Source organism: Pleionea mediterranea (assembly GCF_003148745.1).
Classification (GTDB): Bacteria; Pseudomonadota; Gammaproteobacteria; order Enterobacterales; family Kangiellaceae; genus Pleionea; species Pleionea mediterranea.
In genome coordinates this window covers 99,387-157,057 of the sequence record NZ_QGGU01000010.1, presented here as the reverse complement: position 1 = coordinate 157,057, position 57,671 = coordinate 99,387, and the positions used below count along the sequence as shown (strand labels likewise).

52 protein-coding genes (1 of these 52 only partly in view) are annotated in these 57,671 nt (G+C 41.4%); 36 read left to right on the top strand and 16 right to left on the bottom strand.

Translation table 11 applies throughout. The features are described from left to right. From murC to lpxC, 6 genes are all read left to right on the top strand, one after another. On the top strand, positions 1 to 542 hold the 3' end of the coding sequence (gene murC, locus C8D97_RS14260; RefSeq protein WP_109764466.1) for a UDP-N-acetylmuramate--L-alanine ligase. 898 nt of this gene lie to the left of the window's left edge; 542 of the gene's 1,440 nt are visible here — the last part of the coding sequence; its start codon lies off the left edge, out of view; it ends in the stop codon at positions 540 to 542. A 1-nt stretch (position 543) separates the two neighbouring features. After that, positions 544 to 1,482, top strand: coding sequence for a D-alanine--D-alanine ligase (locus C8D97_RS14255; protein WP_109764465.1), 939 nt, complete (start codon positions 544 to 546; stop codon positions 1,480 to 1,482). After that, positions 1,479 to 2,351, top strand: coding sequence for a cell division protein FtsQ/DivIB (locus tag C8D97_RS14250; protein ID WP_109764464.1), 873 nt, complete (start codon positions 1,479 to 1,481; stop codon positions 2,349 to 2,351). The genes C8D97_RS14255 and C8D97_RS14250 overlap by 4 nt, the downstream gene beginning before the upstream one ends. A 30-nt stretch (positions 2,352 to 2,381) precedes the next feature. Then, positions 2,382 to 3,614, top strand: coding sequence for a cell division protein FtsA (gene ftsA, locus C8D97_RS14245; RefSeq protein ID WP_109764463.1), 1,233 nt, complete (start codon positions 2,382 to 2,384; stop codon positions 3,612 to 3,614). Between the two features lie 107 nt (positions 3,615 to 3,721). Next, positions 3,722 to 4,861: a cell division protein FtsZ gene (gene ftsZ, locus C8D97_RS14240; protein ID WP_109764507.1), complete on the top strand. Its 1,140-nt coding sequence runs from the start codon at positions 3,722 to 3,724 to the stop codon at positions 4,859 to 4,861. A 398-nt stretch (positions 4,862 to 5,259) separates the two neighbouring features. Then, the gene (lpxC, locus tag C8D97_RS14235) at positions 5,260 to 6,174 is read left to right on the top strand and encodes a UDP-3-O-acyl-N-acetylglucosamine deacetylase (protein WP_109764462.1); all 915 of its coding nucleotides are present in this window, start codon (positions 5,260 to 5,262) and stop codon (positions 6,172 to 6,174) included. Between the two features lie 119 nt (positions 6,175 to 6,293). On the opposite strand, the gene C8D97_RS14230 is transcribed toward lpxC, so the two are convergent. Further along, positions 6,294 to 6,614: a DUF721 domain-containing protein gene (locus tag C8D97_RS14230; RefSeq protein ID WP_109764461.1), complete on the bottom strand. Its 321-nt coding sequence runs from the start codon at positions 6,612 to 6,614 to the stop codon at positions 6,294 to 6,296. 247 nt (positions 6,615 to 6,861) lie between these two features. Between C8D97_RS14230 and C8D97_RS14225 the strand changes: the two genes are divergently transcribed. From C8D97_RS14225 to mutT, 3 genes are all read left to right on the top strand, one after another. Continuing rightward, positions 6,862 to 7,800, top strand: a complete 939-nt coding sequence (locus tag C8D97_RS14225; protein WP_109764460.1) for a M23 family metallopeptidase — start codon at positions 6,862 to 6,864, stop codon at positions 7,798 to 7,800. 233 nt (positions 7,801 to 8,033) lie between these two features. Beyond that, the gene (gene secA, locus C8D97_RS14220) at positions 8,034 to 10,799 is read left to right on the top strand and encodes a preprotein translocase subunit SecA (protein WP_109764459.1); all 2,766 of its coding nucleotides are present in this window, start codon (positions 8,034 to 8,036) and stop codon (positions 10,797 to 10,799) included. A gap of 161 nt (positions 10,800 to 10,960) precedes the next feature. Further along, complete coding sequence (gene mutT / locus C8D97_RS14215) at positions 10,961 to 11,344, top strand: 8-oxo-dGTP diphosphatase MutT (protein WP_109764458.1); 384 nt, start codon at positions 10,961 to 10,963, stop codon at positions 11,342 to 11,344. Between the two features lie 1,223 nt (positions 11,345 to 12,567). On the opposite strand, the gene C8D97_RS14210 is transcribed toward mutT, so the two are convergent. Together C8D97_RS14210 and C8D97_RS14205 are read right to left on the bottom strand one after the other, a co-directional pair. After that, positions 12,568 to 13,998, bottom strand: coding sequence for a hypothetical protein (locus tag C8D97_RS14210; protein ID WP_109764457.1), 1,431 nt, complete (start codon positions 13,996 to 13,998; stop codon positions 12,568 to 12,570). Positions 13,999 to 14,278: 280 nt separating this feature from the next. After that, positions 14,279 to 15,208, bottom strand: a complete 930-nt coding sequence (locus tag C8D97_RS14205; RefSeq protein ID WP_109764456.1) for a DMT family transporter — start codon at positions 15,206 to 15,208, stop codon at positions 14,279 to 14,281. 915 nt (positions 15,209 to 16,123) lie between these two features. Between C8D97_RS14205 and C8D97_RS14200 the strand changes: the two genes are divergently transcribed. The 5 genes from C8D97_RS14200 to C8D97_RS14180 all read left to right on the top strand — a co-directional run bounded on the left by C8D97_RS14200 (position 16,124) and on the right by C8D97_RS14180 (position 21,542). Beyond that, complete coding sequence (locus C8D97_RS14200) at positions 16,124 to 17,275, top strand: cystathionine gamma-lyase (RefSeq protein WP_109764455.1); 1,152 nt, start codon at positions 16,124 to 16,126, stop codon at positions 17,273 to 17,275. A gap of 70 nt (positions 17,276 to 17,345) precedes the next feature. Continuing rightward, a complete protein-coding gene (locus C8D97_RS14195) occupies positions 17,346 to 18,512 on the top strand; it encodes a phospholipase D-like domain-containing protein (protein WP_109764454.1) in 1,167 nt (388 codons plus the stop codon). A 525-nt stretch (positions 18,513 to 19,037) separates the two neighbouring features. Continuing rightward, a complete protein-coding gene (locus C8D97_RS14190; RefSeq protein ID WP_109764453.1) occupies positions 19,038 to 19,235 on the top strand; it encodes a hypothetical protein in 198 nt (65 codons plus the stop codon). Positions 19,236 to 19,503: 268 nt separating this feature from the next. After that, positions 19,504 to 20,457 carry a GlxA family transcriptional regulator gene (locus C8D97_RS14185; RefSeq protein WP_109764452.1) on the top strand — a complete coding sequence of 318 codons (954 nt, stop codon included), beginning with the start codon at positions 19,504 to 19,506 and terminating at the stop codon, positions 20,455 to 20,457. A 23-nt stretch (positions 20,458 to 20,480) separates the two neighbouring features. Next, a complete protein-coding gene (locus C8D97_RS14180; RefSeq protein ID WP_109764451.1) occupies positions 20,481 to 21,542 on the top strand; it encodes a DJ-1/PfpI family protein in 1,062 nt (353 codons plus the stop codon). A 567-nt stretch (positions 21,543 to 22,109) separates the two neighbouring features. Here C8D97_RS14180 and C8D97_RS14175 read toward each other — a convergent pair. Both C8D97_RS14175 and C8D97_RS14170 read right to left on the bottom strand, forming a co-directional pair. Further along, complete coding sequence (locus tag C8D97_RS14175) at positions 22,110 to 22,424, bottom strand: YciI family protein (RefSeq protein ID WP_109764450.1); 315 nt, start codon at positions 22,422 to 22,424, stop codon at positions 22,110 to 22,112. An 863-nt stretch (positions 22,425 to 23,287) separates the two neighbouring features. Next, a complete protein-coding gene (locus C8D97_RS14170; protein ID WP_109764449.1) occupies positions 23,288 to 24,244 on the bottom strand; it encodes a hypothetical protein in 957 nt (318 codons plus the stop codon). A 302-nt stretch (positions 24,245 to 24,546) separates the two neighbouring features. Here C8D97_RS14170 and C8D97_RS14165 point away from each other — a divergent pair, with 302 nt between their 5' ends. Further along, positions 24,547 to 25,470: a hypothetical protein gene (locus tag C8D97_RS14165; RefSeq protein WP_109764448.1), complete on the top strand. Its 924-nt coding sequence runs from the start codon at positions 24,547 to 24,549 to the stop codon at positions 25,468 to 25,470. 98 nt (positions 25,471 to 25,568) lie between these two features. Here the strand turns inward: C8D97_RS14165 and C8D97_RS14160 are convergent, their stop codons facing one another. Then, entirely contained in the window at positions 25,569 to 27,260 is a 1,692-nt protein-coding gene (locus tag C8D97_RS14160; RefSeq protein WP_109764447.1) for a LuxR C-terminal-related transcriptional regulator, read from the bottom strand. A gap of 325 nt (positions 27,261 to 27,585) precedes the next feature. Here C8D97_RS14160 and C8D97_RS14155 point away from each other — a divergent pair, with 325 nt between their 5' ends. The 4 genes from C8D97_RS14155 to C8D97_RS14140 are packed head-to-tail and all read left to right on the top strand — an operon-like array spanning position 27,586 to position 33,362. Beyond that, entirely contained in the window at positions 27,586 to 27,972 is a 387-nt protein-coding gene (locus tag C8D97_RS14155; protein ID WP_109764506.1) for an HIT family protein, read from the top strand. 26 nt (positions 27,973 to 27,998) lie between these two features. Further along, the gene (locus C8D97_RS14150; protein WP_109764446.1) at positions 27,999 to 29,519 is read left to right on the top strand and encodes an ATP-binding protein; all 1,521 of its coding nucleotides are present in this window, start codon (positions 27,999 to 28,001) and stop codon (positions 29,517 to 29,519) included. Beyond that, on the top strand, positions 29,512 to 30,465 hold the full coding sequence (locus C8D97_RS14145; RefSeq protein WP_109764445.1) for a PD-(D/E)XK motif protein: 954 nt from the start codon (positions 29,512 to 29,514) through the stop codon (positions 30,463 to 30,465). Before C8D97_RS14150 ends, C8D97_RS14145 begins: the two co-directional genes overlap by 8 nt. 14 nt (positions 30,466 to 30,479) lie before the next feature. Continuing rightward, entirely contained in the window at positions 30,480 to 33,362 is a 2,883-nt protein-coding gene (locus C8D97_RS14140; protein ID WP_170115262.1) for a Z1 domain-containing protein, read from the top strand. Here the strand turns inward: C8D97_RS14140 and C8D97_RS14135 are convergent. Next, the gene (locus C8D97_RS14135; protein WP_109764443.1) at positions 33,359 to 34,936 is read right to left on the bottom strand and encodes a DNA cytosine methyltransferase; all 1,578 of its coding nucleotides are present in this window, start codon (positions 34,934 to 34,936) and stop codon (positions 33,359 to 33,361) included. The two genes, C8D97_RS14140 and C8D97_RS14135, sit on opposite strands and share 4 nt — an antisense overlap. 67 nt (positions 34,937 to 35,003) lie before the next feature. Here C8D97_RS14135 and C8D97_RS14130 point away from each other — a divergent pair, with 67 nt between their 5' ends. The 4 genes from C8D97_RS14130 (at position 35,004) to C8D97_RS14115 (ending at position 38,751) form a co-directional block, all read left to right on the top strand. Beyond that, positions 35,004 to 35,456, top strand: a complete 453-nt coding sequence (locus tag C8D97_RS14130) for a very short patch repair endonuclease (RefSeq protein ID WP_109764442.1) — start codon at positions 35,004 to 35,006, stop codon at positions 35,454 to 35,456. 128 nt (positions 35,457 to 35,584) lie between these two features. Next, complete coding sequence (locus C8D97_RS18275) at positions 35,585 to 36,223, top strand: DUF6933 domain-containing protein (protein WP_210204956.1); 639 nt, start codon at positions 35,585 to 35,587, stop codon at positions 36,221 to 36,223. A 93-nt stretch (positions 36,224 to 36,316) separates the two neighbouring features. Next, on the top strand, positions 36,317 to 37,255 hold the full coding sequence (locus tag C8D97_RS14120; RefSeq protein ID WP_210204955.1) for a helix-turn-helix domain-containing protein: 939 nt from the start codon (positions 36,317 to 36,319) through the stop codon (positions 37,253 to 37,255). Positions 37,256 to 37,446: 191 nt separating this feature from the next. Further along, positions 37,447 to 38,751 (top strand): hypothetical protein, encoded by a 1,305-nt coding sequence (locus tag C8D97_RS14115; protein WP_146196161.1) that lies wholly within the window; start codon positions 37,447 to 37,449, stop codon positions 38,749 to 38,751. A gap of 523 nt (positions 38,752 to 39,274) precedes the next feature. Here C8D97_RS14115 and C8D97_RS14110 read toward each other — a convergent pair. Continuing rightward, entirely contained in the window at positions 39,275 to 40,270 is a 996-nt protein-coding gene (locus tag C8D97_RS14110) for a YncE family protein (RefSeq protein WP_109764439.1), read from the bottom strand. Between the two features lie 438 nt (positions 40,271 to 40,708). Between C8D97_RS14110 and C8D97_RS14105 the strand changes: the two genes are divergently transcribed. The 3 genes from C8D97_RS14105 (at position 40,709) to C8D97_RS14095 (ending at position 41,907) form a co-directional block, all read left to right on the top strand. Beyond that, positions 40,709 to 40,954 (top strand): transposase, encoded by a 246-nt coding sequence (locus C8D97_RS14105; protein WP_109764438.1) that lies wholly within the window; start codon positions 40,709 to 40,711, stop codon positions 40,952 to 40,954. Between the two features lie 200 nt (positions 40,955 to 41,154). Continuing rightward, positions 41,155 to 41,670 carry a hypothetical protein gene (locus C8D97_RS14100; protein WP_109764437.1) on the top strand — a complete coding sequence of 172 codons (516 nt, stop codon included), beginning with the start codon at positions 41,155 to 41,157 and terminating at the stop codon, positions 41,668 to 41,670. Between the two features lie 24 nt (positions 41,671 to 41,694). Then, the gene (locus tag C8D97_RS14095; protein WP_109764436.1) at positions 41,695 to 41,907 is read left to right on the top strand and encodes a hypothetical protein; all 213 of its coding nucleotides are present in this window, start codon (positions 41,695 to 41,697) and stop codon (positions 41,905 to 41,907) included. Positions 41,908 to 42,234: 327 nt separating this feature from the next. On the opposite strand, the gene C8D97_RS14090 is transcribed toward C8D97_RS14095, so the two are convergent. Next, positions 42,235 to 42,453, bottom strand: coding sequence for a hypothetical protein (locus C8D97_RS14090; protein ID WP_109764435.1), 219 nt, complete (start codon positions 42,451 to 42,453; stop codon positions 42,235 to 42,237). Between the two features lie 142 nt (positions 42,454 to 42,595). Continuing rightward, entirely contained in the window at positions 42,596 to 42,874 is a 279-nt protein-coding gene (locus C8D97_RS14085; protein ID WP_109764434.1) for a polyhydroxyalkanoic acid system family protein, read from the bottom strand. Between the two features lie 316 nt (positions 42,875 to 43,190). On the opposite strand from C8D97_RS14085, the gene C8D97_RS14080 reads away from it, so the two are divergent. The 8 genes from C8D97_RS14080 (at position 43,191) to C8D97_RS14050 (ending at position 49,596) form a co-directional block, all read left to right on the top strand. Continuing rightward, positions 43,191 to 44,144 carry an MBL fold metallo-hydrolase gene (locus C8D97_RS14080; RefSeq protein ID WP_109764433.1) on the top strand — a complete coding sequence of 318 codons (954 nt, stop codon included), beginning with the start codon at positions 43,191 to 43,193 and terminating at the stop codon, positions 44,142 to 44,144. 72 nt (positions 44,145 to 44,216) lie between these two features. Further along, on the top strand, positions 44,217 to 45,191 hold the full coding sequence (locus tag C8D97_RS14075) for a calcium/sodium antiporter (RefSeq protein ID WP_109764432.1): 975 nt from the start codon (positions 44,217 to 44,219) through the stop codon (positions 45,189 to 45,191). Between the two features lie 59 nt (positions 45,192 to 45,250). Then, on the top strand, positions 45,251 to 46,012 hold the full coding sequence (locus C8D97_RS14070; protein WP_170115261.1) for a helix-turn-helix transcriptional regulator: 762 nt from the start codon (positions 45,251 to 45,253) through the stop codon (positions 46,010 to 46,012). A 93-nt stretch (positions 46,013 to 46,105) separates the two neighbouring features. Further along, positions 46,106 to 46,864: a CPBP family intramembrane glutamic endopeptidase gene (locus tag C8D97_RS14065; RefSeq protein WP_170115260.1), complete on the top strand. Its 759-nt coding sequence runs from the start codon at positions 46,106 to 46,108 to the stop codon at positions 46,862 to 46,864. 270 nt (positions 46,865 to 47,134) lie between these two features. Continuing rightward, on the top strand, positions 47,135 to 48,127 hold the full coding sequence (locus tag C8D97_RS14060) for an alpha/beta hydrolase family protein (RefSeq protein ID WP_109764429.1): 993 nt from the start codon (positions 47,135 to 47,137) through the stop codon (positions 48,125 to 48,127). Between the two features lie 175 nt (positions 48,128 to 48,302). Next, positions 48,303 to 49,055, top strand: a complete 753-nt coding sequence (locus C8D97_RS14055) for a virulence RhuM family protein (RefSeq protein ID WP_210204954.1) — start codon at positions 48,303 to 48,305, stop codon at positions 49,053 to 49,055. Then, positions 49,040 to 49,273 (top strand): Fic family protein, encoded by a 234-nt coding sequence (locus tag C8D97_RS18605; RefSeq protein WP_210204953.1) that lies wholly within the window; start codon positions 49,040 to 49,042, stop codon positions 49,271 to 49,273. The genes C8D97_RS14055 and C8D97_RS18605 overlap by 16 nt, the downstream gene beginning before the upstream one ends. Positions 49,274 to 49,305: 32 nt before the next feature. Next, positions 49,306 to 49,596, top strand: coding sequence for a hypothetical protein (locus tag C8D97_RS14050; protein ID WP_109764428.1), 291 nt, complete (start codon positions 49,306 to 49,308; stop codon positions 49,594 to 49,596). A 13-nt stretch (positions 49,597 to 49,609) separates the two neighbouring features. On the opposite strand, the gene C8D97_RS14045 is transcribed toward C8D97_RS14050, so the two are convergent. The 4 genes from C8D97_RS14045 to C8D97_RS14030 all read right to left on the bottom strand — a co-directional run bounded on the left by C8D97_RS14045 (position 49,610) and on the right by C8D97_RS14030 (position 53,503). Next, positions 49,610 to 49,990, bottom strand: coding sequence for a DUF6768 family protein (locus tag C8D97_RS14045; RefSeq protein WP_109764427.1), 381 nt, complete (start codon positions 49,988 to 49,990; stop codon positions 49,610 to 49,612). A gap of 74 nt (positions 49,991 to 50,064) precedes the next feature. Continuing rightward, positions 50,065 to 50,598 (bottom strand): RNA polymerase sigma factor, encoded by a 534-nt coding sequence (locus C8D97_RS14040; RefSeq protein WP_109764426.1) that lies wholly within the window; start codon positions 50,596 to 50,598, stop codon positions 50,065 to 50,067. Between the two features lie 352 nt (positions 50,599 to 50,950). Further along, positions 50,951 to 52,273: a serine hydrolase domain-containing protein gene (locus tag C8D97_RS14035; RefSeq protein WP_109764425.1), complete on the bottom strand. Its 1,323-nt coding sequence runs from the start codon at positions 52,271 to 52,273 to the stop codon at positions 50,951 to 50,953. A gap of 156 nt (positions 52,274 to 52,429) precedes the next feature. Next, positions 52,430 to 53,503 carry an AraC family transcriptional regulator gene (locus C8D97_RS14030; RefSeq protein WP_109764424.1) on the bottom strand — a complete coding sequence of 358 codons (1,074 nt, stop codon included), beginning with the start codon at positions 53,501 to 53,503 and terminating at the stop codon, positions 52,430 to 52,432. 219 nt (positions 53,504 to 53,722) lie between these two features. On the opposite strand from C8D97_RS14030, the gene C8D97_RS14025 reads away from it, so the two are divergent. Together C8D97_RS14025 and C8D97_RS14020 are read left to right on the top strand one after the other, a co-directional pair. Continuing rightward, on the top strand, positions 53,723 to 54,640 hold the full coding sequence (locus C8D97_RS14025) for a pseudouridine synthase (protein WP_109764423.1): 918 nt from the start codon (positions 53,723 to 53,725) through the stop codon (positions 54,638 to 54,640). Between the two features lie 232 nt (positions 54,641 to 54,872). Continuing rightward, a complete protein-coding gene (locus C8D97_RS14020; RefSeq protein ID WP_109764422.1) occupies positions 54,873 to 56,162 on the top strand; it encodes a DUF418 domain-containing protein in 1,290 nt (429 codons plus the stop codon). A gap of 110 nt (positions 56,163 to 56,272) precedes the next feature. On the opposite strand, the gene C8D97_RS14015 is transcribed toward C8D97_RS14020, so the two are convergent. Then, complete coding sequence (locus C8D97_RS14015; protein WP_109764421.1) at positions 56,273 to 56,674, bottom strand: hypothetical protein; 402 nt, start codon at positions 56,672 to 56,674, stop codon at positions 56,273 to 56,275. Positions 56,675 to 56,711: 37 nt separating this feature from the next. Beyond that, positions 56,712 to 57,245: a hypothetical protein gene (locus C8D97_RS14010; protein ID WP_109764420.1), complete on the bottom strand. Its 534-nt coding sequence runs from the start codon at positions 57,243 to 57,245 to the stop codon at positions 56,712 to 56,714. Positions 57,246 to 57,671: the final 426 nt, after the last annotated feature.

Here is a 57,671-nt window from a genome sequence, read left to right as displayed (position 1 = left end):
TTGGTATCGAAGAAGGTGTAAAGGAAGATGCAATCAAGCAGGCGTTATTAAACTTTGAAGGCATCGGCCGTCGTTTTCATTCTTTTGGCACCTTTCCTTGTGAGTCAGGCGAAGTGGAAGTGGTGGACGACTATGGACACCACCCAAAGGAAGTGGATGCAACCATCAAAGCAGTTCGGGAAGGCTGGCCAAAACGGCGATTGGTGATGGTGTATCAACCACATCGATATTCACGTACGCGTGACTTATATGAAGATTTCGTTTCTGTTTTGTCGGGAGTCGATGTCCTGCTTATGTTGGATGTTTATTCTGCCGGTGAAAAAGAAATCACGGGCGCCAACAGTAAATCTTTGTGTGGCAGCATTCGTCAGCGCGGAGAAGTTGATCCCATATACGTTGAAAGTTTGGAAAAGCTTGATGAACTGATTGCCGGAGTTGTTAATGACGGTGATCTGGTATTGACCCAGGGCGCTGGTGATGTTGGAAAAATTGCAAAGCACTGGAAAGAAAATCGCCAGTCTATTTTTTTAAAGAGTGAATAAAATGACCGATGCACTTAATCAACAGTTTGGCAAAGTTGTAGTCCTTTTGGGCGGCGACTCAGCAGAGCGTGAAATATCGTTACGTTCTGGTGAAGCTGTTATTAAAGGGCTTAAGAAAATGGGTATAGATGCGCAAGCCTTTGATCCCAAAGAGCAAGATTTATCGCAACTTAAATCAAAAAACATCACTCGTGTATGGAATGCATTGCATGGCCGGGGTGGTGAAGATGGTCGAATTCAGGCCGCTCTTGAATTTATGGGGATCCAGTACACCGGCAGTGGCGTGCTGGGATCTGCCATAGCCATGGATAAATGGCGCAGCAAAATGATTTGGAAAGCGATGGGATTACCTGTAGCGGATCATGTTCTGGTTTCAGAAGAGTTTACTGTGAATGAACAAAGTATTCGCAGCATTATTGCCAAACTTGGTCCTGTGGTGTTTGTTAAACCGTCACATGAAGGTTCAAGTGTTGGCATGAGTAAAGCGTCAAACGTTGGTGAGTTGTGTCGTGCCATAGAAACCGCCCGACAGTACGACAGTGAAGTACTGGTGGAATCATTCATTAATGGCAAAGAATATACCGTTGCCATTTTGAACAACACGGCGTTGCCGAGTATCAGTATGGTCACTCCTCGTGAATTTTATGATTATGAAGCCAAGTATCAGTCGTCAGAAACAGAATACTTTTGTCCCAGTGGTTTATCGGATGAGCAGGAGTCGATATTGGGTGAATTGGCGCTTAACGCTTTTGCCGCTTTAGGCTGTTCTGGCTGGGGCCGGGTTGATTTTATTTTTGATAATAATAACCAGCAATTTAAATTACTTGAGGCGAATACGGTGCCCGGTATGACCGAATCCAGTTTGGTACCTAAAGCAGCATTGCATAAAGGGCTTTCATTTGAAGCTTTAACATTGGAAATTTTAAAAACAAGTTTATGAGTCAGCGTAAACGCCAAATGGCGACCACTAAAAAATCAGATTCAGGCGCCTCGCTTAAGCGTTGGTTGCGTCTGTCTGTTTTTATTGTCGGTTTAGGCGCAGTAACGGTGAGTGTTTTTATGTTTAGCCAGCCTGTATTTAACTGGTTAAAAAGCAAAGCGGTTAACAATCAGGTGGCAGGTAGTGCTGTTAAAAATTCTGAGTTAACGGACTCTGAGTTAACTGATTCAGAGTCATCTAATACTGTTAAAAGTTGGAAAGTGGCGTTTCAAAATGCGCCTGATTTTGTTACGGCTGAATCGTTAGAGCGCTATATAAAAGCCGAAATAGATGATTCGTTTTTTACGTTGGATGTTGCAGAGGTTTCAGAAGTGATACTCACCTACCCCTGGGTTAAGCAGGTGAAAGCACGAAAAGTATGGCCGCATACATTGATGCTGGATGTCGAAGAACATCAGCCCTGGTTAAATTTAAATAATGAAAAATTGATCAGTAAAGAAGGCATCGTGTTTCAAGCCGATAACGTGACACAATTTGAACAGTTGCCTTTGTTAACCGGTAACTATGGAAAAATTTCGGATTTGTTATCCATGTATCATTTTTTCTCGGAACAAATGCCAGAGAACGAGTTTCGAATTACCGAACTATCTGTGAGTCCTCATAATGGATGGACCATGCAACTTGAAAACGGCATAGCGCTGTTTCTCGGAAAAAAAGAATTATCGGATCGATTAGAGCGATTTTTAACCGTCGTTGAGTCAGTTAATCAACAGCAAAAGCAGCGGTTAGCTTATATCGATATGCGGTATCAATCAGGTGTGGCAGTAGGTTGGAAAAATAAAAAGCAAGAGCAGGTAGCTCAACATTAAATTCAGGGTGAAACAAAATAGAGAACGATTATGACTAGAGCACCAGAAAAAAAATTAATTGTTGGACTGGATATTGGAACATCGAAAGTTGTTGCGATTGTCGGTGAAGTTAATGCGAACGATGAAATCGATATTATCGGTATTGGTTCGCATCCTTCGCGCGGACTGAAAAAAGGTGTGGTGGTTAATATCGAGTCGACGGTTCAGTCCATCCAACGGGCTGTCGAAGAAGCTGAGTTAATGGCGGGTTGTCAAATACACTCGGTGTTTACCGGAATCGCCGGTAGCCATATCGCCAGTTTAAATTCTCATGGCATTGTTGCTATTCGTGATCAGGAAGTGAACCCGCAAGATGTTGATCGCGTTATTGATGCGGCCAAAGCCGTTGCAATACCAGCGGATCAAAAAATTCTTCACGTGTTGCCACAAGAATTTGTGATCGATAATCAGGAGGGTATTCGAGAGCCCATTGGCATGTCAGGGGTGAGACTTGAAGCAAAGGTTCATATGGTTACAGGTGCAGTCAGTGCCGCACAAAATATTGTTAAATGTGTTCGCCGGTGTGGCCTGGATACGGACGACATTATTTTGGAGCAGTTAGCGTCCTGTTACTCGGTACTGACCGATGATGAAAAAGAGTTAGGTGTTTGTCTGGTGGATATTGGTGGCGGCACCACGGATATTGCGATTTTTACCGAAGGTGCTATTCGTCACACTGCTGTTATTCCTATCGCTGGCGATCAGGTAACAAACGATATTGCGGTGGCTCTTCGAACGCCTACACAACACGCAGAAGACATCAAAATTAAATACGCCTGTGCGTTACGTCAATTAACGTCACTGGAAGATACCATCGAAGTACCGGGCGTTGGCGAGCGAGCGCCGCGTCGTTTATCTCGCCAAACATTGGCCGAAGTGGTGGAGCCGCGTTACGAAGAATTATTCAATTTAATACAGGCTGAACTTCGCCGCAGCGGGTTTGAAGAAATTATTCCGGCCGGTGTGGTGTTAACCGGAGGCTCTTCGAAAATGGAAGGCTTAATCGAGTTGGCCGAAGAAGTATTCCATATGCCGGTGCGTCTGGGAATGCCGCAATACGTTAAGGGATTGTCGGATGTGGTTCGAAATCCTATTTACGCCACGGGTGTTGGTTTGCTGTTGTACGGACATCAACAAACCAAAGATTATCATTACACACCACAGAAAACCGGCAGCTTTACGTCGGTGTTTGAACGAATGAAAAATTGGTTCAGCGGATTTTAATGGTCGGCTGAAAAACGAGGTTTAACACTGGGTAATAAAACAACGCAGTGTTAGCAACAAATGCAATGTTGAAATTGTAATAAGAAGGGGAAATAACTATGCCTAACATGTTTGAGTTAATCGATAACTGCCAAGACAATGCCGTTATCAAAGTCATTGGCCTGGGTGGCGGTGGCAGCAATGCGGTAGAGCATATGCTTGCAGCCAATATCGACGGTGTTGAATTTGTCTGTGCAAATACAGATGCACAGGCTTTAAGTAAATCCAATGCACGTACCAGCATTCAGCTGGGCGGTAGCATCACCAAAGGACTTGGCGCGGGCGCCAATCCGGAAGTGGGGCGTCAGGCTGCGCTGGAAGATCGTGAACGTATTCAGGAAGTATTAAAAGACACCGATATGGTGTTTTTAACCGCCGGTATGGGTGGTGGCACGGGAACGGGTGCTGCGCCAGTGGTTGCGGAAATTGCCAAAGAAATGGGCATTTTAACGGTTGCGGTAGTCACCAAACCTTTTTTCTTTGAGTTAAAAAAGCGAATGAAAGTGGCAGAAGAAGGCATTGAAGAATTACGTCGTCATGTTGACTCGTTAATCATTGTGCCAAACGATAAAGTCTTGTCGGTATTAAAAGGCAAAGCATTAACCGAAGCCTTTAAAGCGGCGAATGACGTACTGCATGGTGCTGTTCAGGGTATTGCCGAGTTAATTACTCGTCCTGGTTTGATCAATGTGGATTTTGCCGATGTTCGAACGGTGATGTCAGAAAAAGGCATGGCCATGATGGGAACTGGCATTGCCTCAGGCGATAATCGGGCTCAGGTTGCTGCAGAAACAGCGGTTGCCAGTCCATTACTGGAAGACGTTGATTTGTCGGGTGCTCGAGGCATTCTGGTGAATATCACCTGTGGTGAAGACATGAGCATCGATGAGTTTGCCGAAGTGGGCAGCATCGTTCAGGACTTCGCTTCAGAAGAAGCCACCGTAGTTGTGGGGACCGCCATTGATCCTGAACTTAATGATGAATTACGTGTCACAGTGGTAGCCACAGGATTGTTAGCCAAAGGCCAGCAGCCTGTTAAGTTAGTGTCGAACAGCGATGAAAATATAAAAGCCGATGGCACAACGGATTACCAAAAGCTGGATCGCCCAACGGTTATTCGTCAACAAAATGGTGGCGAAGCCAAAGCGGCGGGCAGTGATATGGATTATCTGGATATTCCTGCATTTTTAAGAAAACAGGCCGACTAACCCTGAATTGTTTTTTACGAATCAATTGTGATTGCCCCGTTCAGCATTCACAGTGATTAAAAAAGCAGATAAGTCAGTCACAGACAGGTGCCTCCCTTCTGCACCTGTCTGTTTTAAGTTTTTTGAGAGGGTCTGGTTAAGCGGTTTGGGTATTTTGCCACTTAACAGAAGTTCGCTTCGAAACAGTTGATTTCAAAGTGAGATAAATTTGAGAAATATGAGCCAGTTAGTCAGTAAAAGCTCGTAAAAGTGTTAAAATTTGATTTAATTCTCAAATTGTGTGAAAAATACACAAAAAATGTTTCACAGATATTTCTTATCTGGTAGGATCTCGCTCCCTCATGGAAGGTACGTAGGAGTGGAGCTCCGTAGAAACAGTATTTTGGAGTGAAAGCTTAATGATTAGACAGCGTACTTTGCGTACAGCCATTCGCGCAACCGGCGTTGGCTTGCATACCGGTGAAAAAGTATATTTAACCTTACGACCTGCACCCGTGGATACCGGCATTGTATTCCGCCGTGTTGATCTTGAGCCTGTCGTAGAAATTGCAGCTGCTCCAGAAAATGTTGGCGATACAACCTTGTCAACCTGCCTGATCAAAGGCGATGTAAGAATTTCAACCGTAGAGCATTTATTGGCGGCAATGGCCGGCCTGGGTGTTGATAACGCCTTTATTGATGTATCTGCGCCAGAAGTACCCATTATGGACGGTAGCTCTGGACCTTTCGTATTCCTATTGCAATCTGCTGGTATCGAAGAGCAGAGCAAAGCAAAAAAATTCATTCGGATCAAAAAGCGAGTGGTGGTTGAAGATGGCGACAAAAAAGCCGTTTTCGAACCCTTTGATGGCTTTAAAGTTGCCTTTACCATCGATTTTGATCACCCCATTTTTAAAGATCGTTCGCAAACCTCGGTTATCGACTTTTCCAGCACCTCGTTTGTTAAGGAAGTGAGCCGTGCCCGTACCTTCGGTTTTATGAATGATATTGAGTATTTACGTTCGAAAAACCTGGCACAGGGCGGAAGCCTTGATAACGCCATTGTTCTGGATGATTATCGAATCTTGAACGAAGACGGTTTACGTTACGAAGACGAATTCGTTAAGCACAAGATTTTGGATGCCATTGGTGATCTTTACTTACTGGGTAACAGTCTGGTGGGATCATTCGCAGGTTACAAATCGGGTCACGCGTTAAATAACAAGTTATTGCGTGCGTTGATTGCAGACGCCGAAGCTTGGGAAACCGTTACCTTTGAAGACGCCACTGCGGCGCCTATCTCTTACATTATGAACCCTATTTTATCGGTATAAAATCGTTAGAATACAATGGGTTAGCCTAAAAGCCAGAGCCTGATGCTTTGGCTTTTTTGTTTTTAATAGAAGCGGTGGTTGTGAATTGGTTGTTGAGTTGTTGAGTATGGGCAAGCTGCTTAAATGCTGTTTTGATCCGATTCAGCCACTTTAATATCGATGGCCCTTAAGCCAGGAAAACCATCCGCCCGTAGACTTGACAGTAAATTTGGCAGTTCGAATTTTAACCGGGTTGCCCAGCTGGAAGATTCAACGGCGATGACCAGTCGATTATCACGATAATTGATAATTCGGCAGTGAGATGTTAACTTTTGGCTCAATTTAGCTTTAACTATATGGTCTAACTGCTTGATTCTTGCTAAATTGTCCAAAATAAACCTTAAAGATCCGTCGGCTTTATCCGATAAACTATTGATGGGTTCTGGGCGTGTTTTTGACATAAACAAGCGGATCCTGCGGTTAAGGCGTTATGCCTGCTGATTTAAGCATAATCGTTAAGATTGATGGTCGTTAATTAAAACGACAACTAAAGTGTTGATTTTATTGCAATAATAAGGGGTTTCTGGCACAGCGTCAGTATTAGCTTTGCTAATAACCCTGTTATTAAGGCAGTGTTGCAAACCGAATTATAACAAAAAGAAATCACTTCGATAGAAAGTGAGCTGAAATTATAAGGGTGTTGGATAGATGAGTTTTACAATATTACAGCGATCCCGTAATGGGATCCGCAGCCTCAAAGTGACCAAGCTTGGCATTATGTCATTGTTGACCTTTGCGGTTACCTTGCCAGTGATTACTGCTGTTGGTGGTTATCAGCTGGCCAAGTATAGAGGCCACATTGCCAGTGTCGATCAGGACACCATTAACGATTGGCGTACTCAATTGGCCGATCAGCGGACTGAACTGGATAAAGCCAAAGAACGTTCACAGAAAAAATTAAATGCCCTGACCGCACGCCTTGGTATTTTACAGGCCCATGTTCGACGCCTGGACGCAGCCGGCTCCCGCATTGCCAATATAGCCGGTATCGATGCCAATGAATTCAATTTTTCTCAACCGCCTGCTATAGGTGGTCCAGAAGAGCCTGAGTCGGTTAGCAGCAACAGCAGTGATGCTGAGTTTTTAACCTTACTGGATGATTTAAGCAGCCAGCTGCTAAGTCGTGAGCAACAGTTATCCGCCATTGAATCTCTGGTACTTGATAAGCACATTGGTGTGGAAAGCTATATTTCCGGTCGACCCATCACCAAAGGCTGGATGTCGTCGTTTTACGGCCGCCGGACGGATCCTTTCTCGGGCCGACCTGCCTGGCATGCTGGTCTGGACTTTGCGGGTAAAGAAGGCGCTCCTGTCGTATCAACCGCAGCAGGGGTTGTGTCGTTTGTTGGCGATCGCCACGGTTATGGATTGTTGATTGAAATTAGCCACGGTGACGGCTTTGTCACCCGTTACGGTCACAACAAAACCGCACTGGTGAAAGTGGGCGAAGTGATCAGTAAAAATCAGCAAATTGCTGAAATGGGCAATTCTGGCCGATCAACCGGTGCCCATGTGCATTATGAAATCCTGAAAAATGGTCGGCAGATCAACCCGCTACGTTATGTGAATCGGCGCAGTAAATCATAATTTAACTGTCAAAACAGTTTATTGTTTACCCAAACGGCGAGCTCAAAACTCGCCGTTTTTTTGTTGTCTTGTAAAAGTCAGTTTCATCCCCATTTATACCACTTCCATTTGAGTGTTTCGCGTTTTACCCCCGCGTGTAATAGGGTACAATGCTGGCCGCGATTGGCGTTTCACCGTAAATTTTTGTTAACACTGCATAACCGTTAACACCACAACAATAAAAGAGTATTTACATGTTCGGACAATTTTTAACCAGAATCTTCGGCAGTCGAAATCAACGTATTCTTAAGCGACTCGAGAAGCAAGTGGATCTTATCAATGCGATGGAACCTGAGCTGGAAGCATTGAGTGACGATGAGTTAAAGGCTAAGTCCGATCAATTCAAGCAACGTTTAAACGATGGTGAAACACTCGACGATATTTTAAATGAAGCTTTTGCCGTGGCTCGTGAAGCCAGTAAGCGTGTAATGGGTATGCGCCACTTTGATGTGCAGCTTATCGGCGGCATGGTGCTTCATGATGGCAAAATTTCTGAAATGCGTACCGGTGAAGGTAAAACCCTGGTGGCAACCCTGCCGGCCTACCTGAACGCATTATCCGGCAAAGGCGTTCATATCATTACCGTGAATGATTACCTGGCGGAACGTGATGCGGACTGGATGCGTCCCTTGTACGAGTTTTTAGGACTTTCCGTGGGCTGCGTATTATCTGGCCAGTCCCATGAAGTGAAACAGCAGGCTTATCAGTGTGATATCACTTATGGAACCAACAACGAGTTTGGTTTCGATTATCTGCGTGACAACATGGCGTTCAGTCTGGAAGAAAAAGTACAGCGCGAACTTAACTTTGCCGTGGTGGATGAAGTTGACTCCATTTTAATTGATGAAGCCCGAACGCCGTTGATTATTTCCGGATCGCTGGAAGACAGTTCCGCGCTTTACAAAAAAATGAATGGCCTTATTCCAAAACTGAAAGAGCAAATCGTTTCCGGTGAAGACGAAAAAGAAGTGGTGGAAAAAGAAGGCGATTACACCATTGACGAGAAAAGCAAACAGGTTCACTTTACCGAGAGTGGCCAAATTAGAGTTGAAGAGTTATTGACCGAAGCCGGTTTACTTGACGAAGGACAAACGCTTTACTCGGCGCAAAGTATTTCCTTATTGCATCATGTTAATGCCGCTTTACGAGCACATACCCTGTTTAAAATTGACGTGGACTATATTGTTCAGGACGGCGAAATTGTTATTGTTGATGAACACACGGGCCGAACCATGCCGGGTCGTCGTTGGTCAGAAGGGTTGCATCAGGCGGTTGAAGCAAAAGAAGGCGTTGCCATTCAAAACGAAAACCAGACGCTTGCTTCCATAACATTCCAGAATTATTTCCGAATCTACGACAAACTTTCCGGTATGACTGGTACTGCCGATACCGAGGCGTTTGAGTTACAACAAATTTATGGTCTGGAAGTTGTGGTTATTCCAACCAATAAACCCATGATCCGGAACGATATGGCGGACCTGGTCTTCTTAACCCGTGATGCCAAATACAAAGCATTAATTGAACAAATCGAAGAGTGTCGTGAAAAAGGTCAGCCAATATTGGTGGGTACCGCGTCCATTGAAACCTCTGAGATTTTATCGTCCGTATTAAAACAAAAGAAAATTGAACATAAAGTCCTTAACGCCAAATTCCATGAGCAGGAAGCGCAAATTATTGCTGATGCTGGTCGCCCAGGTGTTGTGACCATTGCGACCAATATGGCCGGTCGAGGAACCGATATTGTTCTTGGCGGTAACATAAAAGCGGAAACCGAAGCGCTTAAGCAAAAGTACAAAGACAAGCCAGAGAGTGAGTTAAATAAAAAACTTGAAGCACTTGAAAGCGAATGGAAAGAGCGTCATCAACAAGTTCTAGAAGCTGGTGGTCTGGCAATCATAGGTTCCGAACGTCATGAATCACGACGTATCGACAATCAGTTGCGAGGCCGTGCCGGTCGACAGGGTGATCCGGGCTTAAGCCGTTTCTTCTTGTCACTCGATGATGATCTGATGCGAATTTTTGCACCCGAGCGTATGGTCAATATGTTGCGTAAATTAGGTTGGGAAGAAGACGAAGCCATCGAACACAAAATGGTTACTCGCGCTATTGAAAACGCACAGCGCAAAGTAGAAGCCCGTAACTTTGATATTCGTAAACAGTTGCTGGAGTACGATGACGTTGCCAACGATCAGCGTAAAGTCATTTATGAACAACGTCATGAGCTGATGTCGACCGATGATATTTCCGAAACCATTGACGCCGTGCGCTTTGATGTTCTGAACGAAGACATCAGTCAATATATTCCACCGCAAAGCATTGACAGTATGTGGGATATCAATGGGCTCGAAGAGCACATGAAAAATGAATACTTGATTGAGCTGCCAGTTAAAAAATGGCTGGAAGAAGATGAAGAGCTTCACGAAGATAAGCTGCGTGAAAAAATCTTTGAAGTCGTTACTGATAATTACAAAGCCAAAGAAGAAGCCGTTGGTGGACAAGTTCTGCGTCATTTTGAAAAATCCGTGATGCTACAGACGCTCGACTCTCATTGGCGCGAACATCTTGCGGCGATGGATCATTTAAGGCAGGGTATTCATTTACGTGGTTATGCTCAAAAAAATCCTAAGCAAGAATATAAACGCGAAGCCTTTGAACTGTTTACCGGAATGCTTGAGTCATTAAAGCACGAAGTGGTCAATGTGCTATCAAAAGTTCAGGTGCGTTCTGAAGAAGATGCTGCAGCCGTTGAAGAGCAGCGACGTAAAGAAGCAGAAGCGCAAAAAATGAATTTCCAGCATCAGCAAGCCAATGCAATGGCAAACGATAATGCGGGAGCTAAAGAGTCTGGCGCTCAACCGGCCACACCTTTTGTACGTGACGGGGTTAAAGTTGGCCGAAACGATCCTTGTCCTTGCGGTTCCGGTAAAAAATTCAAGCAATGCCACGGCAAACTTAAATAAGTTGATGGTGTAAGCATCATAAGCCCGAAACACTTAGTGCTTCGGGCTTTTTTGTTGCTTCAGCTTCGAGTTTTTATAAAGTTTAATCGCTTTTGAACGTTAAAAATTTTAAACGCCAATATTTTAAACATCAATTTTAAACAAACAGTAAAGATACGCTTATGATACATGTCGCCGCTGCCATCATTGTTAAAGATAATAAAGTATTACTGGCAAAACGCCCTGATGACAAACCTCAAGGCGGAAAGTGGGAGTTTCCCGGTGGTAAACTGGATGACAATGAAACGCCATTGCAGGCACTTATCAGAGAGTGTCGTGAAGAAATTGCCATTGAAATTGACCTGACTAGTTGTCAGCTATTTGACACCGTTGAGTTTGATTACGGCGACAAACAGGTTGTTTTGCATTTCTATTCGGTTTCTGTGTTTACTGGTGAACCTGACGGTCAGGAAGGCCAGCAGGTACGCTGGTTTGAATTAGCGGATATAGAGCGGCTTGAGTTTCCAGAAGCGAATAAGGGGATAGTTGAGAGGTTGTTGGCGTAGTTTTGCGGTTGTTTTTTGAATTAAAATTAAAAACGTTTCGCATCGCTAACGCTTGCATGGCCGATTATTGTTCCATTCATAAACGGCATTTTCGACGTTCTTGTCGGTTGTGAGTTCCTTTTTTCTGGCAGTTAATAGCTCCTGCATTAACTGCATTCACTACGTCCATGTAGCTTCGCTAAAAAAGGAACCAAAAAAGCCTTTCCCGTTATCACGGAGATATTCGTTCAGTGTGTTAATAGCGTAATGGATTAATTCTGAAACGCTTGTGTTGAGTGATCATTGCTGACGCGCATTTCAAGACATACATTCGTCATGGTTAGTTGTTTATGTGATTATATGAGGATAGGGAATTTCCAGCATTTCTTTTGGTTACAATCTCATTTTTTATTGTTGGTTAATAGCTTTTCATTAAGTGCAGTAACCATTTCGCATCGCTAACGCTTTATGCGAGTTCCTTTTTTCAAGAGCTAAAAAAGGAACCAAAAAAGCCCTTTTCCGTTATCACGGGGATATTCGTTCAGTGTGTTAATAGCGTAATGGATTAATTCTGAAAAGCTTGTGTTGAGTGATCATTGCTGACGCGAGCAACATAAGTACGTTAAGAAGGGCTGTAAACTGGTGCTTCACTATTTAGCCTTTGTACCTAAAGGTGTTCATATATTTACAGAGACTACAATCAATGATGAGTGTATGTCTTGAAGTGCGCGTCAGCAATCATCTCTCAATGCAGTGCGTACGGTTGTAAAAGTTATTTCCAAAATATTCTAAACAAATTGCTAGCGAATCTACATGGACGTAGTGAATGCCGTTAATGCAGGAGCTATTAACGGTCAGCGATCCAGAGTTTTTGGTTACTTTTATCTCGTCTGATAAAAGTAACTCGCATACAGCGTTAGCGATGCGAAACGCTTTTGATTCTTTCCTCTAGATATTGCAAATTATTAACTGCCAGAAAAAAGGAACTGAAAAAGCCCTTTTCGTTATCACGGGGATATTCGCTCAGTGTGTTAATAGCGTAATAGATTAATTCTGAGACGCTTGTGTTGAGTGATCATTGCTGACGCGCATTTTAAGAAATACATTCGTCATGGTTAGCTGTTTAAGTAATTATATGAGCACAGTAATTAATTACTAATTACTGTGTCAGTTCTATTGTTAGCTCTATCATTACTTATAAATGATTTCATACCTTATTTTACTAGAGTGTTGAATGTTTATAATTAGTAAATCGTTGCAATGGGTAAGTCAAATGCAAATGAAATAAACGCTGAGTCTTCGGTTAATCCATTATCGATTTTTATGTCTTTTTGGTAGCCGACTAATATGGAAAAGGGTCGGCTGGCGGCAGACCATGAAAAGAAAATACTGGGCGATAATATGTCTTCGGTTTTTGCATCGTAGCTGTCGCCTTTTAGTTCAGCGGTAATGTAATTGCCAATATCGATGGGTGCATAGCCTAGGGTAATAGGACTACCGCGATAGCTGGCAATTTTTAATTCAACACCCACCGGTCCATAGGCACGGCCGGTCCATTCACTATCGCCAATGCTTTGTTCATCCAGCTTCATAATGGATAATCCATAATAAGAGGATAAAAATAGAGTATCGCGACACGGTAATATTTGAGCAACCCGGCAACTGCTTATGTAATTAATTTTTTCTGGTTTATCGCTGGTAAAGTCATTTTTGCGGACAAAGGCTAAATAGGCCGTGTTGTGACGTTTTCGGTTATAAGTGTCTTGCTCATTAACGTATTGGTTTAAAATGGCCACCACCTGATCGGCACCGTCTTTTGAATTGGCGGCATCCGCCAGTCCGGCTAAAAACAGTGAAATATTTTTCAAGCGGTTTAATTTCGAAATATTAAAGCCTTCAAAATTAAGCAGGTTTTCTGCTGCTGTGCCAATTAAATCAATGATCAGCAGCATATGATGAGCTTTTTGAACATAGGTTATGGAATTGTCGTTATTTTCAATAACGCCCATGCTTGTTTCTATATCTTCAATCAATTGAATCAATCGTTTTGCAAAATAAAGAACATTTTCTGCCTGTTTTTCGGAAAGCACTTTATCGGAAAAAGAAGCGATTAATGCCTGCTTTAATGCTCTTTCGTCAAGGGTGAATTTGCTTTGTACACGAGATTTAACCGCCGAGACTTGTTGTATTTCAGTCAATATAAATCGGCTGGATTTTAGTTGCTTGTTGGTAACATTTTGACAATAGGTTTTAATAAAGTCCTGTGCAGTAAACAGTTTGCTATTATTGTCGCTCACCAGTTTTTGCAGACCTTTAAACAGTGTGGCTATGGCATCAATATCAGCGCTGGTTGGATTATCGAGATGATTCTTAAATCGATACTTTAAACATAACGTAATGGTGTCAAAGTTATTCAAGTCTTCCTGAAAGTAAACCTGCATCAGAGGGATCAGTCGTTGTCCGGAAATGCTGTCGTAAAACTCAATGGAGGATGACGTTTTGGAAAAGTATTTTTTCACATAGGTGTTTGCGGCAATGTCCTCAAGCGCCTGATCGACGGCAATTCGCTCGATGCGATCCGCCTGCCATTTTGCAAACCCTTCTATCAATGTATTCGATGCAAACGACATTGAACATGCTGTTAAGGTCAACACGATGCCAACTATCAGCCTCATAGTCATACTCCTTTATCATTATAATGATTTTTATTGACTAAAGATTACTCAAAGGTTGATAGGCTCGCCATGAATAATTGGTTTCTAGTGTGAGATTGCGGAACTGATTCATTATTAATGCTTATAGATGCGATATATGAGATTCGAGTTGCGAGTTGCGAGTTAAGAGTTGAGGTTTTAAGTTTTAAGTCTTAAGGATGAAGTTCGAGAAAAGAGAGTTGCGAGTTGCGAATGGCAAGATGTGAAAATATGACTTGAATAACGGGGCATTAAAAAGGCGTTAAGTTTTAACACCGGGGCGGATAATCACCAGAAAAATGCCGCCTAAAATTAAGCTGCCGGACAGTATCAGGTTACTGGTGAGTGTTTCGCCGACCCAGAGCAGGCCGCCGATTGCTGCAATTAAGGGCACGGTTAGTTGAGATAAAGCCGCCAGTGTTACGGTTAAGTGGCGCAAAGCGCTGTACCAGATGGTGTAACCGAGTGCCGAGGCAACCACGCCAGATGCGACGGCCAATAGAATACCCTGGGTGCTGAGAGTGATTGGCAGATAGAGTAATGCCGCTATCAATAAAGCAACTGCAAATGGCACTGAGCGCCAAAAGTTTACTGCGGTATTTCGCACAGGTTGAAACGAGCGCTTGCCTTCCAGTGTATAAATCGCCCAGGCGATACCCGATATTACCATCAGAATAAAGCCAAACAGTGATGGCTGAGTTGCACCGGGCAGCATCAGTAATGCAAAACCGCTGAGGGATACCATGGCACCAAGCCACTCGACCGCTCGCAGTTTGGTTCCATTCAATAAATTAATCCCAAGCATGGAAAACTGAACCGTGGCAAATAAAATTAACGCTCCGGTTGCTGTGTCTAATGACACATAGGCGAAGGAAAAACTAATGGCGTAAGTGAATAACATAATTGGGGCTAACCAGGTTCGAGCTAACCCGGTTTGAGTACCAGTTGGTTTTTGTGACGGATTAAAAGATTGTTTGGAAATTGTCTCTGTTGTTGAGCTTGAAGAAGCGTTTGATCGCAGCATCACTATTATGCCTAATGCCAAAGCGCCCGATATTAAACGCACCACCGTAAAGCTTGCCGGATCAATGGTATTTTCTCCAAGTGCCAACCGGCAAAGTACAGAGTTAGCGGCAAAAGCGCATAACGCTGTTATGGTAAGTAAAGGGGGGAGTAGTTTGGACTGTGGCATAGGGTGAAGGAGATTTTTTGTGTTGAGATTGGTTGGAGTGAGGTTGAGTACTCTACGCTAATTTTTTGTTGGTGATAAGGGGTATTTTTTTATGGGAAGTTTTTTTATATAAGTTTCGAGTTTCGAGTTTCGAGTTTCGCATCGCTAACATTGTATCCACTGTTTTATAATTTATTCTTATCTGTGTATGCCTTATTTCGCCCCGCTGGGCGACTCACTTTTTTCAAGAGCAATAAAAAGTAAGCAAAAATGCCCTTTCGCTGCGCTAGCAATTTGCTCAGTAATGTTTGTTAATAGCAACCTAAATTTAAAGGTATTTAGCGCCTGATGACTGCTGGCGCGAGCAACATAAGTACGTATAGAGTTGCTGTAAGTATGTGCTTTACTACAAGAGTGTGTAGAAATATGACTCGATCATAAGTTTTTTAATTATTACAGACAATAATGGGTGTATGTCTTGAAATGCGCGTCAGCAATTATCTGTCAACAAATTAGTCTCAGTATAAATTCAAAACTTCCTGTACACTCAAAACGAATATCCCCGTGATAACGGAAAAGGGCTCTTTTGCCTACTTTTCTAGCTCTTGAGAAAAGTAGGTCGCATACAGCGTTAGCGATGCGAAACACTCTGTATTATTTTTATAGAAGTAACTCAGAGTAAGTTACTTGGCGGTGGAAGAGAAAGTATATACAGGTAAAAATCCGTCTAAAACAATGCATACAGCGCAGCGTAACAATCTCAATCTTTTCTATGGATTAAAAACAAGTCTCCGAACAATGATCAATATAATTAATTCTTAACAAGCCAAATTATCCTCACCAAAAGATGACAAAAACCACATCAATCCCCTATGATAGCCAAACAAAATACAAACCCTCGGTTAAACCAATCGCCAGCATGAGTCCAGTACCATCATGAGCCAAAACAACCAACCAACACCGAACAATAAAACTCCAAACAGGGCGACTGCAACCGTGCATGCGGGTGCGCCATCTGCAAAGCAGGGACAGGCGTTTAATCAGGGGCCGGTGTTTGCCAGTACGTTTCATTTATCCGGTGAGGTGGATGACAATGTGCATCAATACGCGCGGTTTCATAACCCCACATGGGATGCATTGGAGCAGGCAATAGGGGCGTTGGAGCAGGGGCGAGCGATTATCTTTCCATCGGGGATGGCGGCGGCAGCAGCGGTGATGACCGCGCTGGTGGAAGCGGGTGATACCATTGTATTGCCCACCGACGGCTACTACCCAAGTGTCGCTTACGCAGAGCAGTTTTTACAAAAGTTTGGCGTAACCGTTAAGCGCGTAGCAACGGTTGAACTGCTGCAGCAAGATTTTACCGGAGTAAAACTGGTGTTTATTGAATCGCCCAGTAATCCTCTGCTGGATGTGGTGGATATTCAAAAGTTGGTCGATAAAGTACATGCCTGCGGCGGTATTTTGGCCATCGATAACACCACCGCCACGCCACTGGGACAGAAGCCGTTATTGCTCGGTGCCGATATTGTGATGTGTTCCGACACCAAAGCATTAAACGGTCACAGCGATGTGGTGTTTGGTCATGTGGCCACCAACAGTGATGCCCTGTTTGATGCAATGCAGTTATGGCGCAAGTTATCCGGTAATATTCCGGGGCCCATGGAAACCTGGCTGGTGCATCGTGGTTTGGGCAGTCTCGATATGCGACTTGAGCGCATGACCAATAATGCTATGGCCATTGCCGAGTTTTTAACGCAGCAGCCACAAGTGAAAGCGATCCGTTATCCGGGCTTGCCCGATGATCCATCGCACGCCATTGCCAAACAGCAAATGCATCATTTTGGTTTTATCATCAGTTTTGATTTGGGCAGTCAAACAATGGCCGATAAGTTTTTAGCCAATACTCAGCTGATATATCAGGCAACCAGTTTTGGGGGTATGCACACCATGGCGGAAAGACGTGCACGATGGGGCACCGATGATGTGTCGCAAGGTTTAATTCGACTCAGTGTTGGCTGCGAAAATAAACAGGACTTACTGCAGGATATACAGCGGGCGATATCCTGTTTAAACGATAAAAACTAATGTTGATTAAGCTATCGATCACAGGGGCAACCAATCGATCAGTCAAGCGATCAATCATGCGAACAACAATATGAGCCGCGATTCTAAAATTAAAACGAATATTAAAACTCGTATCGAAACGAATATCGAAAAAAATAGTGAGTCGAACCGCTCTGAACATGACTCCAGTAAAACCGATTACGTAACACGATTGTTTAGTGAAGGCGATGAACTCTACGACGCCATGATCGAGGCCATTGAAAATGCTGAACAATCGATTTATTTAGAAACCTATACGTTTTTATTTGATGAAGTAGGGCAGCGATTTGTTGAAGCGGTTAATGCCGCGAGTGATCGCCAGGTTGATGTGTATATTATTTTAGACGCCGCCGGCAGTATGCAATGGCGAACGTTCAGTCTGCTGCGGAAAAAATTTAACAAGTCGGTAAAGTTTAAATGGTTTCATCGTTGGAGCTGGCGTAACCCTCTTCGATTTAACATTCGCAATCATAAAAAAGTACTGACTTTAGATGGTAAGCAGGCGTTTGTTGGTGGCTATAATATTCACCATAAAAGTTCCAGGCGTTGTGTTGGCGAAGAGCGATGGCTGGACTTTCATGTGTCCTGTCAAAGCAAACTGGCACAGGCTATTGAGCAGCAGTCAAAAAAATTCTGGCTGGGCAAACACCGCTCCACTCGCGAAGCCGAAGTGGGCGATACTTTGGTGATCACCAATGTGAATCATAAATGCCGGGTGAAATTGCGCAAACACATTCGGCAGTTAATCCAACAGGCAAAACAATCCATTGTTTTAATTACGCCCTATTTTGTGCCCGATGGCTACACCATACGAACCTTAATCGCCGCCGCAAAACGAGGTGTCGATATTCAATTATTTATTCCCAAACGATCCGACAGTCAGTTTATTGACTGGGTTGCTCGTGGTTATTTTTCCAAGCTACTGGAAGCGGGCATCAATATCCATGAGTTTCAACCGCGTATGCTGCACGCCAAAGTGATGGTGGTTGACGGTCAACAAGCGATCATTGGTTCTGCTAATATGGACTTTCGATCCTTGTTTATTAATTATGAGTTGATTTTATTGTTTAGAAATAAATCCATTTTGCAGCAACTGTTGGATCAGATTAACAGTATTCGCGAGCAGTCCGAGATTATACGGATTAAACAGTGGCGGTATAGGACCTGGCGGTATTTACCACTGGTGTTAGTGGGGAATTATTTGAAACGGTTTTTGTAAGTTTTAAGTTTTAAGTTTCGAGTTTCGAGTTTCGAGTTTCGAGTTTCGCATCGCTATCGCTGTATGCGAGTTCCTTTTTTCAAGAGCTAAAAAAGGAACCAAAAAAGCCCTATTCCGTTATCACGGGGATATTCGTTCTGAGTGTAATGAATATCTAACCTTAATACTGATGCTCGGTGTTGTATGATAATTGCTGACGCGTATTTCAAGACATATATTCATTATTGTCTGTAAGCATTGAAGATTTATGAACGTATCATATTTCAGTATAATTATTTGTAGTAAAGCACAAATTCACAGCCCTTCTTAACGTACTTATATAGCTCGCGTCAGCAGTTATCAAACAAGGGATATCGTTCAATTTAAAATATTGTTAACAAACTCTCTGGACAAATTGCTAGCGAATCTACATGGACGTAGTGAATGCCGTTAATGCAGGAGCTATTAACGGTCAGCGACCCAGAGCTTTTGGTTACTTTTATCTCGTCTGATAAAAGTAACTCGTGACCGACAAGGATGTCGGAAATGCCGTTTATGAAGGGAGCAATAAACGGCCATACAGCTTTAGCGATGCGAAACGCTTTTGATTCTTTCCTCTATATGCAGCAAGTTATTAACTGCCAGGAAAAGGAACTCGTGACCGACAAGGATGTCGAAAATGCCGTTTATGAAGGGAGCAATAAACGGCCATACAGCGCTAGCGATGCGAAACGGTTTTCATAAAAAATAAAACTCATAGCATACTCACCTAGTGCTCGCTAAACACCGTACTAAAACCCCAAAGCCAACTATCCTGCTAGAAAGTCTGCTCTTCAGACTTATCACTTCAAACTTCCCAGTCATGTAGATGCACCAATTCATCCTATGCAACACGATTACCTAAGTGAGATACAGTGAATATGGCCGAAAAAGTCGTATATATGTCATTTCGGCTTGTGTTGGTTTAAGCTAAAGTGAATTTAAGCTAGGTATTCTAATAGCGAGGCTAAGGATGAAACGTGTCGGTTTCTTATTATTCGAACAACTGCAACTGCTGGATATATCAGGGCCTATGGATGCTCTGGATTCTGCTAACCAGCATCTAATCCGACAGGGGGCAGAACCAGCGTTTGAGCTAATAACTCTGGCGTTAAATAAACGCAGTTTAAAGTCGGAATCGGGCTTAGCGTTGACGGCTGAGGCCTCATTTCAACAAGTCGAGCAGTTGGATTGGTTAATTATTCCTGGTGGCAAAGGCACTCGTGCGGTGATGAATTGCGATAAAACCATGTCCTGGATCAATCAAATTGCGGATAAGGCGACGCGTATTATTTCTATTTGTACCGGTGCTTATGTATTGGCACAAACCGGATTGCTTGAAGGTAAGCGCTGTTGTTCACATTGGCGATTTATTGATGATTTGGTTCAACGGTTTCCAACAATTAATTTTGAAGCCGAGCCCTTATTTATTACTGACGGCAAGCTTTGTTCGTCTGGTGGCCTAACCGCCGGTATCGACTTAACCTTGTCTCTGATTCAACAGGAATTGGGCAAAGGCACGGCACAGGCAACTGCACGGGATCTGGTGATGTATTTAAGGCGCAGCGGTGATCAATCGCAATTTGCCACACCACTGAGTGTGCAGAGCAGCGACAGTCGATTGCAACAATTGCAACAGTGGTTGATGAAAAACCTTCAAAAGCCGATAACTGTGCAGCAGATGGCCGATTATGCGTCCATGAGTGAACGGCATTTTCGTCGTGTGTTTAATGAACACATGCGAATGTCACCAAAAGATTATTTACAACAGTTAAAGCTGGAACATGCCAGAGGTTTATTAATGAGCTCAAGCATGCAAATAGAGCAAATAGCCCACAGTATTGGGATCAGTCAAGCCGATATATTTCGACGAGTATTTAAAAAACGGTTTGGCTTAACACCATCGGAATATCGTCAGCGATTTTAGACAGGCTTAAAGGTGTGTGAGTCATGAAGTTATTATTTAAAGTTAAAAGGAGAGAATATATGCAAGCGCTTAAAAATAAGTTTGCTTCATACGCAGGTTTAAAAGTTTTTATGATGACGGTGATTTTACTATTGAGTGGGAATATGGTGAATGCTAAAAATGATGGCTCAGAAAGCGCCAAGCAAACCACGGTTGGTATATTAATTTACGATGGTGTACAAATTATTGACTTTACAGGCCCGTGGGAAATTTTTGGTCACGCAGGCTTTAAAGTAAAAACCATTGCTCAAAATACAGCGCCACTTAAAACGGCAATGAATATGACCGTAGTGCCGGATTACAGTTTTAATAATGCACCACAATTTGATGTATTGCTGATCCCGGGAGGAAACCATGGCAATGCGTTAAATAAACCAACCAATGATTGGTTAAAGCAGCAGGCTCCAAAAGCCGAGTCCGTTTTATCGGTGTGTACCGGATCCTTTATCCTCGCAGAAACCGGACTGCTGTCGAATAAAACGGCCACTACCTTTTTTAAATCATTGGACTATTTTGCCAATGAATACCCTACGGTTGAAGTGGTACGGGATCAACGCTACGTCGATAATGGAAAAGTGATCACTTCAGCGGGTTTATCATCCGGCATAGACGCAGCATTGCATCTGGTTGCAAAAATAAAAGGCTTGGATGCTGCTCGTAATATTGCCATGCATGTGGAATACGACTGGCAACCGGATAACGGATTTGTTCGAGGCAAAATGGCTGATAAATTTATGCCTCGATTTAAACTGCCTCTGCCAGAGCAGGTTAAGTTTAATCGTATCTACGCCTATGGTGATGAACAAAACTGGTATGAAGCATTTAAAGTGAGTTTTGATAATTCAACTGAATCACCGATACAAGGTGTTAAGGATATTTTATCGAACCAGTTTGCCGCACTAACCAACTGGAAAGCTCTGCCAAATTCTGAAAGTCGCTGGCAAGCAACGTTTAATCAAGAGAAATGGGTGTTAAGTGTTGATAATGAACTTGATAGTCATGAGGATAAGGGTGTGTTGATGAAAGTGGAACTGCAGAAGCAGTGAGGTTTTAAGTTTTAAGTAGCGAGTTTCGCATCGCTTCGCTTGCATGCGAGTACCTTTTTTCAAGAGCTAAAAAAGGAACCAAAAAAGCCCTCTTCCGTTATCACGGGGATATTCGTTCTGTATGATAAGAACTAATTTGATTAATTCTGATGCTCTATCATTGAACGATGATTGCTGACGCGAGCAATATAAGTACGTTAAGAAGGGCTGTAAACTTGTGCATTATTATTTAGCTTTTGTACCTCAGAGTGCTCATAAATTGACAGAGACTACAATCGATGATGAATGTATGTCTTGAAATGTGCGTCAGCAGTTATCATTCAGCACAAGCGTTTCAGAATTAATCTAATACGCTATTAACTGCGAGAAAAAAGGAACTCGTGACCGACAAGGACGTCGGAAATGCCGTTTATGGAAGTAGCAATAAACGGCCATGCAGATGTTAGCGATGCGAAATGATGTTTAATTTTTCTTTGACATTAAAGTCTATTGAGTCTTAACTTATACTCGCCACTCGCCACTCGCCACTCGCCACTCGCCACTCGCCACTCGCCACTGTTTTTACAATCACATCTCAATAATAGCCGCCAGTTCCACTGTGCCGCCAGCGGCAAGAATCGGACAGGTTTTTGCTTTGGTCGCCGCATCTTCATCGCTGGTTGCTTTTATAATGCTGTAACCACTGGCAGGGTTAGTACCGCCATTGTTTTGCACAGAACCATCCGGAAATACGGTGCTCGATTGTCCCACCGGGTTACCGCCGTCCACTACATCATCACCCATGCCGGCTAACCAATCTTCCCAGGCTTTCATCATCTGGGCGCCTTCTTCTTCGGTTTCTGGCATTCTGCCACCGTGGTATACAAATAGGTATTGGCTCATGATCTATTTCTCCTTGATAGTTGATTGGGAGTTGTTGTGTTGATTGATTAGTATAGATGGTTATTGTGAGGGTTTGGAGTTGAATATACGTATTTTTAATTATTGATGCATAGTGCTTTGCAAGTTTAGCTTTTATTTTTCTGAACGTTTGGAGTTTCGCATCGCTTCGCTTGCATGCGAGTTACTTTTATCAGGCGAGATAAAAGTAACCAAAAGCTCTGGGTCGCTGACCGTTAATAGCTCCTGCATTAACGGCATTCACTACGTCCATGTAGATTCGCTAGCAATTTGTTCGGCAAAACTATGTTGAGAATAATCAGCTCCTGAAAGGTATTCAGTGTTTTATGACTGCTGACGCGAGCAATATAAGTACGTTAAGAATGGCTGTAAACTTGTGCTTCACTATTTAACTTTTATACCTCAAGGGTTCATAAATTGATAGAGGCTAAAATCGATGATGAGTGTATGTCTTGAAATGCGCGTCAGCAGTTATCGTGCAACACATAAGTAACAGTATTAAAGTAAGATATTTATAACACTAAGAACAAATATCCCCGTGATAACGGAATAGGGCTTTTTTGGTTCCTTTTTTAGCTCTTGAAAAAAGGAACTCGCATACAGCTTTAGCGATGCGAAACGCTTTTGATTATTTCCTCTAGATATTGAAAGTTATTAACGACCAGAAAAATGTTACACGTGATCGACAAGGATGTTGGACATGCCGTTTATTAAGGGAGCAATATACGGCCATACAGCTTTTGCGAAACGCTTTTAAAATTTTCAAGTTTTCTAAAAAAACTAACAAACCAAAACTCACAGGAGTCAATATATCAACTCCTGCGAGTGCCACGTATCCAAAAAGTTTATGCCACTTGTGACGGTTCTCCCGTCTCAAGTTGGGCGCTGAGTTTTCCTTCCAGTTTTAAAATATGTATCACATCTTGCACAATGCTGATCAAGTTACTCGCCAGCTTAATCATTTTAGCCACCATGGATGCGCCTGCGGTAACAAACAGGGCCGCTACGGCGGTAATAAACTGTAAAACGGCGAGGGTGATTTCGTACCATTTTAAGTTGGATAAAATTGACTTCACAACATTCTTTAACTGTAAAAACACATTGATTTTTGTAAAGGCATCAAGAAAGAACTTTACTTTTTCGCTGTTATCGGCGGCTTCTTTAATGCGCTTCATGGCGTTTATAAATTTACGCCAGGCCGAGGCTTCTTTTTGTACGACTTTGCCGACGGTTTTTACCCGGTTGCCGCTGGCTTTTGGCATCCAGATGCTCACTATTGTGGCGATAAACGAAACCGAGTGCCAGATTAGCATGGTCCAGGCCAGTATCATTTCAAAACTGGCAGCCAGTCGTGTGCCTTGCTCCTGTTTGGGAATGTGCAATACCTGTTCGCCGTTAATAAGATAGTCGGCGCCGCTATCGGTTTCTGTTTTGGTGATCACCAGAGATTCCATATTGTTTCTTAACAGTTTTGGATCAACATCCTGGGTCATACTGTTTTGAATGTTTTTCTCTGCCTGTTGCAACAGTTGCTTTTTGTCTTTGGCGATAATCGATTGAAAGTCACTGTCTTTGGCCATATCGGCAATCACCTGATCCATTATCTGATTGATGGATTCATCCTGGGTAATGACGTGATCGCCCAGTTCAACGGGACCGCTGGCTTTGGGTACCATGCTGTCCACGTCGGATAAGGTTAGCTTGGGTAAATCTTTCTGACCAAAAGCCTTTACACTGGCTAAATCAAAAAAGTCCTGATTGAATGAAATGTTTGTGCCTTCTAGGCGGGTTAGCTGTGTCATGATAATGCTCCTTTTATACACGTTTAAAAACAGTTGCCATTTCTCTTTATGAGATAACGGTTAAACATTTTCCCGACCGATATTTTTTCTCAAAAATTTATCCGGCGGAGAATCTTCAGTGTAGGGTTTGCGAAAAAAATAACACTTACCCGGAAGCATTAGTTTGGGACTAATCCTTTTGGATTATCGGCTTATGGCGCATTATGCAGTAATCTGGTTTTGCACATTGATTAATGCGGAGTGTTTTTTCAATGAAATCTCTTATCTAAAGAGAACAACATGGCTAATACAAGGAGAACATCATGAAGTCGAATCAAACCACGGCACCCTTGCAACAACAACTGGTGACCGGCGAACGTTTTAATGAACTGGCAAATTTATCGCTAAAGGATTTGAGACCCGGCGATGTAATTTTATCGCGCGGTATTTGCCCCGGTAAAAAATTCTGTATCTCGGATGTTATTGTTAAACTCGATGGCGGCGATTATTCGCATGCGGCTTTTTTTGACGGCGAACATTTCGTCCAGGCCACCACCAAAGGCGTTAAAGCCAGCGATCCAGTCAGGCAAAAGGAACATCAGTCTTATTTGCACGTGTACCGTTTTCATAATGAACAGGGCGAACCCTTAGATAGCCCGAGCTTACCGTCGAAACCCCTGGTGGACGTGTCTCATACATTACTAAATACACCCTACGCATACGACGAACTGGTGCTGGTGGCAACACTGGTGTTAATGCGGCAGATCACTCATGTTTCGTTATTGAAAGATATTATTGAAGTGTTTGGCGGGGTTGCGTTAACCAAATTACGCAACTGGATCAAAAAGCACGTGCTGCATAACGATGAAGATTCCATCATCTGTTCCGAACTGGTGGCACGCACCTACTGGTCGGCCAGCCCCAGCAAAGGTGTTCCTTATGGCTTGCCGATCCCCATTACCCATCGGCATAAATTAAAAGCGCTGGCCACGGCCGACGCCTCCGATGTGGAAAGCCAGCAGGATTATCAGGAATTAATGCGTAATCTGGAATCCTTATTGTCGGAAACTCAGCCACAGTTGATGACCGCCATAGATTTGCACCGTGAGCAACAACAGTTGATGCAGGGTGCGAACAGTCGTGATGTACTCATTGGCGGCAGCACCTTGTTACCGGCTAACTGTGTATCACCTTGCGATCTACAACGCTCACCGGCGTTAAAACTGATGGGGAATTATATTGATTAGTGGCGAGTGGCGAGTGGCGAGTGAAGAGTCTTTACTTAAAACTTAAAACTTAAAACTTAAAACTTAAAACTTAAAACTTAAAACTTAAAACTCGAAACTCAATCAATCCCCACCGATTGCAGCAGAGTCGTTAACTTGCCCAGCGCTTCTGGCTTGGCGCCTTTTAGCATTTGTTGCAAACCGATTAAACGAAAACCGGGGCAGCGCTGACGAAACTGGTTGCACGCGGCCACCACCTGATGTTGTTCACCCAGTGCTGCGTAAGAGGCGATTAAGGCGATGTGCGGAATGGCAGAAGCGTTTCCGAAACTTAAGGATTCTCCGGCATCGCGAATGGCGCCGGAGTAATCACCCATGGCAAACCGGGTCATGGCGAGGGCGGCAAAATAACTCCAGCGTTCCGGATCGCGCGGGTTTAATTGCAGGGCGTATTCCAGATGTTCTATTGCCTGCTCGTATTGCTCGGCCATACCGGCAATTTGTCCCAGCAAGCTGTGGGCATGGGCAAAACTTGGGTTCAGTCGCACCGCCTGTTGCAACGATTGCACGGCAACCATCATTTGTCCCTGCGCCATTTGCATCAGGGCGTAAATAACATGGCCGTCGGCCATTTGCGGATCGAGCCGAATACTGGTGAGCGCGTACTGCTCAATAATATGCAGTTTATCTGCGGCATCTGGCTGACGGGCTTCTGTTTTCTGGTCATCAAGGGATTGAGTGTCAAGCGCAGAGCTTTTAGCTAAAGATCGATTAGTTAAAGATCTATCTAACAAAGAACTAACTTGTAAAGAATCGGCCTGCAGGTTATCTGCCGCAGGCCATTGTTCCAGATGTTGTTGATACAGGGTCATGGCTAACCCGCAGTAGGACAGCGCCCAGCGATCGTCCAGTTCCAGACAGGCCTGAAATCGCGCCATGGCGCGTTGGTTGGCTTCTGGCGTGCGCTGATGCAGTTGCCACATGCCGCGCATGGCATGATGCCACACATCGCCGGTAACGCTTTGCGGCAAACTGGCCTGATCGGACACCACTTCAAAATTCAATGCTGCGGCAATGGCTTTGCTGATGCCATCAATCGCCGACATAATATTGTCCACCGGATAACTTAATACGTCGCGCCATAACGCCCGGTGATCATTGGGATGACTCAGCTCACAGGTTAATCGCAGCTGATCATTATTCCAACGCACCGTACCCGTTACCAGATAATAAGCCCCCAGTTTGTTGGCCGCTTCGGTTAAATCATCCAGCGGTGTGTAACGACGGCTCGAGCGAAAACTGATAATGGGCAACCAGCGATGGGACGCCATGCGGATCGACAGCTCTTCGGCAATGCTTTCGCCTATGTGATCAAAATGCGCCGCTTCCGACAGGTTTTCAAAGGGTAATATGGCTAGCGCAGGTTTTGTTGCGGGGCTATTGTTTTTTGAAGAATTATTTATAGGGCTATCGGATGAGTTAGTCGAAGAATTATTTAAAGAGTTATTTGAAGAACGGTTTAAAGAGTTTTCTAAAGAATCATCGGATGCGTTACTTAGATCGTCTGGATCAACATTGGGCTCTGCGGTTAACGCATCCGCTGCCTGTTGATCCGCCAACATCTGTTGAAAGGTAAACACCGCTTCGGTTCGGTTGGCTACGTTTAATGAACGCAGTAAGGTACCCATGTGTACCTTTACCGTATTGACCGATATGTCCAACAGGTTGGCAATTTCTTTATTGCTTAAACCTTTGGCAACCAGTTGCAAAATATCGGTTTGGCGCTTGGTTAGATCATTCAGTGTTGACATATCTCAACTCGAGCTCAATCCATGATGAGGGCATGGGTTATAGTACCCAGAGTTTTGCTGGCTGTCATGTTTTGGCTCGGTTCTCAACTCTTAACCCTCTACTCGAAACTCGAAACTCGAAACTCGAAACTCGAAACTGAATTCGCATCTCAAAAGTAATTAATTTCTGTTTTTTCTTGAAGTTGGTTATAAATGGCGGTAGGTTTAATGGTTATACAACTTATAAAAACCAAAAAATAAAAACACAGTATAAAAAATAATAAAAAGCGCCATCGTATGGGAAAGGGATTGAGATGGTGATTATTCGGGAGACGTGGGGATTAATTTGGCTGTATCACACTCTAACTGTTTGTTTTGTCACTTACCCAGTGAGCGTATTGTGTTCGACGCATCGCATCATTGGGTGATACGCGATGCCTATCCGGTAACCACCGGTCATACCCTTATTATTTCTAAACGCCACGCTGAAACCTGGTTCGATCTAACGGATGAAGAGCAGGCTGAGCTTAATCATTTATTGTGCGATCAGCGTGAGCAATTATTAAAACAAGACGCGTCCATTACTGGGTTTAATATCGGTATGAATTGCGGCGAAGCCGCCGGACAAACTGTAATGCACTGTCATATCCATCTGATCCCACGTTTTCAGGGCGACAGCAAAAATACGCGCGGCGGGGTTCGTGGGGTGACCCCTGAGAAGCAGACTTATTGACATTAAAATTGATAAAGAGAAATTATATGAAAGAGTTACCTCCTCAACCCGATAAACTAATATATGCTCTCAGAAAAATTGGATATGGCTTAGAGCAGTCAATTTCCGATCTTATAGATAACAGTATTAGTGCTAACGCAACAGATATTCGAATTAGATTTGTATATGATTCTGAAAGTGTTATTAGCATGGCTATTATAGATAATGGATTAGGTATGAGTGGCAATGTAATTGATGAAGCGATGAGATTTGGCTCAGATATAAAGAGGGATATTAATAGTTTAGGGAAGTTTGGTATGGGAATGAAACTCGCATCAATAGGGCATGCTAATGATTTAACAGTACTATCTAAAAGTAAAAGTGAATGGTTGGGACGAAGGTGGACTGTTAAGAATATTAGTAATGGTTGGCTTTGTGATGAGTTATCTATAAAAAACATTAGACAGATATTAAAGTGCGTCTTTTATACAGGAAAAGTGCCAGATTATAAGTCTGGTACAGTAATATATTGGAGAGAAATAGACAGTATAAAAACCAGAAAGACAGGTGTAGAAAATACCATAAAAAAACTTATAAAAAGATTACGTATCCATATTGGCTTACATTTTCATAGGTTTCTTGAAATAGAAAATAATTTAGTTATTCATATTGATGCAATTTCAAATGAGACCAATTTAGAGTTATTAAATGAGCAGGTCGTACCACTTAATCCTTTTCCAGATAAAGAAAATGCTCCTACTGATGATTTTCCTGCCACATTTAAGGCAGAAGTAGCAGGAGTGGGCCCATTATCTATGAAAGCTTATATTTGGCCTCCGAATTCTGATGAAGCTCAGTACAAACTAGGTGGTCGAGCAGCTTCGATGCAAGGATTTTATTTTTATAGGAATAATAGGCTTTTACAAGCAGGTGGATGGAATGGTTTGGTAAACTCTGATTCAGAGCCTCATGGCTCGCTAGCACGAGTGGCTATTAATTTGCCTGTAAAATACGATAGTCACTTTAGTGTTAATGTACAAAAAGATAAGGTAAATGTTCCTGAAAGTTTTATTCCATCTTTACGTCATGCAAAAACTGATTCGTGGCTTACTTTTTTTGAGTATAGAGTAGAAGCGCAAAAGATATATAGAAAAAAAAGTGATAAAGCAAAGCTTCAGAAAGTTGTGATTCCAGCAAAAGGAATACCAAGGCCTGTAGTGAAAAAAATAAAGCGACAAGCTATTAATGTTTATGAAAGAGAAGGTAAGCCAAAGCCAAATTATCGGGGGATTAAGTTTGAATGGGTTGACTTTAAAGAGGAAAATATATTTCAAGTAGATAGAGATACTGACTCTATTTTATTAAATAAGGCATTCAGAAATGAACTCCTACTTGGTGCTAAAGGAAGTCCTACAGATATTCCATTAATAAAGATGTTGATTTTGTTTTTAGTGCAGGATGACTTTAAAAAGACTAAAACATCTTTTGAAAGAAAGAAAGAGCTAGATTATATAAATAAAGTATTAATTAGCACTTTAAGGTTCAGGAGAAAACCTAGTAATGGATAAGCTTCCCTTATGGTCTACGGTAGAACGATTTTATCTTGATAGTGAAAGAACTATTCAAATTAATGGTACTCCAAAGTTTCAAGTCCATTTCAGAAAAAATCCAAGTAGCATGACGTTTATCATTGAAAGTGATTCAGATATAGGTGATTCATTTTCAAAGCTTAAAAATATTAATATATATGTTTGCGACAATCCAAGTGGCATTGCTATTTCTTGTAGTGATGACTGTTTATTTGAGTTTTTTTATATGTCTGCAACATCGATTGTGAATGCAGTGAGAAATGAATTTGTACCAGTTCCAAAAGCTATAAGATTGGCGTTAGAAAACTTAGGGAATCTTATAGAGAAAGAAAATGAGAAAGATATGAGTGCAGTTGTAACTGGGTTGTGGGGGGAACTATATGTACTAGAAAGTCTTATTAATCTACATGGGGTAAAGTCAGTAAACTACTGGCTTGGTCCTGAGAATGAGGCTCATGACTTTAGATGCAGTGATTTTGAAATGGAGGTAAAGACAACTAAGTCGGAGAGAAGGTTGCATATAGTCGGTAGTTTTACTCAGTTACAGCCAAGTGAAGGAAAGAAGTTATATCTCTGTTCTGTTTGTATTGTGCCCACGCAAGGAGGGCGAAGTTTATTAGAGCTAAGAGAAAGTGTAGATGAGCTACTAAAAAATAACGAGTCAGAAAGTAATAGGTTTGATTATCTTTTAAAATCGAAAGATTTTGCATTTGGTTCTGATCCTTCATCTATTAAGTATGATTTACGGTTTCCAACCTTAGTGTTCCCTGTTAACGATGGGTTTCCGAAAGTTACACGGTTAGAACTAAACTCTTTGTTTAAGTCTAATGCGTCTTCAATTATTGAGGGGAGTTATTCAATTGAACTTTCTGATTATTTTGAAAATATCAAGCTTAATAGTTTTATTAATAATAACTTCATATGAATTTTGGAGGGAGTATGGATTTATATAAATTGTTAGAAAGGACTCTTGTAGATCAAATGCCTTTAAAAGGAAAGGGGCCGGGTGATTTTAAAAAACTTCTGAAAAAAACCGCACTATATTTAGATTATGAGCCATTAGATACCATACTACCATCTATTTATGATGGGGTTTTTTCAAGTAATCCAGACAATGATCTTAGAAATTTATTTGGTTACTATTTGGCTAAATTTGATGCGACTGAGAACCCAAATTGGTCGCATACACATCCTAATTCTGAAATTAGAAGAAAAGATATTCTTCAGAAGATGAATTTTACTAATGAAGAAATTAAGTCTATTAATTTATTAAATCCATACCATGATAAATCAAAAAAGACAATTGTAATAACTGATGAATTTGACCACTGGTATCCAGGAGAGAGTCCTCAGTTAAGATTCTACTGGGAACATTATGCGAGTCTATTAAAAAATAACAACTGGCCTTTGACTAGCATTATAAGACTTGACGAAGCAACTGATGAAATTATTACAAGACTTGACAATCCACTTAGAAAAGATGATAAGAGAAAAGCAGCTAGAGGACTGGTCGTTGGTTATGTACAAAGTGGTAAAACTGCAAATTTTACAGGTGTAATTGCTAAATCAATTGATGCTGGCTATAAAATGATTATAGTACTGGGTGGTATATTGAATGTTCTGAGGTCGCAAACTCAAAGACGTTTAGATAAGGAGTTATTAGGTAAAAATAATTTAATGTATTCTCTTCAATCTCATGACTGCCCTCCTGACTATGAGGAAGATCCTGGTTGGAATGAGTTTGTAGAATATCAACAAAACCCGCCAACAAGAATTGAAAGACTGACCAACTCTAAGCAAGATTTTTCAAGTGATTTTGCACAGAAATTAGTACCAATGCTAGCTCATTATGATCGAGAAGTAAGAGATGCAGAAAACTTAAAGAAAATGCCAGTAAAGTTAATGGTAATTAAAAAACAAAAAGATGTATTAAAAAAGCTAATAAAAGAGCTAAAAAATGTTGAATTTCAAGTTAAAGATTTGCCTGTAATAATAATTGATGACGAGTCAGATCAAGCGTCTGTCAATACTGCCAAGATATCAAAATCTGAAAGCAACAAAAGAACAACAATAAATAAGTTGATAATAGAGCTGTTAAATGTATTTTCTGCTCCTCAATATATTGGATACACTGCAACACCGGCAGCTAATGTTTTGATTAACCCATCTGACTCAAAAGATCTTTTTCCAAGGGACTTTATATTAACATTACCTCGTCCGATCGGATATATGGGAGTTAGTGATTTCTATGATTTTGATGAAGATTGGAATGATATTAGTGAAGATTACTCGGAAAAAATGCTAAATGAAAGTTCCTATATCAGGCCTGTAAGAGGTAGTGATACTGATATAGATAACCTACCTAAAGCAATTCTTTCATATATTCTTTCTGGTGCTATTAAACTCTTTCGAAATGCAAATGGTGTTGAAGTTTCTGTTAAGCATCATACAATGCTCTTCCACTCTAGCGTAAAAAAAATGGATCATGATTGTTCTAGAGCTGAAATATTTGATGTGTATCGAAAGCTTACAAAATGTAAAGAGTATTTAATAGTTCAGCTAAAAAGTCTTTATAATAACGATTTTAAACGTGTTTCACTCGATAAGTGCGAATTTAATGGAAGTTTGAGATGTCCGGATTTTTCAGAATTGTTAACATATATTGACAAGGCTATTAGGAAAGTAGAATGTCCTAATCCTGTTAGAGTGGTAAATGGTGATATAAAATATCAAGATCAGTTGCCAGATTTTGATAAAGAAGATATTTGGTCAATTCTTGTAGGAGGAGCAAAGCTTTCAAGAGGTTATACTGTTGAAGGATTGACTGTTAGTTTCTTTAGACGAAAGTCAGGTGCTGGGGATACGTTGATGCAAGCTGGCCGATGGTTTGGGTTTAGAAAAAACTATAAAGACTTAGTTCGTTTGTTCATAGGCGTTGAGGAAAAAAGTGGTACTAAACTAAAAAATATTTATTTGGATTTTAAAGATATCTGTAGAGATGAAGAGTTGTTTAGACAAGAGTTACGTACTTACACAAAATTAGAAAATGGGAAGCCCATTAGGCCTATAGATGTTTTACCTCCTTTACCTGTTCATGGTTTAGACCCTACAGCTGCAAACAAGATGCAATATGCAAAGACGCATGTTAAAAACCTTGGTGGAACCTTCCTTCATAAAGCAGCTAATATATCCCATCTAAAAAAGCATATAGAAAAAAACATGGTGTTATTAAAAGAATTGTTAAAAAATTCTTCCGAACATCGATTATTTAGAGGATATATAGGTGAAAAAGAAAAGCAATTGGATATGATTTATTATGAGTCTAAAAATAATAATGTTTTGCATTTTTTGAAATCATATGAATGGACGATTCGAAATCAGCTACATGATGAAATATCATTTATTGAAAATAACAAAATATCTAGCTCAATAGATAGATGGCTTATAATTTTACCAAAAAATAGTCCTAAAAACATGTACATTGATATTTTTAATGATAATAAAGTTGGAGTATATTCTCGTGAAGTTGATAGTGCTAATGGTAAGTTTAAAGCTATAAGTGATCCTGATCATGTTAAGTTGTGTAAAAATCTAATTGGTATTAAAGATGAAAGCACCCCTGTGAGACTTGATGGTATAAGAAAAAAAGAGAATACAGCAATATTATTAGTGTATCCTGTAATTCTAAAAGGCGAAAAAGTCGACATAAATATAGAAAGTGATAAGTCCAAAGTAAGAATTGGCTTCGGTGTGTTTTTTCCTAAAAATAATGAGCCTATTGATACCTATATAATAGTTGATAAAAGCTATAAATATAATTAGTTTTTACATAAGCAATTGTATAGTATTTTGGCCAGTTTATAAGAAAGATATGGAGGTACAGCATTTCCAACTTGCACATACTGTTGAGTTCTATTTCCACAAAAAAAATAGTTATCTGGAAACGTTTGAATTCTCGCTGCTTCTCTTACTGTCAGACTTCTGCATTGAGTAGGATCTGGATGGATATAATAGTGCCCATCTTTCGAAATATGGCTAGTAATAGTTGTTGCAGGAATATTAAATAGCTGTGTTCTAAACCTATCTGCAAACTTTCCAGACTTAAAATTAGCATGTCTTGGTAAAAGTTCATCTGGATAGTCACTCGATTTTGGAAGTTTCTTTGTCCAAGATTCTCTAGATGCAATTTTTGCCCAACTGCTACAAAAAAGATACCTTTGAAGGTCGCTCTCTATGTGGCCTCTAGTCTCATGATTAGTAACAATATTTCCCATTTTTTTGTCGTAATACCAATCTGAAAGTATATTGTTTTTTATGCTTTTACTTCTCTTAACTCCAAAATTCATGCCTTGGTCAAGGTTTGGAGCTGTCATCTTAGAAATGTTTAAGGAATACTCTTCAGCTACTTTATGATATCCGTGTTCGTACAAAGACTGTAGTGTATTTACAGAGTCATTTTTAATGACATTAAGCCAATTTTTAGAAGTGTTCTCCGATTTTGACAAACCACTACGTAGTTTAGGAAGATCTGAAATTACTGTTTTCAAAGGTATTTTAATGCTAGAGGGTTTCAATAGAAGGTCTTTTGAGTTTACATTTATATCATCTCTAAAGCCGACTAAAATTACTCTGTGTCTTCTCTGAGGAACCCCATAATCTTCGGATTTTATAATAAAATCTTTGGGATCAACAGGTTCTTTATCTGTGACATTAGTGACAAAGGAATATATTGAATAAGAATGTTTAGAAAATCCTCTTTTGGGAGTTATTTTGACAGCTTTACAAGGGTCATGTAAGTCTTGGAAGATGGTTTCATAGATGGACTTGCCATTTATTTTTGCTGATAGCATACCTTTCACGTTTTCCATAACAAAAGCTACTGGCTGAAAATGTGCAATAACTTTGAGATACTCTTTGTATAAAAAGTTGCGATGATCTTTTTCAGCGTTATACCCTTTTATTCCTTTATTTCTTGCTCTTCCTGCAAGTGAGTATGCTTGGCAGGGTGGTCCTCCAATTAGAATACATTCATCTGTACCTAAAGCAGACTTGATTTTTTTATTTATAGTTTGATTGTTTTTTCCTAACTCGAGTTTAAATGCTTCTTTTTGTGCAGCATTATATTGATTTTGGAATTTTTTATAATTATAGAGTAGTTCTTCAGGAGCCTTACCTAAATTACCATTGAGAAACTGATAGTACTCATCAGGTACATTGTCTCCGAATTGTCTATAAAATGATCTTAAAAGTAATGTTTTATGAGCAGCAGAGTCCTTTTCAATAGAGATAACTATTTTAAAAGCATTAGTCCCATTATTGCTTTTAACTTGGCTGAAACCTTCCCCAAGCCCTCCTGGACCAGAAAACAGGTCAATGACTTTTATTGGCTTGCTCATAAAGTATACAGCTGTATGATGTTAATTAATTATTCTATCAAGTTTTCATCGTGAATCCAGGCCTAAAATGGATATAGTATCGAAAAAAAAGCGCTCAGAATTAATGTCTGATATAAAAAGCTATAATACTAAGCCAGAAATAATGGTCAGAAAAGTACTTTACAATATGGGGTTTCGATATCGAATTAATGATTCAGTAGAGGGCATTAAGCCAGATATTATTCTAAGGAAATATAATGTAGTAATATTTGTGCATGGTTGTTATTGGCATCGTCATAGAGGATGTCTGTTAGCTTATAATCCGAAGTCAAAAGTTGATTTTTGGAATCAAAAGTTCAAAAAGAATATTGAGCGTGATAAGAAGGTTTTTCTTAAGCTCAAACTACAAGGTTGGAGGGTTGGTGTCATATGGGAATGTACCACTAGAAATTCCGACGAGTTTGCTAGAACGATGTTAGAGTTACAGCAATGGATATTAAATGGAAGTGACGAATTTGAGAGTACTTTTGTTAAAATATAAGTGTAGCTAGTTATAATCTTGAAATAGCTGAAGAGAATTGAGGGGGCATTGAGGGGTCAAATCTTGTAAAATACAGTTATAATCTCTACACTTCTTTGATACGTTCATAACGTAAACGTGACCCACATATGATTAAGCTCCACTGTACGAAAAAACTCAGTGCTAAACTAAACATTGATGCTCAAGGATTCTTGCCTCAAGGCCATCGAGCACCGGTGAGTGCTGAGAGCCTCTTGGAAGAAGGGGTGTTGAGCGGGTGGCATGCGAATTTATTTACTGTTCAACGTAGAAACTGTGTGATCGCAGTGCACGATGCAACACGCTTTCCTGTTTTGATGACCTGCCTTAAAAAGGATGACTTCGATAATCTAAACTACTGGTTTGAAGATGTGTTTATGAATACTTTGTTAAAACTCGGAGCCACCGAAGCACACATGGACACTGCTGCTAACGCTATTGAACCATTGTGCATTGACAATCAGTGCAACCGTTCCGTTCAAGGCACGATGAATCAAATGAAAAGCGATTTCGAGTACTCGCTGCAAATGAGTGATGTGAGTATCGAAGATATATCGCCATACCGTATTTCTGCCTGGCTGGCCGACAGGCCCTGTACGGTTAAAGGGAAAAAAGATTGTGTTTGGCCAGAAAAAGCCATGTTAGCGCTTTTGGATGGCTCGAAGTTTAATCGGCCGAATCGCGATGATAATAATATTGAGTCTGAAGGTGATAATGTCGTTTCGCTGGACGCCTATCGAAAAGAATGATGGAGACGCAAAGCGTCCGTATTGAGAGAGCTCTATGGTGAAATTGCTATGGTGAGGCCGCTAAGAATCGAGTTTGAAGGTGCTTGGTATCACGTGATGAACCGAGGAGCCGGGTATCGGTCAATTTTTAAGACCAATCGACAGCGCGAATACTTTTTATCGTTATTGGATGCGGTGACTCAGCGATTTAATGCTGATGTTCATGCCTATTGTTTAATGGGCAATCATTACCACTTAATGATCCGCACACCCGATGGCAATCTACAGCGCATCATGCGACACATCAACGGTGTTTACACCCAATACTTTAATCGTACACAAAAAACCGATGGCCCTTTATTCCGAGGACGCTACAAGGCCATTTTGGTGGAAGCTGAAACCTATTGGCTTGAATTGTCGCGCTACATTCATCGCAATCCTATCGATATTCTAAAAGGAAAGTCTTTAGAAACTTACCGTTGGTCAAGTTATCCTGCTTATGTTGGCGAGGCAGATTCGCCAGAGTGGCTGACCACGCAATACATTCTAAATGCGATTGGAAAACGCAATCAGCAAAGCAGATACCAGTTGTTTGTGAAGTCGGGTGTGAGTGACGAACTGACAACGTTTTACGGTGGAAGCGGAGTGAGTTCGATACTTGGCGGTGCTGCATTTAAGACTGATTATATTCGGGAGGTTAAGCAAAACCCCGAAGTCGCCGAGTTAAAGCAATATCGGAAAATACCGAGTATGGAGCGTATCCTATCGATTGTTTGTCGGCATTTTGAAATTTCGAAGAAGGAGTTGTTAAAATCACGACGCGGACGACACCCGTATCAGCAGGCGAGAGCAATGGCCATGTACCTCTGCCAGGAATACGGAGAGTATACTTTGGCAGACATTGCAGAGAAGTTTAACCTTGCTGGTTATGCGAGTGCTGGTGCGACTATCCGTAACTACAGGGAGCGAAAAAAAGAGAGCGACAGTATTAATCTTTTAAACTTAATAATGCAAGACTTGACCTCTCAGCAGTTTATGCCGCTCATGCAGTGATTATTTAAGCTAATAATATTTCAGGTTTTTGTGACCCAATCGGTCAGTTGGTATTGCCAGTGCAAGGTCGCTTTTATACAATCGCCGTCCATTACACTTTTTGGGTTATTACTATGGAATTGGTTTATTCCCTCCAAGGTTGGTTGGCTCCAACTGTTTATTTATTGCTCATTTTGGCTTGTTTATTGTATGTGAATAACCAAGGCAAAGGATTTCTAGTCGCCAGTTTTTCCATTACCTTACTAATGTCGTTGTTAATTGAAATAGGCAAGCTTGACAGTGTCAGAGACTCATTCTTAGCTGTCGAAGAGTATTTCGCTTGGGTTGGTTTGTTGGATATAATCGGATCGTTAATCAGTGGGGTGCTACTGGTTGTTGCATGGTCAAACATTATGTATCAGCAGACCGATAATGATTCCCGGCAACAGGGTTTTACACAGCGACTTTCGATTGGCTTTAAAGGCAAAGCTCTCGCGTTTAACGCCATTATATTATTCGTGATACCGGCTGCATTTTTCTTAGTCGCTTTATTTGCTCCAGATTACAGCTCTGTGTTTTTATCTTTTTCGTTTGGTGCCATTTATATGGTCATTGCGATCTATTATTTATTGAGTAATCGTTTATTCATTAAGGGTAACCAATATTACAAAGCGTCAGTTTTTTTTGCGGCGTCCTTTATTGTGATTGCGGTCGGTAGCTTTGTGCAGTTTGGCATTCAAAACTTTTTACCGGTTGATCAGATCGATAATCCTATGGTGATTTTTGTTTCTGCCAGCCAATTGTTCTTTTTCTTTGTTATGTTGCATCTTATGTTATTAGCGTTAGGAGTAAGTGAATTAACCTTGAAAAAAAGCAACAAAACACACCCGTTATCGTATTCGTCAGAACCAAGCTCGCTATCAAGAGCAGCTTTTAAAACGGCTTCAAGAACACGACTAGGTCGATTGTGGTTGTATTTAACCTTGCAGTTTGTCGGTGTTGTATTAACGTTTTTAGGTCTCATGATGATGATAGAGTTCTTCCCTTCTTCAACTCTACTTTTGGTCGCAATTTCGGTGGGAGTTATATCGTTTATCGCGGCGCAAGTTTACTTTTTGATGTTGCTTTACCGCATTTGGCGACACGTTATACAGACGTCGGCACCATTAAACATTTCCCCTTCAATTAATTCACCTGCTAAAGCGGTTGGTTTTTTATTTATTCCGCTGTTTAGTCTTTACTGGATTTTTATTGCTATAGGAAAACTAACAACCGACATCAATAAATTGTCTGAAAAACAACAGGGACTACAAGTAGTTGGTGGATTAGGCGTGGTCTATTGTATTATAGGGTTGCTTGGTTTGATCCCAATTGTTGGTTATATTTTTACCGGTGTGGGGCTCATGGTGTTAGGTCCGGTTTTGTTGCATCAATTGATTTCGGCGGTGCAAGCCAATTCGTGCGAAGACAACTCGGGCAAAGACAGTTTAACTGTGCATTCCACTGCTCATACTTGACTATAAAAACCCTATCATAGATTTTATTGGTAGAACGAAACGTTGTACGTCAGAGGCAAGACCAATGGCTATTGCCTCTGCCAAGAATAGGGTGAGTACACTTTGGCAGACATTTCAGAGAAATTTCATCTTGCTGGTTATGTAAGTGCGGGTGCGACTATCCGTAACTACAGGGAACGAATAAAAGAGAGCGAAAACATTAATATTATGAACTTAATAATACAAGACTTGACCCTGTAGTGACCCCTATGAACTTAATAATACAAGACTTGACCCCGTAGCTTGTGCGAAGGACAAGAAAATTCCTTGGAAAATATGCTCCAGTATTTAGCAGATACAATGAATATTTTTACCTATATTGTTCCTGCATTTGGTATCAAGCCTGGTATGAAAAAACAGCATTCATTTTTTGAGCCACTAAATAAGATAGTAAGATAATTTAAGGGGATACATGAAATCATTAGGGGAAGAACTAGCCTATTTTATATAGTTCAAATAGAAGCCAAAGGTCAGAGTGTAGTGGTTACTCAAAAACTATTGGCGTAAAGGCTACCCCGTCTGGCCCATCGCCTGTTGGCAATTCAAACAACACCTTTCCAGATAAAATATCAATCACAAAAATTTTATTTTTCCCATAGGCCGACATAAACAAAGTGCGATCATCGGGATGAAAATACACGCCTTTTGGCGTTGTTCCCTTATCGAATTTTAACTGGTGTAACCGCTTTTGATTCACTCGATCTAAAATATCCAATGTATTATTGCTGTAATCTGGAATTACTGCGTGGTGCTCATCTCGTGTGAGCAAAATACGATACGGAAAACTAAAGCCCTCCCACTGTTTGATTTGTTTTCCGCTGGCCAAATCATAAAGCGTGACCAGACCGTCTTCATTACTGCCGATCCAAAGCTCAGTGCCACTTTGATTCACCGTAATGGCCTCTGGCACCTTGGGGGTTGCTAATTTTCTTAATAATTTGCCTGACTGAATATCCATTTCAGATACGGTATGTGACCCCATATTGGTGGTATAGACTCGCTTGCTTGAAGCCGGTAGCGCCACCATATGCGAACCCTTTTGCTCAGTGAGTATGGCCTTTTCAATTTTGCCAGAATGAATATCGGCAATCACCACACTATCTGAGCCTTCTGATGAAACCGCGACCCGCCGCTGATCATTTAAGAATAATATGCCATGTGGCCTTGGATATTCAGACAGTTCAATCGTTCTGACTTTTTTAGCCTGTTTAACATCAAAAACCGATAAACTATTGCCGCCTACATAATCTGTCACCACCGCCCACAAACCATCGTCGGTTAACGCCAGTTCATGGGGTCCTTTGCCGGTTGCGCGAGTTAATTTGATTTGTCTGCTGGCTAAATCAATAAAACTAACACTATCGCCCTTTTTATTTACCACGATAACGGTTCCCTGGAAGTCTTTCGTCTGCGCAAAAACTGGCAATATGAGTAGAACGAATAGTGCAACAACTGCAGTAGTCAATTTAAAATGATTCATTGGTCGATTTCCATGATTGAATCGGTTCAGTGTGAAAGCAGCATTAAACTCCTGCGCTTTTAATATACCAGTCAAATTAACCAGTCGAGCTAAATACCTGAGCTTAACAGTAGCACACCATCTGCTAGCTCTTAATAACCATATCATTGACATAATCGGCTAACTCACTCTCACTGAGTAATTCAGTGGGCTTACCATCATCATCTAGGGCGACAATAGATGTATGATGGGATCAGGCCTTTGTTGGGCCAAGCCTATTATATATAGTATAAATAGAAGCCAAAGGTCTGAGTTTTGATATTTCTTTTTTAGCAAGGTAGCCTCGATTAGCAATCGAGGTTTTATTTAATGCAACAACGAATGCAAACTGCATCATAATTTGGATGATGCGGTAACCTGTCTTCAATCTTTAATCATCGGGCCTGAGATAAATCCTCTATTAATCCGGCTTTACATGATGGTTGTGCTTATCACATCATTCATGAAGGCAACAACTGGCTAGTCTGCTTTTCCGAAGACGTCGATTACATTTATTTAGATCTGCTCAAAAAGTCGAGTAGGAAATACAAAGTGTCGATACATGCCATTGCTTTTATGGGCAATCATGTGCAGCTGTTAACTACGCCAAATAATGAAGCCGGTAACAGTCGAATGATACAAACAATTGGTCGTAGCTATGCATGATACATTCATCATCCCAACACGCGTACTGGAGTCTTATAAGAAAGGGGGTATAAATCGACGTTGATCGATAGTGAAGACTATCTGCTAACCGTGCATCGTTACATCGAACAAATCACTTTAACGTTATCTATTTATGACCACTTGACTTGCACATTCCAAATGCTATTCTCTATTTGCGAATCGCGAATAGAGAACGATTGATGAACTTAAAACCACAGGATATTCTATTTTTGCTCAAATTAGTCGCCATAGGCGAAAAACACTGGGCTTTTAATAGCTTAGCGGTTGAGCTTGGTATGAGCGCTTCGGAAGTCCATGCCGCGGCTCAGCGTGTGTTAGAGGCTCGATTAGCGGTAAAAATAGACGATTCGATTAAGCCGAATAAGCGCAATTTAGAAGAATTTTTATTACATGGTATTCAGTATGTGTTTGTACCCCAGCGCGGAGAGCTTACAAGGGGTATGCCCACGGCCCATGCCGCAGAGCCATTGGCATCTCACTTTATCAACAACAATGAACCACCACCGGTATGGCCCGATCCTCACGGCGAACAAAGGGGCGAGTCGTTTTCGCCGCTTTATAAATCGGTCACAAAAGCGGCCAAACATGATCCTAAGCTGTATGAGTTATTAAGTTTGGTTGACGCCATACGCGGCGGCCGTGCGAGAGAGCGAGAAATGGCAAAAAAAGAATTAACTCGGCGGTTTAATGATTAAAAGTGAACACAAAGCGAAAATAAAGTGGCCAGGATAACCAATCCAAATTTAGAAATACTTGAGTTAGCGGTGGCTCAGTTAGAAGAGCTTGCACAGGAAATGGTGTTTCTTGGTGGCTGCGCGACAGGGCTGTTAATTACAGACCCAGCAGCTCCGCCCATACGAGCAACCAAAGATGTTGATGCCATTGTACAAGTAGTTTCTCCGGCGGAATATTACCAGCTGGCTAGCGTTTGAGAGAAAAAGGGTTTAGCGAAGGAAAAGAGGTCAAGCCTATTTTATATAGTTAAAACAGAGATCAAAAGCCTAAAGTGTCAGAGCATTTGCTATTTATTTTTTAGCCTCTATTAACAATAGGGTATTACTTCATGCAGCAACGAGTGCAAACTGAATCATAATTTGGATGATACGGTAACCTGTCTTCAATCATCGAATCTGAGACAAATCTTCGATTACGCGAAAAACAGCGCTAATCGAGGCTACTCGGTAAATGGATTAAATCGGACTTTGGCCGCGATACACGGCTTTGCTAATAAAGTTTTTAACGTCTAAATCATTAGCCATTCAGTCTTTGTGCAGCTTTTCGTTTTTAGGTTCGTCTGCGTTGTTATTCGTTGAGTCTTCCGGCTTTTTCTGCGGCCAGTCCTCTTCATCGTCAAAGCCCACCTTGGATTTATCATAAGTATCAGGAAATTTATGCTTTTTCGCGGATTTAAGCAGTATGATCATGCCGCCGATGATAAAGGCGAACACCAAAAGAGTGATAATAATTGCGGTAGTCATACTGTCTTCCTGAGTTTTTCTAGGTTTTCCTGACTTAGGGTGAGTTTGTATAAGTCTGTACAAGTTTTTATAACCGATAGGGTTGCTTAATAGTAATCAGTATTGAAAAAAAATTATACAAAATCTGGGCACATCATTAGCATCAACCAAAAGCCTTACGCAACGCTTTTTCCAGTTCTTTTTCTATGGTGCCCTTCATTGCGCGCAACATAAAATTCAACTTTACCTCTACAGACACCTGCTGCTCGGTCAGCGTGAGTACACCATTAGCACCACTGCGCTCAAAACTGAGCTTATCATCATCAAGCCATTGGATCGTTAATCCAAGGTCGCTTTCGAGTTGATGGGTCATTTTATCCACTTTAGCGCGGGCTTGTTGCTGCGTTAATTGGTGGGGTTGAGATAATTGGATGTCTGGCATGCCAGTCCTTACTTACAAGTTCATTAATAAGTTTTAGTCAAATATAACGTGGTCGCGGCGTTAAGTCATTATATTAACCATTAAACAGCCCGGCCGTTTATATGGCTATTTGGCTTTAACGCTTTGAACTTGCTAAACTTTGCCGAGTAAAAATTTAAACGAATTGATTTTAAAGTTATAAGCTTTAGGTAAGAAGATTTAAGTAAAAAGACATCTATAAATACTTGTTAAACGAGTGGTTTAATTCTTACGTGAAAAGCCACTTTTTTTATTTCTGTAACTGGCTTTGATTATTTAAAAAAGGATAGAACAACACATGAAATCACTGTTTTTAACTTTCGTTTTATTTGGCGTTTCAATGGCTTGCGCATCAAATGCAGTTGATGAGCATAACCATAAAGTCAGCCAATTAAAAGTCACCACACTTTCCACTATGCTGGCTAATCGCGGAATAGGCGAGTGGGGTTACTCGGCTTTAATAGAAGTGGATGGCCGAAAAATTCTGTTTGATACCGGTAACCGGCCTGAAACAGTTTTACAAAATGCAAACGATCTGAGGATTGATCTGTCGGATGTTGAAGACGTGATCCTCAGCCATAATCATGGCGACCATACCGGTGGGTTAGAAGCTTTAACAAAAGCGTTGCGTAAGAAAAATCCGAAAGCATTGTCGCTGCTGCATGTGGGCAAGGGGATCTTTCAACAACGCGCTCGGCGTGATAATCATATGCTGGCGATGAAAAACCGACTGCAACAAGACGGTGTGGTTTTTAAAGAATACACTCAGGCGCAACAAATATTCCCCGGTGTCTGGTTAACCGGCCATGTTCCCAGAGTGCATCCAGAGAAAAATTGGGGACGAAACGGGCGAATCGTAACCGCTGATGGTGAAATTGAGGATAATATTCCTGAAGACATGTCACTGGTGATCAATACGGAACAGGGGCTGGTATTAATTTCTGGCTGTGGTCACGCCGGTATTATCAATACCATGGAACACATTGTAAAGCAGACACAAGTAGAAAACGTATTCACCGCCATTGGTGGTTTTCATTTGGTGAATGCAGACGATAAACATCTGACGTGGACAGCCGAAAAACTCAAAAGCTTTGGATTAGAAAACCTGATGGGCGCCCATTGCACCGGCATTAATTCACTCTATACCTTGCGAGGGCTACTAAACGCCGATCGTAAAAATGTTGTGGTGGGCTCGGTGGGTGATGAGTTCAGTTTGAAAAATGGTGTGCGCCCCGGTGGAATTGCCCGATAACGTGACTAACCATGGCATGGTTGTTATTTTAATTTATGCTAGTTTGAATATTTAATCGTTGGAGTTTTTTATATGTCACTGGCTATTTTAGCTATTGTAGGCGGTTTAGCGTTATTAGCCTGGAGCGCAAATCGATTTATTGAAGGGGCGGCTTCTACGGCCCTTCATATAGGGCTTTCTCCGCTTCTTATCGGAATGTTGGTTGTTGGTTTTGGTACGTCTGCACCTGAAATGGTGGTTTCTGCCATGGCTGCAGCCGATGACAATCCCAATCTTGCCTTAGGTAACGCGCTGGGTTCAAACATTGTCAACATCGGCTTAATATTAGGGATTACTGCGCTGGTAACCCCTATAATTGTTAACTCGAAAATTGTGCTTCGAGAAATTCCGCTATTGCTTGGGGTTGGAATACTCAGTGGCGTTATTTACTGGAATGGTGCATTAACCCGATTAGAAGCCAGTATTTTACTGGCAGGATTTTTAGCGGTTATTGGTTGGAGTGTTTACTCTGGCATAAAAGCTCGTAACGATGCACTGATTGAAGAAACGGAAAAAGAACTTAAACAGCATCCCATGACACTGGGTAATTCGATTGCGTGGTTAGTGGTGGGTCTTGTGTTTTTAATTGTCAGCTCGCGCGTTCTAGTTTGGGGAGCCGTAGAAGTGGCAACCATATTTGGCGTTAGTGAATTAATTATCGGTTTAACCATTGTCGCATTGGGTACTTCTTTGCCGGAGTTAGCGGCTTCGATTATTGCCGTAAAACGAAAGGAGCACGATATTGCCATTGGCAACATTGTCGGTTCGAATATGTTTAATCTTTTGGCGGTTGTTGGTATTGCGGGAACCATCAATCCCATTGAGCAGCTGCCAAAAGAAGTATTGGTACGAGACTGGCCTGTTATGATGGGCATGACCGCCGCATTATTTATAATGGCCTATGGCTGGAAAGCAAAACGAGGCGAAGTCAGTCGTATCGAAGGCGGACTATTGTTATTGGCTTTTACCGCTTACTACGTCTGGTTAATCATGACAATGACCGGCTAATGTTAAGCCAAATACCCCATGAAAAATTGAACAAAAAGGTTCGCAATTTAAGTGAAAAGATGACCCTGGCATTTAACTCGACTGAACAGCAGGCTCGGTATCAACGAGCGAGCACAAAGCAGATGATCATTCTGGTGAGCATGGCGTTGCTGGTGATTGGGCTTATATCGATTGTCTTCATCGCTTATCGATTCCCGAGCGTATTCCCTCAGGATCAACATTTTGTGCTACTGCCACTGATATTATTTTGGCTGTTTCTCTTTCGGCGAACACCGGCAATGGTGTACGCATTACGACGCGATGCTAAACAGTCTAGAGTTGCGTCGGTTGAAGGTCTGGCCCTGCTGCACAACAAACCCGGTTTTCGTATTGTGTTTTTGCCCACTCAGCAATTGTCGGTGGATGGACACTCGTTCGATTTAAATGATTATCCGCAGGAGAAATGTTATGTGGGGCGAAATGTTACCCTTCATTATTTACCTCATTCGAAACTGCTGCTGTCGGTGATGCCGTTACAAAAACAGAATACCAATGATGGTTCAGCCGATAGCCAGTCGAGAATGGTAAGCAAGCAAGGTGCGATAAGCAATAATACGACGGCAAGTAAACAGACGACGGCAACCGATTTGACCGAACTGGAAATTTCCATTGTCCAATTAATGGCCGGGGGCGATTCCGATAAAATTATTGCCCGAAAACTGAACCTGGAACCGGCCACCATACGAACCTATAACTCAACACTCTATCGCAAGTTGGGTGTTAATGCGCGCAAGCAAGCGGCCGACAAAGCCGGAGACTTGGGTCTTTTGGATGTCAATTGACATCAACTGACATCTTAATCGCTGCTCCATTTGGTTGTTTCCATTAGTCTTTTAATCTCATTCAACAAGATTAAGGTTAAGAGGCCAATGATTTTGACACAGCGCTTGCACAGCCCCTGGACCAAAGGTCAGGGATTTTTAATTCTTATCGCTTTTCTGCTGTTGTACATGGGGTTATCGGCGGGACATATGTTGATCGTTAAATCCACGGTTGGCTTTAAAGAATACCTTAAAAACGACACCGACTTTTACACCAAAATATTGATCAGCGGGCAACTGATCAAAGCGTTCGCCATCATCACTGTTATCGGATTCATTGCGTTAAAACGCTATCGTTTAAACTGGACAAAACTGGGTTTTGTTGCAACCACCCGTAAATGGATAGGCATTGCCATAATTGTCGCGCTGCTGGGCCTTTTTCTGCGTTTACTGTTAATGAAATGGATGGCGACGGAAATGCCAAACTGGGTGCCACTAATGCAACCACCACTCAGGGATCTGGCCGTGAATTTAACGTCACTGATGTTATTTCTGGCACTGACCATAGTGATCACCCCCATCGTTGAAGAGATATTTTTTCGAGGCTTTTTATTTCAGTGGTTTGCCGGTCGAAAACCCGTCTGGCCTGCGGCGCTTATCAGTTCCGCCATGTTTGGCGCATCACACATTGTTCCGCCACAAGCGATTTCTGCTGCGCTTATGTCATTTGCCATTCTCTATTTATTTGTCGCCAGTGGTTCTTTGTGGCCACCCATTGTTTGTCATATGGTGAATAATTTGATTTCCATAGGCGGCAATTTATTAGCCAGCGCTGATCTGTTACCGAGTTTTTTAATGCCGCCGGGCATGTGACATTGACTTGAATAATTCTGGTGATGAGTAGAGTTTTAAAAATATTATTTTGCCGAAAACATAGGCTGTTAACAGCAGAAGCTTAATAGCAGGCGTGTATTAAAAGACTCTTAAAAATAGCCAGCAAAACTTAATAGTAGAGGGAAGTCGGTGAGCAATAACGGAAAGTGTATTTTAATTATGGTATAACGGGCATTATTTAAAAATTCAAACCCTAAATTAAAAATATCAATACTCGAAACCAACCGATATAGATTTGAAAGGAAACGTATGACTACTTTAGCAAAGGTGATATTAGCCCTTAGTGTAACCCTTACTTTACCGTTGAACGCTGATATTTATAAGAGCGCCAACTGTTTTAGAGCCGATCTTCCAGATTACCAGGCATTTCTTGGTTTTTTGACCCAGAAAAATCCGGGTAAAGCAGAAATGGTTGCTAAACGAACAAATAAGCTCATAGGACAAGAAAACTACGATAAAGCGAAGTCGAATTTAAACTGTTATTTTATGAGTTACGAAAACGACGGTTTAACGATACCCGGTTATCTTGTTGAGCCCAAAAATATGAAGGATAAAAAGTTTCCGGTTGTGGTTTACAACAGAGGCGGTAATGCGAATTATGGCGCCATTATTTTTTACCGGTTATTTAATATGATCTTCCCGCTGGCACAGGGTGATTATATTGTCGTGGCCAGTCAATATCGAGGAATGAATCCGAATAAACCCGAAGATTATGGCAATGACGAATTCGGTGGTCGGGATGTATCGGATGTCCATAAACTGATTGACTTAGTGAAGCAGCATCCTAACGCCGATCCTGAGAATATCTTCCTTGTTGGCGCAAGTCGTGGTGCTATCATGAACTATCTGGTCGCAAAACAACGAAACGACATTCGAGCAATGGTTTCTTTAGCGGGGCCAACCGATTTGTTAAAAGGGCTTGAATGGCGTCCGGAAATGGAAAAGGTTTTTCAAGAGCGTATTCCTAACTATGAAGAAAATAAAGAATCGGAACTTAAAAAGCGCTCTGTTATATATTGGCCGGAACAACTCCCTGAAGAAACGCCTATTTTATTACTGCACGGTGAACAGGACAAACGAGTAAACGTTAAAGACTCAATCAAATTCAGTAAGAAGCTCGATGAACTTGAAAGAGCCAATAAATTAGTGGTTTATGAAGACGAAAATCATTTTTTTAGTAAAAACAAAGACAATCTAATGAAAGAAATATTTAGCTGGCTTAAGACAAATTTAAAAAGATAAGCTTGAAGGAAGTAATGCTCTTGTGATCGAGGCTAAGTCTTTGATGAATCTATGGAAGTGAGTAAGGAGCTGGTAGCAGGACTCTCCGTTGAGATGATTATAATAAAAGCCTATTGCACTGGGGATAATGAGATATGTGGAACGGTGTAAGAGGGAATATTAAGGTATTGCGATTATGACTAAACAAATTGAGATATACCAAACGGAAGATGGACAAACCCAACTGAGTATCATGTTGGAAAACGACACTATCTGGGTTACACAGGGACAACTGTGCAATCTTTTTGATAAAAATAAACGCACTATTTCAGAACATATTCGAAATATTTTTAAAGAAGGGGAGTTATTTGAAGATCGAGTTGTCCGGAAATTCCGGACAACTGCCGACGATGGTAAAAACTACCTTGTGAACCACTATAATTTGGATGTCGCTATATCAGTGGGGTGCAGAGTGAAGTCACAACAAGGTGTGCGGTTTCGGCAATGGGCCACTCAGCGCTTAAAAGAGCACCTCATACAAGGCTACACCATTAATAAACAACGATTCGATCAGAATGCGAAAGAGCTCGAGCAGGCTATAAAACTTATCGAAAAAGCAGCTAAAAGTGATGAGCTAACTAAAGATGCTGGTCGTGGTTTGGTTGAAATAGTTAGCCGTTATACTCAAACATTTTTATGGTTACAACGATACGATGAAGGGCTTTTAGAAACTCCTTCAGGCCAGACTGGTGGTTCACTGCCGTCAATAATAGAAGCCAAATCTGCCTTGCAAGACTTAAAGAAGCAATTAATGGAGCGAGGAGAGGCTACTTCTTTATTTGCAAACCCCAATGATAAAGATGGGTTGGAGTCTATACTTGGAAACCTTGAACAGTCGGTATTTGGTGAGCCTGCATACCCAACAATAGAAAGTTGTATTTTGTTGTAAAAAATCATCCCTTTTCGGATGGAAATAAACGCAGTGGTGCATTTTTATTTGTTGACTTTTTGCATCGAAACCAACGTTTATTCAATGCCCAGAATCAGCCTGTAATTAATGACACGGGACTCACCGCGTTAACTTTATTAGTTGCAGAGTCAGACCCAAAGCAAAAAGATATCATTATTAAGTTAATAATGAATATGTTATCAAGTGAAAAAAATTAATTTTATTAGACAGTTTATAGCGACGATGTTCAATGGGTAAAAGAAACAAAATTAACGACAAAACACCTAAGTATCAGCCACCGAAGATCTGTTCCTTTTGTGATTCACTAGCGGCGTACAAAGGAAAGTTGCCCACCATCGATATCGAACAAGCGGTTCTGGATCAGATCAAAAACGCAACGCGAAAAAAGCAACTGGTCTTTGATAAAAAAGAAACTTATGGTGAAATCTACCAATGCACAAAATGCATTAAGAAATGGCATTTTGTACCTTTGGATAATTCCTTTTCTGGGTTCTTCTCAGAATATAAGCCGCGTCGGTGATGAGCGCCAAGCTTTATTTTTCGTGACTAAGCTTTTCAGTTAGCTGTGCAATGGCCAGTTCCAGACGTTTGATTTCTCGACTGGTCGCGTAGCGATTCATTTCCATCCAGAACCATATTTTTGTCACCATAGTGCCTATTAAAAAGGTTAAAAATCCGACGCCCCAGGCTAACTTGTTATCTGTGGCATTATTGATAAAAAAGTGATAACCGCACCAGAACATAAATCCCGCACTGACAAACGAAAGGATAAAACCAAAGATGTTCCAGCCGCGCATGCTGCCACGAAAGACACCCAACACACGTGAGAATATTCCGGTTTCTTGCAGTAGAACCTGCTCCACTTCCGCTTCATCCATTTTTAATGCTTGTTTGATTTTATCGTCGATAGACATGTAAACCTCCTCGGTTTATTCGTCAAAATTAATGGTTATATTCTCTATTTAAAATTAGCGTTTATATTGAGCCATCATTGATCCAGCAGTTGTGCCAGTTGTTTACGAGCCCGGTTTAATTGTGACTTAACCGTGCCTTGTGGTATTTGTTGCACCTGTGCTATTTCTGCTACGGTCATATCTGCCATATAATACAGCGTAACTATGGCGCGTTCTTTTTTGGGTAACCGATGAATCAGCTTATTCATCTGCCGCTGTTCAATGGCAGTTTCATTCACTGCTGTTGTTTCCATTGGCAGAGTGGACGTATCGGTTTCATCCAGTTCAATAAATTGATTGAATTTTGACTTTGCCAAATCCGTTACGCGCCATCGTACCGCCCGAAATAACCAACTTTTAAATGCTCTGGGATCATCCAGTGTGCGCAGCTTACGGGTAATGGTGATCCAGACATCCTGCACCGCATCTTTTGCCAGAGCCTGATTGCCACAAAGACTGCAGGCAAACTTTACCAGTTGCGGGTGGTACCAGGCGATCAAGCATTCAAAGGCCTTTTCGTTACCACTTTGTGCCTCCAGTACCAATAGATCCTGCTGTGCCTGCTGCATGAATGACTCATTATTTTTCTGGTTAATGATTTCTGTCTTTTAGTGCGCTATTTTTTTCTGCACTAACTTTTCCGTACTTGTCTTTGCTTCCAATATCTTACGGTAATCGTTTTTACTATATCTTCTTGTTAAATGTAGGAGCTATATATTCTTGCTAAATATCGTTGCTATATAGTGTAGCGGTTAATAGTAAGACGAGTGAAAAGAGCTTCAGGTTCATTAAGATGAGTGAAATTGACGAAAGAGTGAATAGATTCATAAATATTAAAATAATACAAAGAACATTACCTATACTGGTAATCATGCCAGTATAGGTAAACAACGAATTATTATGCTTTTACTGATAATTCCGTTATTCGGCATTATGTTTTTTAAAGTTTTCTATTTCGGAGCTCTCTTTTTCTGAACTCTCCTTTTTAGCACTCTCCATTGAGGCTTGCAAAAACAGTTTGGCGAGGTCGGTTGATACGCTGCCAAAATCCCAAAACACTTCCGTTTTGGTGTTAATGTTGACCGCCACTGCCATTCGATGTTCCGGGATCACCATCAACCAGCTTTGTGATCCTCGTGATACACCGCCATGATTAGCGTTCAGCACTTCACCTATGCCTTGGCCCATATCGAATTTGTGAACACGCCAGCCAATGGCATAGCGCTGGTGGTTTACTTCGCCGTTGTTGAGTGTTTGCGGTGTCCAGAATGTCTGTCGAGTATTTTCATTCAAAAATTCATTATCGATAAATCCGAGACCAAGTTTGACTAAATCCTCTGGTGTTGAGATAAATCCGCCGCCAGCAAGGCGATGACTTAAATCCACATCTCGCCAGGGTCGAACCCGCGGCTTAGACTCATCGGCACGCCAGTAAAATTCGGCCAGGTTTTTCGGTTTTTGATGGCTTTCAGGTTCAGGTTGAGTGTCAGTCATATCAAGCGGTTGTAAAACTTGTTGATTGATTAACGCCTGATACGATTGACCGCCAGCTTCTTCTATTGCTGCACTCAGTAATACAGTACCCAAGCTGGAATAACTGAATTCTTCGCCCGGTTGAAACAACAGCTCACTTTCATTAAACAGTTTTACGGCGTCTAACACTTCATCATAACGCTGATTCAGAGCCATAAACTTATACAATCCATACCACTCGCTGTTACCTTTATAGTGTGGCAAACCAGCCGTATGCGAAGCCAGTTGACGGGGTGTGATGTTACTCCATGCGGGATTCAGCTCTCCCAATGATAAATGATCCAGCGAAGTATCCAGATTGATTTTGTTCTGCTGCACCAGCCGGGCAAGCAGAGTTGATGTTAATGCCTTGGAAGTGCTGCCAATTCGAAATTGAGTGTCGGCAGTGACCGGTTGTTTCTTCTTCAAGTTCGCCCAGCCTGAGCCTCCGCTCCAAACCAGCTTGCCATCGACAGCTATGGCGGCGGAAATAGCTGGACTGTTGATTGAGTGTCGGTGTTGTTCCAGTTGCTTAATCGCCTGGTTTGCAATGGATTCAAAACGTTGATCCGAAACCTGACTAAAACTTGGGGCAGCGTCTGGAATGGTTTGATAATTCCAGAAGGGCATGGGGACGTCACCGCGATGGGCATAAAACTGATACACCGGCGACAGTAAAAGGTAACTGGCGATAATGATAAAAATGATGGCAAATAAAATTTTGTTTCGCATGGTTGGCCTATTGATTGGTCTGTTTTGAATTGACGCAATCTCTTATATTGAGAATGCACAGGATTCATTGTGAAGCTATTTATAAAAACACTTAGAAAACATTGCCAGACTAGACAATAGGCGGCTTGCGGTCTTATCGATATTGAAAAATGCTGATCATTTTTGAAATTGATTACGATATTCGGAGGGGGTTACGCCTTTTAATTGCCTAAAAGCGCGATTAAAGGGGGCAATAGAATTATACCCGGCTTCCAACGCCAGCGTTAATATGGGGTCCTGCTTACGCGCCGGATCTTCAAGTAACCGGCACACGGCGGGGAGTCGGTAGCTGTTAAGGTATTGTGAAAAGTTGTCAAAACCGAGTTCTGTATTGATCACTTTTCGCAATTGATGCGCCGGAACAGCTAAATCACTGGCGAGCTGACTGATCGACAGGCCATTTTGTTGATAGGCGCCATTTTTCATGGCGTCATCGAGTTTTGCTATCAGTGGGTGAACGTTTATTGATTGCTGCTGATTTAAGTCCGCATTGGTGTTTGCTGCGTCAACTGAAGGTGCCGCTTTTTGTTTATCCTGGTTGAGTTGTAGTCGATTATTTATAAAAACAAAGCGAACAATGGATAAGCTTAACAGCAAGGTAAATAATACATTGCCGATACTGAAGAGTTGATTGTCTTTTAGTTCTATCAGGGTGAGCTCAATTAAGGTAAGCATTGCCATGTACAAACTGATGGCGGCAATCATGGCTAATCGCCAGTATCGGCGCTTTTCTACCAGATCATCATTTAGACCGCGTAGAGCATCAACCAGAATATAAATTAATAGCGAAAAACTAAGCGCATGATGGATATCGTGATAAACCCCTTTACCACCGTTTAACAGGAAAAAATAACCAAGCCAAAGCAACCAGATAACCAATAGGCTTTTTAACCAGATAGAGCATTTTTCAAGCGGTGAACGGCCATGAACGTGTAGCCAGTAGACACCAAACAAAGCAAGGGTTGTTAATTCGGTAAGTAACAAGAGAGGCGGCCTTAACCAGCCATAGTGCGTATTTGCGATAGGCGCTGTGAGTAATAAATAACCAATAGAGCAAATAATTAACGCGAGACTCCACCAATATTGTTTTTGTCGCGGCATAATCGCCAGGCATAAAAGTACCCCGACGCTGGCGAAGCGAAACAGTAAATCTAAAAGTTGTAACGGTTGAAACTGGATCAGCTGTTCCATTGATTTAATAAGCCTGATGATGGACGCAAGGCTATATTAGTCAATGCAAACTCCCGGGTAAAGCGAATGAGTTGATGCAAGCTTTGTTTTTCTACACTGTCGCATGTCATCATAAATAACAAGTTATCATAAATAATCAGCAGCTTGTCTTTTTAAAACAGTAGTAAGGCGATTGGTTGATCGTTGCACCAAAACAAGTCTCATGCTCTAATTCTCAAAATGAGCATTGCCAAACGCCCTTCAAAAATTACTCTGCCTGCGAAAGCCGAACGCTGGACTACTGTTCTGGATTTTCTGATTGAACACTTTTCGAACATTACAAAAGCGCAATGGCAACAACGTATCGATGCCGGCAAGGTACATTGGCAAAATGGAACGGCCATTCAAAGTGACACGTCGTACAATGCCGGCAAGGTGGTGTGTTATTACCGCGAAGTCAGTCATGAGCCAGTTATTCCATTTGAACACAAACTGATTTTTCGGAATGAACATATCCTTGTGATCGATAAGCCGCATTTTTTACAGGTAACGCCCGGTGGTCAGTTTGTTAATGAATGCCTGCTGGCACGTTTGCAACGAGAATTAAAGCAGGATGACATAGTGCCAGTGCACCGGTTGGATCGTGATACTGCCGGACTGGTAATGTTTTCGATTAATTCAGAGAGTCGTCCACGATATTTCAAGTTATTTGCCGATCAAAAAGTAACCAAGCGATACGTTGCGGTTGCCAACTTAAAACAGGACATTAAAAACCAATCCGTTCCCATCCACTGGCAGGTGGCAAACCGGATTAAAGCCAGTGCCAAATCACGAGTCCAGCAACAGATAACAGTGGAATCACCCGATCAGATTAACGCCCGCAGCGATTTATCGTTGATTAAAACATCATCCGATATCGGCCTGTTTCAACTGACGCCGCACACGGGTAAAACTCATCAGCTCAGATTGCATATGATGAGTATAGGCATGCCGATTTTAAACGATCGCTTTTATCCCATACTAAAGCCCCGTGAACAGGCGGAAGATTACAATATGCCATTGCAGCTATTGGCCCAGTCTTTAAGCTTTGATGATCCCATCAGTGGAAAAACGTTCGAGTTTCACTCACAGCAGCGTTTAAAGTATGCGCCTGTTTAACGAGCAAAAGTTTAAAATTTATTGATGTATTAAGCCATTTAAGTGATTATTGTAGTGCAAGTCCTTCATTACCTAACCGTATCATTACTTATTCGTTCAGTGGATTGCTATGCTGTTAAATTCACCTAAGATGCTCAGGTAAATATGGTTAGATAAATATAATTTTTCGATGCTGTTAGCCATACGAGTATGTTCAGTAAAGTGACATAAGAAAAAGGAAAAATAATTAACTATGGATAATCAGAATACTCTCTATGGACCCGATCGGATCCATGTGCTGGACTTTCTTCGCGGCATTGCCGTACTGGGCATTCTGGTTTTGAATATTGAAAACTTCGCCTTTGCGAAATCTTTTAATCCCTATTTATTTGGTTTTGATACTGAGTTGGATCATTCGGTACGTTTTTGGGTTTATTATCTGTTTCAGGGAAAGTTTTTTTCGATATTCTCGATATTATTTGGTGTCAGTTTTTACCTGATGATGGATAAACTGTCACAAAAATACAACGGCCTTACAGCCATGGATATTTATGCGCGCAGGTTACTGGTGCTGTTTGTTATAGGCATTGCTCATGCTTATTTAGTATGGGATGGTGATATTCTTCACCATTACGCCATTTGTGGATTATTTTTATTTACCCTGCGCAGTTTTGGCCAAAAACAATTGTTACTTATCAGCCTTTTGCTTTGCGGTAGCATTATGTATAACGGTTACGAAAGAACCAATCGTGCGGCAGAACAGTATCAGGCTTATCAGGTGGCCATAAGTGTGGAAGAAGATGACCATAGCTCATCACAGCAACGGGCCATCAATCGTTGGCAACGCAGAACGTCTGAAAGTAATCCAGATTATTACCAGGATGACATTAGTATTCGGCAGGGCAGTTACTGGGATAATCTTCTCGAAAATATCGACAGCATTAAAGTGATCAAAGGACAGTTGTTTCACGACAATATATTATTTAATACCTTACTTTTAATGATGATTGGTATTTTATTGTATCGAACCGGTATTTTTGAAAGCTACCAAAAATGGCGTTATTACTGGAGTATCACTTCGGGATTGTTGGTGCTCAGTATGTACCTGGCTTATGGTCGATACCATCATTGGAGTTTTGACTATTTGAGTCCGAACATTCATGTGATCAAAGGAGTGATGTATTCCATAATCTACATTGTTCAGGGCGTCAGCTATGTGCTGGTATTGAATGGTTTGTATCAAAAACTATGTCAGTCGCGCCACGTTAATTGGCCAAGGTATTTAAAGCCAATTAATAATGTAGGGCGGATGGCATTAACTAATTATTTGCTGCAGTCGCTTATTTGTGCGTTAATTTTTTATGGCTACGGTGCCAATTTATTTAATCAACTCAGTCGCAGCGAGTTATTAATGCTTATCCCGGTTATCGGGTTATTTAATATAGTGTTCAGCTGTCTGTATCTTTATTATTTTTCGCAGGGACCGATGGAAAAGTTATGGCGAAAATGGTCTTATGTGACAAGTGCTAAGTCAGTTTATTGAAATAATATCTTTTTGATAACTAAATACAAACACCGTTAAAAAAACACAGCAAACATTAGCGAAATTAAATACCAATGCTTGCTGCTCTAGTTTGTTGTCTACCAATTGACTTATGGGGCCGGTAAGTAATTTGTTGAGTTGACAATTTGCATGGCAGTGCACTCGCCCGAAGCTGACCAGTTAAACCACAGTCGACCGTGATCACTCAATCCTCTTAACTTTTCAGCAAATTCGGCACTACTGTTGTAGCAGTATGCGGTTTTGCCACTGCCATTATTAGCCGTGCACCAGGTACTGCTGTAACTGCTGGTGGTGCTTGTGTTGACACCTTCTGCCCTTGCACAGGTAATACTGGCGGATGTTGAGTTGTGTTCCAATACGCCATAGGCGTAACCGCTGCCATCTGAGTTGTTGACAACCGTTATGGCGTTAGCAAGCGGACTTAAAAGTGTTAATACCAAAATTGATATCGTCATTGATAGTTTTGTATAAAGTTTTACAGTGATTTTCATAATGTCTCCTTTTTGTATCATCGATTGGGTGTAATCCTTACCGCTGGTTGAGTTCCCGGGCAAGTTTTTTCAGTAAGTCATCTCGTTGTGCTTTGGGTAATTGTGAGGCTTGTTGGCTTAGCAGGAAAAAGTCTTGCTCAGACATAGAACCAAGACTAATAATGTCATTGACTTTGGCCGTGACAATACTATGTGCGACAGCCTGTTCATTAGCGTTAAAGTTTTTATTAACTGTATTATCAAGGGGGTCTTTATTATGACCTTGTATAAAATTGTTACCTTGTTTTAATTGGCTCTCTAGTTTTTGGATGAGTTGTTGTAACTTGTCGGTGGTGCATTCTGGTGCTTGGTTATGGTGTTCGGTTGATAAGGGATTGTTAGCTGATTGTTGAAAACGGAGTTTTTGATCGTTTAATAATTTAGAGTCTGAGGTGTTTTTAACGGCTCCTGCAAGTTCATGTTGATTAGTCAATAGTGCGTTTAGTTTATCTTGCAGTTTGTTTGAGCTATGAGCGAGAAAGAGCATGATAATGCTTTGGAAAATAACAATGCTGAGTATCATTTTGTTCATTAAACTCCCTCCATGAAATTAAATTGCACTTCATACTTGAAACCAAGTAGGCTAAATCCATTTTTATTAGCCTTTTTAGCTTATTGCAGGCAGCCATTGATTTAACTATTGATTTAGTAATGGTGTGGCTGTTTTATTGTCGATAGATCGATTCAACAATACAAATATTAATGGCTGAATTCATTGTCAGTCACTTGGCAATAAATATGTAAGAGATTGGCTACATTTATTAAAAGTCGCGTATTAGAAATTTCAACCGGGCACAACGATTAAGTGTTATTAAGAGAATAATTCAATCACCCAATGTTTCTTGGTTTTAAGTTTTAATCGCTTAAGGATTTAATCGCTTGCTCCATACCGGCCAGGGTTAACGGGTACATTTCGCCATCGAGCAGTTGATGGGTCATGCCTATGCTGTGGGTATAC

Excerpts from the sequence above, each read along its gene's own strand:
- C8D97_RS14205 (WP_109764456.1), bottom strand. The coding sequence starts at position 15,208 with ATGCCACAGTCCAAACTACTCCCCCCTTTACTTACCATAACAGCGTTA.
- C8D97_RS14185 (WP_109764452.1), top strand. The coding sequence starts at position 19,504 with ATGAAACGTGTCGGTTTCTTATTATTCGAACAACTGCAACTGCTGGAT.
- C8D97_RS14030 (WP_109764424.1), bottom strand. The coding sequence starts at position 53,503 with ATGGAACAGCTGATCCAGTTTCAACCGTTACAACTTTTAGATTTACTG.
- C8D97_RS14070 (WP_170115261.1), top strand. The coding sequence starts at position 45,251 with ATGACCCTGGCATTTAACTCGACTGAACAGCAGGCTCGGTATCAACGA.
- C8D97_RS14170 (WP_109764449.1), bottom strand. The coding sequence starts at position 24,244 with ATGACACAGCTAACCCGCCTAGAAGGCACAAACATTTCATTCAATCAG.
- C8D97_RS14050 (WP_109764428.1), top strand. The coding sequence starts at position 49,306 with ATGGGTAAAAGAAACAAAATTAACGACAAAACACCTAAGTATCAGCCA.
- C8D97_RS14145 (WP_109764445.1), top strand. The coding sequence starts at position 29,512 with ATGGATAAGCTTCCCTTATGGTCTACGGTAGAACGATTTTATCTTGAT.
- C8D97_RS14055 (WP_210204954.1), top strand. The coding sequence starts at position 48,303 with ATGACTAAACAAATTGAGATATACCAAACGGAAGATGGACAAACCCAA.
- secA (WP_109764459.1), top strand. The coding sequence starts at position 8,034 with ATGTTCGGACAATTTTTAACCAGAATCTTCGGCAGTCGAAATCAACGT.
- C8D97_RS14190 (WP_109764453.1), top strand. The coding sequence starts at position 19,038 with ATGCCGTTTATGAAGGGAGCAATAAACGGCCATACAGCTTTAGCGATG.
- mutT (WP_109764458.1), top strand. The coding sequence starts at position 10,961 with ATGATACATGTCGCCGCTGCCATCATTGTTAAAGATAATAAAGTATTA.
- C8D97_RS14015 (WP_109764421.1), bottom strand. The coding sequence starts at position 56,674 with ATGAAAATCACTGTAAAACTTTATACAAAACTATCAATGACGATATCA.
- lpxC (WP_109764462.1), top strand. The coding sequence starts at position 5,260 with ATGATTAGACAGCGTACTTTGCGTACAGCCATTCGCGCAACCGGCGTT.
- C8D97_RS14150 (WP_109764446.1), top strand. The coding sequence starts at position 27,999 with ATGAAAGAGTTACCTCCTCAACCCGATAAACTAATATATGCTCTCAGA.
- C8D97_RS14085 (WP_109764434.1), bottom strand. The coding sequence starts at position 42,874 with ATGCCAGACATCCAATTATCTCAACCCCACCAATTAACGCAGCAACAA.
- C8D97_RS14200 (WP_109764455.1), top strand. The coding sequence starts at position 16,124 with ATGAGCCAAAACAACCAACCAACACCGAACAATAAAACTCCAAACAGG.
- C8D97_RS14250 (WP_109764464.1), top strand. The coding sequence starts at position 1,479 with ATGAGTCAGCGTAAACGCCAAATGGCGACCACTAAAAAATCAGATTCA.
- C8D97_RS14230 (WP_109764461.1), bottom strand. The coding sequence starts at position 6,614 with ATGTCAAAAACACGCCCAGAACCCATCAATAGTTTATCGGATAAAGCC.
- C8D97_RS18275 (WP_210204956.1), top strand. The coding sequence starts at position 35,585 with ATGATTAAGCTCCACTGTACGAAAAAACTCAGTGCTAAACTAAACATT.
- C8D97_RS14210 (WP_109764457.1), bottom strand. The coding sequence starts at position 13,998 with ATGAGGCTGATAGTTGGCATCGTGTTGACCTTAACAGCATGTTCAATG.
- ftsA (WP_109764463.1), top strand. The coding sequence starts at position 2,382 with ATGACTAGAGCACCAGAAAAAAAATTAATTGTTGGACTGGATATTGGA.
- C8D97_RS14195 (WP_109764454.1), top strand. The coding sequence starts at position 17,346 with ATGAGCCGCGATTCTAAAATTAAAACGAATATTAAAACTCGTATCGAA.
- C8D97_RS14135 (WP_109764443.1), bottom strand. The coding sequence starts at position 34,936 with ATGAGCAAGCCAATAAAAGTCATTGACCTGTTTTCTGGTCCAGGAGGG.
- C8D97_RS14180 (WP_109764451.1), top strand. The coding sequence starts at position 20,481 with ATGAAGTTATTATTTAAAGTTAAAAGGAGAGAATATATGCAAGCGCTT.
- C8D97_RS14140 (WP_170115262.1), top strand. The coding sequence starts at position 30,480 with ATGGATTTATATAAATTGTTAGAAAGGACTCTTGTAGATCAAATGCCT.
- C8D97_RS14075 (WP_109764432.1), top strand. The coding sequence starts at position 44,217 with ATGTCACTGGCTATTTTAGCTATTGTAGGCGGTTTAGCGTTATTAGCC.
- C8D97_RS14175 (WP_109764450.1), bottom strand. The coding sequence starts at position 22,424 with ATGAGCCAATACCTATTTGTATACCACGGTGGCAGAATGCCAGAAACC.
- C8D97_RS14165 (WP_109764448.1), top strand. The coding sequence starts at position 24,547 with ATGAAGTCGAATCAAACCACGGCACCCTTGCAACAACAACTGGTGACC.
- ftsZ (WP_109764507.1), top strand. The coding sequence starts at position 3,722 with ATGTTTGAGTTAATCGATAACTGCCAAGACAATGCCGTTATCAAAGTC.
- C8D97_RS14060 (WP_109764429.1), top strand. The coding sequence starts at position 47,135 with ATGACTACTTTAGCAAAGGTGATATTAGCCCTTAGTGTAACCCTTACT.
- C8D97_RS14110 (WP_109764439.1), bottom strand. The coding sequence starts at position 40,270 with ATGAATCATTTTAAATTGACTACTGCAGTTGTTGCACTATTCGTTCTA.
- C8D97_RS14100 (WP_109764437.1), top strand. The coding sequence starts at position 41,155 with ATGAACTTAAAACCACAGGATATTCTATTTTTGCTCAAATTAGTCGCC.
- C8D97_RS14035 (WP_109764425.1), bottom strand. The coding sequence starts at position 52,273 with ATGCGAAACAAAATTTTATTTGCCATCATTTTTATCATTATCGCCAGT.
- C8D97_RS14040 (WP_109764426.1), bottom strand. The coding sequence starts at position 50,598 with ATGCAGCAGGCACAGCAGGATCTATTGGTACTGGAGGCACAAAGTGGT.
- C8D97_RS14080 (WP_109764433.1), top strand. The coding sequence starts at position 43,191 with ATGAAATCACTGTTTTTAACTTTCGTTTTATTTGGCGTTTCAATGGCT.
- C8D97_RS14090 (WP_109764435.1), bottom strand. The coding sequence starts at position 42,453 with ATGACTACCGCAATTATTATCACTCTTTTGGTGTTCGCCTTTATCATC.
- C8D97_RS14045 (WP_109764427.1), bottom strand. The coding sequence starts at position 49,990 with ATGTCTATCGACGATAAAATCAAACAAGCATTAAAAATGGATGAAGCG.
- C8D97_RS14130 (WP_109764442.1), top strand. The coding sequence starts at position 35,004 with ATGGATATAGTATCGAAAAAAAAGCGCTCAGAATTAATGTCTGATATA.
- C8D97_RS14255 (WP_109764465.1), top strand. The coding sequence starts at position 544 with ATGACCGATGCACTTAATCAACAGTTTGGCAAAGTTGTAGTCCTTTTG.
- C8D97_RS14010 (WP_109764420.1), bottom strand. The coding sequence starts at position 57,245 with ATGAACAAAATGATACTCAGCATTGTTATTTTCCAAAGCATTATCATG.
- C8D97_RS14025 (WP_109764423.1), top strand. The coding sequence starts at position 53,723 with ATGAGCATTGCCAAACGCCCTTCAAAAATTACTCTGCCTGCGAAAGCC.
- C8D97_RS14225 (WP_109764460.1), top strand. The coding sequence starts at position 6,862 with ATGAGTTTTACAATATTACAGCGATCCCGTAATGGGATCCGCAGCCTC.
- C8D97_RS14020 (WP_109764422.1), top strand. The coding sequence starts at position 54,873 with ATGGATAATCAGAATACTCTCTATGGACCCGATCGGATCCATGTGCTG.
- C8D97_RS14160 (WP_109764447.1), bottom strand. The coding sequence starts at position 27,260 with ATGTCAACACTGAATGATCTAACCAAGCGCCAAACCGATATTTTGCAA.